Consider the following 45,793-nt stretch of genomic DNA (forward strand, 5'->3'; position numbering starts at 1 on the left):
CACTGCCGCCAAAGGGCCGATCATCGCGGACATAGGTCCAGAGGTAGGCCGTCTTGGCCTTGCCAGATCCCGGCGCCAGCGTTGGCAGCGTGGTCTCATCGGCAAAGACCCGCTCACCCTGCTTGATGCGGGTCAGTGCGTAATCGGCGAGCGGCTCGAGCTCGAAGCCGAGCTTGCCCATCCACTGCGCCATCTGTGACCGGTCGATCTCGACCTGATCGCGGGCATAGATCGCTTCCTGGCGGTAGAGCGGCAGGCCATCGGCGTATTTCGACACCGCGATCTGCGCCAGCAGCGCTTCGGTCGGAATGCCGCTTTCGATGATGCGGGCGGGCGCGGCTGCCTGGATGACGCCGTCCCAGCCCTTGTAGGCATATTTGGGGCGACGCGTGACGATCACCCGGAACTTCGCCGGGGTGACATCGAGCCGTTCGGAGACGTCCTCGCCGATCAGGATCTTTTCCAGCGCTTCGCAGCCAGCAGGCGTCTCGGGCTCGATGACCACCTCGATCCGTTCGAGATGGGCCGCAAAGCCTTTGCGAGGGCGCGGGGCGCGCTTCGCTTTCGAGCCGCCCGCAGACTTCTCCATCTGCGCTTGGATGGCCGCCACGCCGGTTTCGATCTCGTCGAAGACCAGAGCGTACTGCTCCTCGCTCAGCGCACCGGCCCGCAACCTTTCGGAGCGGCTGCCGAAGCGCGACCGCTCCAGCATCTTCACCACCGCCGTCAGTCGTGCGATCCGCTCCTCGGCGCTCTTGTTGACCAACTCGAGATGCGTATTGTGGGCTTCGAGATCGGCATTACGCTCTTCCAGACCGGCGGCTTTTTCGGCCATGGCAACAACCATCGCCTTGAGCGCGTCAACGTCGTCCGGGAGCGCGAGATCGGGTGCCGACATGGCCAAAATCAGAGCATATTCGCGGGCAATTTTCCCGCGTTTTCAGCTCCCTGATTCATCATGCCGCAGGGTTTTACCCAACCGATTGCGGCCGCCTGACGGTCTCCGTTCGAACCCGTTCCAGTCCATTCCGTCAACCAGAGCCATGAGCTGAGCATGATTGAGCTGGACCCGGTGGTGGCCGATCCGCGGCCAGCAGAACTTCGCCTCATCCAGCCGCTTGGCATAAAGACACACGCCGCTGCCGTCCCACCAGACTATCTTGATCCTGTCCGCTCTTTTGGCGCGGAATACATAAAGTGCGCCGTTGAATGGATCCGAGCCGGCATCGCGCACCAGTGCCAAAAGGCCGTCGGGACCTTTTCTAAAATCGACTGGATGACTGGCGACCAACACCTTCACGCCAGCCGGGATCATGCCTGGCGAACCGCCCGGATAATCCGCACCAGCTGCTCCTCATTGATATCGGCACCGGCGCGAATGACCACGCCACCCAGCTCGATCTCCACCGACGCAGACGCTGTCGGCGTGACCTCGACAAAGCCGAGCCGCTCCGCATCCCTGTGTGGCGTGACCGCACCGCTCTTGATCGCCTTGCTCCGCCAGCCGAACAGCTGGGCCGGCGCCATCCCCGCTTGTCTGGCAATGGCCGATACATTCGCGCCCGGCTTCAGTGTCGCCTCGATCAGCCGCGACTTCGCTTCCGCCGACCAGCGCCGCCGCGGACGCTGCGGGCTTGCCTCCAGTCGGTTGGCAACCGCTTCAAGAACATGGAAACTTCTATCATCAGGCATAGGCGCAGACATAGAAATTGACACTGCAAGCTCCTCGGCTCCTTGCTTCAGTGTCAGTATGTCTCGCTCATCACCTCAAGCCGCGCCAGATGGGGTCAGCTTGGCGCTTACATTCGAGCGGCCGGGTTTTACTTTCCGGCGTCCTGCACCAACGCAACGAGGCCCGGCGTCGGAGTCGGCTCCAACTCGGGGAAACCGCGCAAGCCTAGCAGGGCCAGGCACGCCTTGTTGCGGGCATCCACGACCGCCTGCAGCCGCTCCAAGGATGCCGCCCGCCTGTGCTGAATCAGCGCATCCACGATCGCGCTACGTACCGGTTCCCTCCGAAAATGGTCAGGGGCCACTCCCACTTCGATGTGAGTCCGCTGCTGGCTTGGGGCTTGGGGCCGGTTAGACCGCGCCGAAGCCCCGCGGGCCTTCACGGCCTAGATGAATTTTGAACGTGCCTCTCTTCCGGGGCTGCCCAGCTCTCTATGAAATCCAGCGGATCTACGCTTTCCATCATTGCCCTCGCGAGCGTCATACGGCGCCAAACACGGCCCTTGATTGTCAGAAAAATAGAGTATGAAAGCGAGGGCACCATCAGCGTCAGATCAGATTATGAAGCGCGCGCACGCCAGCGGCCGCGGCATTGTTTTCACGCCCAGTGATTTTCTCGACATTGCTGGCCGTGCGGCAGTCGATCAGGCTTTGTCGCGTCTGGTCCAAGGCGGCAAGCTTCGACGCCTGGCCCGCGGCCTTTACGATTTCCCCAAAGTGCACGCAAAGCTTGGTCCGCTATCACCGGCGCCAGACGACGTAGCTCAAGCACTCGCCGGTGAGACTGGATCGCAGGCACAGATCACTGGAGCCCGGGCAGCAAATGCCCTTGGCCTATCCACGCAGGTGGCAGCCAAGAGCATTTATCTCACCGACGGCCCCGCCAGGCGTGTTGTGCTTGACAAGCGAACCGTCGATTTGCGTCACGCTTCCCCGAAGCATCTGATCGCGCCGGGTAGCCCAGTCGGGACCATTGTCCAGGCCCTGCGGCATCTTGGTCCCTCCCGCGCCATCGATATCGCTCATGTGGCTGCCCGCAGTCTATCTGCCGGCGACAAGAAGGTGCTTCCTAATAGTGCCGTACAAGCCCCAGCTTGGATGAGGCCAACGCTTATGTCTATCGCTCTAGGCGCGTCCGGGCCGGCTGATGGATAAGGTTGCTGTTTCAAACCGCTCCGATCGCTCCGCGCTGTTCGGCCAGGCAGGCGCGGCGCGTGGCGTCGACAACACCATCATCGAGAAAGACTTCTGGGTCTGCTGGACGCTGAAGCGGCTCGTCGAGTTACAAAAAGAAAACGCACCCGCCCTCGTGTTCAAAGGCGGGACGTCGCTGTCGAAAGCCTTTACACCTCTCCTTCGATCGGACTGACCTTGGTTACACTGGTGAGCGCGATCCCGAGAAAGAAGGCCTTAGTCGAAAAGCTGCGGGCAAACTCATCGATGCCCTCGTAGCCGATACCGAAAGGTACATCGCGGATTCAGTTTTGCCGCCACTTCAAGACGCCATCGCCCTCGCACCTCGGCATTCCAGATGATGGTGGATGGTCACTGGGAATCGACGGTAACGACCCCCAGACCGTTAACTTTCACTGCCCGACTGCCCTGTCGGCGGGAGAGTACGCAGGCATGACTTACATCACACCTCGGGTGAAGCTAGAATTCGGCGCCCGAGGCGATCCATGGCCGAACAGCGGACCATTCGCCCATATGCGGCCGACGACTTTCCGGATTTCTTCGACGATCCAGACTGCACCGTAACCGTGCTGTCGGCACGACGCACATTCTGGGAAAAGGCCACTGCACTTCATGCGGAGGCACACCGGCCGGATGAAATTCCGACTCCGCAATACTTCTCGCGGCACTACTATGATATCGCGATGCTCCTAGAAACTGCGGATGGGAAGGCCGCAGCGACCAACTTCGACCTCCTCGAGCAGGTGGCGAGGCACAAAGCAGTATTTTTCCGCTCGGGGTGGGCTAACTACGATACCGCCCGGCCCGGCACGTTACGACTGATGCCCTCTGAGGCCAGGCAGAGAGACCTCCGTGCTTCTATCGCGACATGTCTCCGATGATGTTCGACGAGAAGCCATTAGCATTCGACGAAATCCTTGCCCGGATTCAAATGCTGGAGGGCGAAATCAACGCCCTAGCCTCGGCTCCCTAAATTCCTCCGAATAGTAATGTCGCATTCCGCTACCGAGCGAATCTATTCCAAGCGTTCCATCCCGTCTTAGGCCTGTTTTCCAGTGTGAATGTTAAAGGGTTAGTATGCGCTCGATTCATTCCCCATTCTGAGCTGTAGACAAGCGTCATCCGTTCTTGACTTGTTCCGAAATCATCACGCATATCAGTTACCCAAAGCTGGCGGAGCAGACGAATGAGCAATTTGGAGTTAAAAGAATTTCATTCCTTCCTTGAAGAGTTGATTGAGGAATCGTCACGCGAGGGACGGTTCTCGGTCGACAAGACTATTAGCACGATTGTAACCCGGTACCCCGAGCGCATTGCGAATGTTCAGGATCACATCAACGACCTGGGTCTCAGGGCGCTGGTTCGAAACAACTGTCGCGCTAAAAATAGCGCGACCAGCACCGGCCCTGACATGTTTGGCCACTATCGCCTCGGCAAACGTATTTCAGTACCGTACCGAGATGAGAAGGGCAAACTGCGCTGGGATAGGAAGCGGCGCAACGAGTTATCTTTTGCTGACCTCGATGAGATCGTGGCACGCTGGAGTGACCGTCCCACCCGTCAGTCGCAGGAACGCCGGGATTTCGACGATATCGCTAGAAGGACGAAACCATATCGCAACGAGGCGCACAGTGTCGGCGAGGCTCTCGAGATGGCGCAGCGAGACGGCCGATAGACTAGCATCCCGCGTCGGGCAGCAGCCTATTTCCGCTGAAACTTCCTAGCCTACCAGATGCTGGACTTATGCGGGTTCTACAACAGCTTCCGCATTCGCTGCGGCCTTTTTCTTACGCTTCTTTTTCATTCCTTCCGCGTCGGCCGAGTTGTCGGATACGAAGGTGTAGCTGCGCTCTATGCCCCGCACATGAAGAGCCTTCATAGTTCTCATCATGCTGATGCGGGAAAAGAGAGGCAGATTGAGCGACCGGTTTGCCGGGTCCTTTCGGGTAACAATGACAAACTGAATATGGCACTTGCCATCGGCTAGGAGAGCCATTGCGTTTTCTGACCCCTCGGCATCCAGCGCTGCCGTAAGGAGCACCGCCAACCTTGCGACCGCTTCGGTATCCAGCCGAAGAAGCTCAATCGCGTTGATCCCTTGATTGAAAAGGTGGCTGAGCTGAGCCGAGAGCGTCGAAATCTTAACATGATAGAATACCGCACTTCCGTTCTGGACTGCCAGCAGGTCGCATGGTTCCACCTGCGTCTGGCCTTCAGGAGCGATGTTCGTTTTGTCGAGGCACGCAATTCCGGCCTGGGCCTGGGCAACGGCCAGATTGTACGCACCTTCGCTCGACTGCGTATAGGCGGGAAGATTTGCGGCGATGTAGAGCGGATCGAGATAGGTGGTGAGGCGGGTAATGTAATTGTTGTCGACGCGGTACCATTGTCCTTCCGAGAAGTGGAACGTTGAGCCACCCGCAATCGCGAGCGTTGTATCGAACACAAGGCTCTTGAGAATGCTGTACCTGTCTCGCGAGGCCCCGTCCTCATCCGTGAGGACGAGGCTGTGGTGAGACAGGTCATTAAGACCCACGTCGGCCAGTTCGAAACTCCTGCTGGCGAGGTAGTCATAGTAGCGCCCGATATACACGTCGTCATATATGAGGCTGGGGCCAGTGCCAGAGAAGGCGACGAACACGTTGTCGCTGTAGTTTATAATCTCCGGGACCGTGAGGTTTAGGTCCGGGTCCTTGGCATGTAGAGCCGCCAACAACTGTTCGTTCAGAGCAACGAGTGTTGCCGGATCCTTCACTGGCACGATGTTCTGTATACCTGGAAATGATACTTTGAACTGCTCGGCGCCGTATAGCTCCAGCAGCTTCTCGCAGAGCTGAGCAAGACCCTCAGCGAGAGTGTCGGTGCTGATGCGCAGATTGCTGGCACCGGTAGCATGGCGAAATAGTTCCTTGTGTTCGTCTCGCACTTTGCCGGTAAGGCTCCGCAGGATGGTGCTGTCGCGATCGAAGTCGAAAAGTGTCAGCTCTGACTCGATCGGCAGCTGCGTACGCTGGCGCTTTGCCGCGCTCGGCTCGAGCGTGTCCGTGCTTTTCAGCTTTTTCGGATCGAGGCTGTTGAGCGTGACACGCAGGCCGAAGTCATACTCGTAGCTCGTATCCCTGAGATTGTGTGCTACATGTCCGAACGATAGCGCGAAGCACCTGCCGCCAATCGGAAGAAAAACGAGTGCACCCTTGCTCACTTGGTCGAGATTCTTCTGGACGCCGAAATAGCCCCTCCACCAAGGTGGCCGCGGGTCACTGTCGAGCACGAAAAGTGTGGCCCCCTCGGGCAGGAAGCCAGCTTGGACCTCTGCATCCAGCGGATGGTCGTCGACAAGCGCATTTGCTTGGTCGAACCCCGGCTTGAGCAGATAGATTGAAAAAGATCGACTCTTGGACATGCATCCCCCCAAACTGTAATGGTAAGGGGATGGGAGGCAAAATACAAACAGCGTGCGCTACTGATTATTGAATATCCGCGTGGCTTTGGCCTCGTGGCTTTCGCTGGGCTGCTCACCGGGGACCGTCAGTCGCGCTAACTGCCTCGATTGCGGCAACATCGACCTTCCTCATGTCCATCGTCGCCTCAAACATGCGTTTTGCTGTGTGACTTACCCCACTGAGATGCTGGAGTTGCATTCAGCTGAAGGCCACATCAATAAAGCCCTTTCCCTCCCTAATTCGTTCGAAGTCGGTGCGTAGGGGCTGGGCTTTATCGAGCCATTCCCGTTCATATGTGTCAAAGTCAACTGGGTCCTTCGGTTTGAAATCTTTGAGATCAGCCTTGTAGATCCGCGTATCGCCAACGCGCCGCGCGATTTCCGTCATCAGCAGCCCGCGCGGAATCGTGCGATATTTCCCACGTTCGGTCGACACAACCGCTATTGCTTTCGACTGCTGGCCGGCCGCCGGTACCGGCAGGATTGTATCCAGGATCGCAGTCGCTTCGCTGGGCTTTCCTTTGCCCATGTCCCAAGGTGTGCTGTTTTCACTACCATGATGGCCTATCTTGAGGAAATCGACCGCTTTGCCGAGCAGATCTTGGCGCTCGTTCCACATCACATTCCACGAGCCGTTCATCTTGCTCTCTTTGAAGTCGCCATGCCATTCGGCGTCGCCGACAAACAGCAAGCGCTTCTTGTTCCATTCGATCAGCAACACAATGCTGGAGTTGTTTTTCAGCGTGCCATCCAGTTCCGCGAATGCCAGTGCGTTCGACTGCATGCGGGCGCGAAGGGCACGAAAAGAGGCTGGGCTGATATTGCGTGGCAAAGGTGGCTCTTGCGCTTCTTCTGTGACATCGAACTCTTTTTCCGCGTCGAATGCGGCCGCTCCCAGCACGCCCTTTAATGTTCGCTGAGCGGTCGCGCCGAGATAGAAACGATCGAAATCAGCCTCCGGGCCAAGGATGTTGATTTTCGTCTTATGGAGTTTAATGCCATGCGTTTCATTGGTTTCGCCGGCGTGGACATAGGTCGGCTCCCCGCCATCGAGCAGCGTCTTGCGCAAGGTCTGCATGGCGCCTTTGTTGTCGATCTGGAAAACTGACAAGAGCTCGCTTGCGCGAGGGCTGAGACTGGGGCCAAGTGCTGCAAGCCCCCGCATGGCCTGCTCAGCGACCCCTCTAATCTTGCGGGTCTTTCCCGCCTGCGGATGTTTGGGATCCATTGCGCAATTCATCCAAACCGCGCCGACCTTCATGTTACCGAATAGCTTGGGATCGAAGCCCGCTATGTGATCCTTGTGTTCATGCGTGACAACGACAAGATCGAGCCGCTTTTTTCCGTCCTGTGCGTCTGGCAACTCGCTCTCGAGCTGTTTCATCGCCGCGGCAAGATACTTCTCTTCGCTCCAGGTGCCGCAGTCGATCAGCATATGGAAGGCGTCTTCCTTTTTGTCGGTCTTGCCGGGGATGCGGACATAAATGCAGTCGCCCAGACCGACATCGTAGAGGCGGATCAGGAGCTCATTTGCCATCTAAGCGCTCCCAGGCTGGAATCATCGTCATCGTAAACATGAAAGTGCGGCGAGAGTTCAAACCGAACTGAGCCGTCAACTTCGCGCGCGATCAGCGGCGGTGTAAGGCTTCCAACGAGACCTTCGGGGCCGGCGAGTTCCTCACCAACCATCCCCTCGTCGATGCGCCTGACCAGCGCGTCGAGATACTCCTGCTTGCGCTGCTTGCCAGCCTCTAGTTCAGCTAAGGCTGCCTGCTCGGTACCAAAGAGCTTTTTCCCTGCTTTCACCTTCTCCATAGCCACGCTTGCGGTGGCAAAGGGTTCGCTGCCTGGCTTGCGCGCCCAATAAAGCAGGCTGCCATTTACGTCGAAGACCATCGTCCCGCCACAGAGGAGACTGGTCGTCTTGCCATTAAAGGAGCCAAACTGCGTGCCCACCAACGCCAAATCCTCGCGCCACAGATATTGGAGGATGATCTGTTTGGGCTGGAAGAGGCCCGGGCCGACCATTTTCTCGGAGGTGAAGACCTCATCGACGATGATGTCGATATGGTCGGGAATGGAGAGCTTGTCGCGGTTGTCATCGAGATAGCGATAGGCAGCGGCACGCGAACTCCCGATGAGCTCCGGGTCGTGCGTAATTGTTCCTGGCATCCGATCGTACAAGGGCGCGCGCACCAGCAAGTCGGTCCTCTCCTCTGCGGTCATGATCTCGCGGTGGACGAAAATATCGGCGATCATCTCGCGATAGTTGTTGGGGTCGGTTGGATTTGCGATCGCGAGGTTGCGTAAGACAGCCCGCGCATAGTCGTTGAACGTAACCTCGACTGGCGGCAAAAGATCGAGCGCCTGGATAGCAATTATCTGCATCTGAGCGACGGCATACTGTAACGATTGAGCCGGTGTGTGTGTCTCCCCGTCGCTGCGCTCTCGCTTGAGATATTGCTCGGTCAACGCAACGAAGATGTCGAACATGGCTCCGGTCATCACCTCCGAGAGCACGTGAGGTTCGATCTCATCCTTGTATTTGCCCAGCAAATGATCATTGGCCGCGCTACGAAGGTATGGTTGTCCTGACACGGCGTTGCCGAACTCAGTGGCGACCGATGCGATGAGTTCGTCGCCGGATTTCGTCTTCAAGTGGCCCTTGGTCCGGACCGCAAGCTCCTTGCGGAATGAATTGTTCCGCAACGTCATCAAGATTGCGGTCAGGTCACCAAGGAATTCGTGAAAGGCACCCGTCTGCGGCGAGACCGCTTCCAGAAGATAAGGCCGAATGCCATCCAGCAGTGCATGACCAAACTCGTGATTGACGATATCGCTGGACAAGCAGGTGTGAATGCGCTGACCGCTGTCATCGTCAAAATAGTAGAACTGCAGTGATTTGCTCTCTCGGTCGTAGTAGGCGTTTGCACCGTAACCGGCATTCGGCGTGACCAGAAGCCGATTGCCTTCGAACGCCCAGGATATGCGCCGGCCGAGCCCGCTTGGGCTCTCGAAGAAATCAAGTGTGCTTTGCAAAATTGCCCAGGTGCTGACCTGGCGGAAGTGAGCGGTTTCTTTCAGAACTTTATCGACCTTGCAGCCCTTAGGATCGAGAAAAACCTTCTCGCCGACGCTCCATTTCGCCGGTTCTTCCAGCGTATTTGTGGTGCTGTCGTAATCAACAATAGCGAACCTCGCGCTTGTCGGGCCATCGCCAATGCGCGGCTCCCAAGGCACATAAAAATCGTCATCGATTTCCAGGCCGGGATTCTGCTTCGCGACAAGGGGATCCTTGTAATATGTGTCGAAGCGAACCTTGAGGCCGAGCTTCTTTTGCGTCGCCCCATCCAGAAACCGCCGGGAGGCATAGACATCTCGCGTCTCAGCAGGCGAAAGGCTCACCGCTACAGCCTTTTCGCCCTTCTTAACGGGACTGCTCTTTTTCGCCATCTGCATCCCCCTCGAATGACTGCGAATCGGCCCTGCAATTGTGAACTTGAAGATATCACGGCTGCCTGCGCTAGCTGCCGGCTTCTTTAGCCAACCGATCTTTCATGAGGTCACCATAAGGCTCAACATCGAATGCCGTTGGAAAATTCTCAGGCTTATATGCCGAGATGGCCGCCTTCCGATCCAGAACCGACTGATGAACAAACGGCCGCGGCTCCAGTCGCTCGATCGTGCGAGGCTCGGCCTGCGGAAGATAGAAACCGAGCGCCGATTTTCGCTTCCATTCACGCCATTTGGCCGATTTTGGAATCCACTCGAGCGGCTTCCAGCCCCAGGTCATTGAATCGTGCACGGTCCCAAGTGGATTGGGGCTGACGAAGTTCATCTTCCCCTCACCCTCTCCTGTTCCGAAGACGAGGCGCTCCCGCATCCGAGAATTGATCTGCAATCCAAATGCCGTGGCTTCATCAATCATCCAGTCGAGCGGAAATTTAGAGATAGCGCTGTCCTCTTCAGGATAGCCACTACCGACATCCGAATGACATCCGGCGAACCAGACTTGCCTGATATCTTGCTGGTTTGCCGGCGCAGTTTTGTCGAAAGGATTTTCGACGAACGGCTGCGGCTCGACCCACCGGTTCAGGCGGAACATGCGACGATGCTCATCGATCGCAATCGCATGGCGAAAGACCTCGACACTCGGATTGGTCCTTGTATGCGGCAGTGTCAGAAGCTGTGGCAGAAGTCGGTCTCGTCGCGGCACGATGACCGACGCCACCGTGTCCCATACACCAAGAAATTTGATGCGAGCGTCTCGGGCTCCTGAGACCTTAGAAAAGTGCCAGGCAACGCTGAGATCGTGCTCATCGCTGGCTTGCTTGTAAGAGCTCACGGCATACTGGACGATGTTGAGCTGATCCGGTTGCAGCAGGCCGATCATGTGGATCAAGCCCGCAACAGCTCGAGCTGTGTAGGCTCCTCGGCTGAAGCCAAAGAGGAAAATTGCGTCCCCTTCTGCGTAGTGTCGGCAGATGAATGCGTAGGCACTGGCGATTTCAGCATCGAGCCCATACCCGGTCGCAAGCTCAAACACAGATTTGGTGTTTTGTCGCCAGCGGGTCCAGGCGTCGCTGGCCCCGATCGTGCCTATGCCAGCGTCGTAGTAGACGCGCTGTTCCTCGCTCTTCTTCAGGATGCGGAACAGCTTCAAAACGTTCGAAAGATTGCGCTCGATCTGATTTCCCGTACCGTCGCAGCAGACAACGATGTTTTTCCCCACCTTGTTTTACGCTCCCCCACTGATGCATCTAGACTAAACTGGACGATTTTGAACCTGTATCGTCTAGCACGGTTTTTCGGTCGGACCTTCCCCGAAGCAGTCTAAATCTCCGTTTTAGGTTCGCGTTTCCTGCGGATACGGGCCGCAGGTCGGAAGCATACCGCGAATTGAAGTGCGACAATTGTTGCGCTCCTCTAGGATTCTGTAATCCGAATCACTGAGTGTAAGTTATTTCGTGGACAGCAACACCGGCATGGACATCCAAAAGGCGATTTCTAGCCTCCTCAATCCGTCGAAGCTAGGCGCGCACGTCGCCTGCGCCGTCGCGCACGACGCGCCATGCGAAGACGACGGGCCACGGACCGCACTACTCCATGTGCGTTTCAAGGAGGACGAACCGCAGATCGATGCCCTAGCGGAGTTTCTGTGGGGCCAGTGCATGTACTACGCCCTGCCGCGAAAGGGGCGGCTTGAGTACACGGCGGCGATCGAGAAGGATTTCACACTGATCGCCCGGGTGCATCAGGCTGTCCGGGAGGTCTTCATCACCTTCAATGCCACCAGCCCGTCGCGCGCTAGCGAACTAGGCGAGGTGCTCGCCTATTGCGTCGTTCAGCACCATCTTTCAGCGGCACAGGTCGCGGCAAAGATGGCGCTTAAAACCTCCGCCAACATGCCAGTCCACGGCCTAGACGGGATCCACGCCACTTTTGAATGCGATGCCTGACAATCTTTTTCCTGGAATCGAAGCTCGCAGGGAGCGCGAACGCCGGCCTTAAGGACTATGCCAAATCCGCCGCGGGATTTCTCGCCAACCGGAAACAGTACCTTCGCGAATATGAGTTGGTATCGGACCTTGGGCATTTGGACTCTCTGGAGGGCGCGGCCCGGGAAGCGGCGCTCGATTTCTTCGACATCGTCGGCAAACCTCGGCAGCCTCAAAGGCCTTTCGTATTATGTGGGGTCAATCGGATCGCCCTCCAGATCTGACAGGCAGAGGGTCACCGCCTTGTGCCAGCGAGGTCCTCTCCGGGTCCACGTCTTGAGCTGCTCAAGGGCTGCCCTCGCATTGTTGCAGCCATGCCTGACGCCGCTTTCGGTCTTCACGAACACCGGAGGGACGAACCAATGGGTTGCCATGATACCTCCTACTCAGGGGAGAGATACATCTTGGCCTCCTTGGCAGCCGCCTCGAAGGCTTCACGGACCTCTTGGGGGGAGGATTTGCCCTCGAACGCATCCACGCAGGACTGGACCGCCTTGGTCCACTTCGGGCCCTTTGTGTCCCACGCCATGAGTTCCTCGGCGGCTCCCTCGACGTGGCTGACCCCATTGCGAATGCCCGGACGTTTCGTCTTCACGTAGACCGGTGGAGAGAACCAGAGAGGACCCATAAGGGGGAACTTAGAGCGGCAAGAGCCCGCCGACCAACCCCGCTTTAGCCGCAGCTAAGGGAACGATGTAGGCCCTCGCGGGTTTAGAGGTGGCAGCGGGATTCTTCGTGGATGTGCAGCCGCTGTGGGGGGTCCGTCGCCTCTCCCTCACCGGCGGCGGGCTCCTTTCGCGAAGGCGGTGTTGGTCAGAGAACCTTTACCGCACTTCAAGTTAGCTAGTTCTCATTGGGGGGAGTAATGTCCCCTCCTCTTTTGCAGCCGCCAGGAATGCCTTACGGGCCTCCTCAGGTTCCATCTCGTCGAAAATCACCGCCATGCAAACGCGCACCGCGAGGTCCCACAAGGGCCACGCTTGGTCCACTTCATCAGCTCCTCGCCGGCAGTCTCGGCGTTGTTTACGTTGTGGATGATCCCGGGACGCTCGGACTTGACCGGGACCGGAGGGTTGAACCAGTGGAGAGCCATGCGGTCACTCTTTGTCGGCCCGATCAAGTTCCTCCAGCAAATACTTTTGCTCAGTCCAGTTCCCGTTCTACAGGCAGAGTGAGCAGGTTGCGAAGGTAATTGCGGATTACTCCTCTAGCTATTGAAAATGGCGCAGGACGGCGCGCTTCCGTTGCGATGCCACAGTGACTGAAGTTGGCTGACAGCTACTCGCGACAGTCGAAAGCCACGCAGAGGCATGGCAGTTGCTGCCTCGACGATCGCCTCGGTTAGTTCTTCGTCAGAGGCCACCAAGCAAGGCGCAGCCTCCCGAGCTTCGCGTAGTGCAGCTTTGATCGAGACCGTGTCGCCACGGTCCGCCCTGTTGAGGAGGCGGTTATTCGCGAAGATCGAACCCGACGAACAGGCCAAAGGCTGGGGCAACATTGACAATAAGCTCCACCAGCTCGCAGTCAGTTTCCGCCAGATGTGGCCCGTCTCGGCGCACCGCTGCAATAGTCTCTTTGACGGAGATGATTTGGCCGCGACGGGCTTGTAGGATCAGCTCGTGAACAAGGTGTTTGGCAGTCACTTCGTCGGGTCGGCAGTTCGTCCAAACGTTCATACAAGGCCTCCCACCTCAGCGAGAACCCAAGGGAACATTCATGATCCTCTGTCGAGAAAAATCAAGAAGAATGTTTGATAACTTCTGAGTGGGAATCAGATCCGCGGCTCCAGCCTTCTCGCGCAAGCATTCGGCGTCTCCGCATGATCGAGGCACGATGTTTGCACAAATGTAACGGCCGCTGCAAGAGTGATGCACGATGGACAGTGGTGGGCACGCGTTGACGAGATGTCAAGCGTTCAGGATTTTCGCTTCCTTGGCGGCGCTGAGAAATGCCACGCGCGCTATCTCCGGTGCGCTGCCGCCGCCGAGCACCTTCATGCACGCCATGCGAGCCTGGATGCGGCGCCCGGTTTCTCCAATGGGCCAGCGGTAAAGCAGCATTTCGGCGGCTTCGCGGGTGCTCGAAACACTGACTTTGCCCGAGGACAGCAAAACGGTCACGGGCTCTTCGAACGTGCCGACGTCTCGTTCGCAGGTCATATGCTGGTCTCCTTTCGCAACCTCCCCAAGACCTTACGGGTGAACCCTCCGTTCCGTTGCGTCACGTTTGTCCCGGTGGGCGAACATTCTGTGAGGATGGGAGCTCGTCCAGAGCGCGGGCTTGATCGGTCAGACTGGACTCGCCAACGCGTTGCGGTTCTCAACAGCGAGAACCGTCCTTATCGCACGGGCCACTTGCCGGCGCAGGCATCCGCAGACGGAAGTCAATACTCATTTCTGGGGATGGAAATCTCGCGTGCAGATCGGCGAAGCTGGGCAACAGGAGTGAACGTCATGACCGTTATTGCCCATAGCATTGCCAGCGACCCCCACGGAACATGGCGGGTTGTCTTCTTGCCTGAAGAGCTGCATCTCTACGTGGAGTTCAATCGGCCAGGCGCCGGCACGAATCCCGTCGACTGGATGAGTCTCGACGACTTCCTTGCACGGCGCCCAAAAGATGCTCTCCACCAGCGGGCGCGCGACAGACTGGTCTCGCTTATTTGCAAGGCGCTTGGGGCCTGTCCCGGCTGACGCCCAACCGTTCTATCGACTTGGGAAATAGCCTGTACTTCTATCCAAAGGCGATGGGGGAAAGCGCTATGGGCAGGCGGAAGAATGATCGCGGTTTTGGCCGCGGCTCTGGTGATTGCCGGTTGCCAGAACAGCGGGTACTTGCTGAAAACATACAGCGCTTCTGTCGCGCGCAAGCACGTCGTCCAGACCGCTGGCGGTTCATTCTGGGTCTTCGATCGTCCGGACCTTGGCAAGATCATGACGACACCGTCGCCAGGCACTATTGCCGCTCCGGCGATCATCAGTGGCGCAACAGTCGGGCTCGTGAAGCTCGATCCGGTGGTTGCTGCGCACCAAGCCTTCGCCCTGCAGTACCTCGCTCAAACTGGCCGGACCTGCGAGATAAAAACCAGCGTCGAGATTTGGCGCCCGCAGTTTGAACACACCTACGTTTGCTCAAACTGAGGGTCGGGAGTCGCGAGCGCAAGAGCGAATCGTTGCTGCGTTGCGCATCGCCCTCTAGGCCGCCGGCGTCGAGTTCATCCCGGAGAACGGCGGCGGCGCCGGCGTGAGGCTCCGCAAACCTTAGCTTAGGTTAGCACTACTTTGGCAGATTTTTAGCTCCGGGAGCGTTTCGAGGATTCCCAAGAGCCGTTTTGCGTGATTCATGAGAGGTCGGCTTTTGGAGGGGCCGGCCATGAACAGGGATTGGCAACTCGATCTGGAGCGGTGGCTTGAGCCGTTCGTCTCGGCGTTGAGGCACAAGACGCGTGCGCGGATGTGTCCGGCCTATATTGCTGGGCTGATTGGCCTTGGGGATCGCAAGAGCGTCCAACCGATGGCGGCGCGCGACGCAGGCGTCAACTATGACCAGCTGCACCACTTCATCGCGAGCGGCGTGTGGGATGCTGCGCCGCTGGAGAAGGTGCTGCTCGCGGAGGCCGACAAACAAGTTGGCGGGAACGATGCGTGGCTGATCGTGGACGACACCGCGCTCCCCAAGAAGGGGCGCCACTCGGTCGGCGTCGCGCCGCAATATGCCTCGGCGCTTGGCAAGAACGCCAACTGCCAGACGCTGGTGTCGCTGACGCTGGCCTCTGGCGAAGTGCCGGTCATGGTGGGGCTGCGATTGTTTCTGCCCGAGAGCTGGACTTCCGATCCCGCCCGGCTCGACCGTGCCGGTGTGCCCGAGGACCATCGTGCCTACAGGACCAAGCCCGAAATCGCGCTGGCCGAGATCGACCGGGCTCGCGCAGCCGGCTTACGCTTTGGCTGCGTGCTCGCCGATGCCGGATATGGCTTGAGCGCCCCCTTCCGGCAGGCGCTCACCGAGCGCGGCCTTACCTGGGCCGTCGGTATCCCGTTCAAGCAGAAGGTCTATGCCGCCGACGTGGCGATGATCTTCCCCGTTGCCGGACACGGCCGCCCGCGCCGCCGGCATATCCCCGATGTGAAGTCGATGACCGCGCAGGCGATGCTGGAAAAAGCCCAATGGCGGACGGTCAGTTGGCGACGTGGCACCAAAGGCCGCCTCTCGGCCCGCTTCGCCGCTGTCCGTGTCCGGGTTGCAGATGGCCCACCCCAGCGCATCCGCGACATGGGCGCTCAGCATCTGCCTGGCGAGGAGGTCTGGGTGATCGGCGAGCACCGCTCGACCGGCGAGCGCAAATACTACCTCTCCAACTTGCCCGCCGACACCTCGCTCAAGCAGATCGCAGGCGCCATCAAGGCGCGCTGGGTCTGCGAACAGGCGCATCAGCAGCTCAAGGAGGAACTTGGCCTCGACCACTTCGAGGGGCGCTCATGGACGGGCCTGCACCGGCACGCGCTGATGACGATGATCGCCTACGCCTTCCTGCAATCTCGCCGCCTCAAACAAGCGGGAGGGGGAAAAAAGAATCCTCGGCCCGCCGCCCCAACGTCAGGCAAGCCATCCTCACCGCGCTCGCGCAGCCGCCCCCAATCCGTTGTCCCCACTGCTGCAGAACCCTCTCCGCTAAAAATCTGCCAAAGTAGTGTTAGGCCGTAGACTCATTACTGCGCAGCCACACACCTGCTTTTCGCCATCGGACGAAGCGGTTGCAACAGGTGGTGCGCGGGCAATAGCGCTGAGGCAGTTCGCGCCATGGCGCACCGGAGCGCAGCACCCAGAAGATACCGTTCAGCACGCGGCGATCATCAACACACGGCACACCTCTTGGCTTGTTGGGTAGCAGCGGCTCGATCACCATTCAAGGTCTGTCAGACCATATCGGCTCATGGTGAGCCCTGAATCAGAATCCGGCGCGATGTGGAGTGTCAGTAGGACGTTTCGTTCGTCACCTCTCACCTTATCGAGCAGTGAAGGAAATGCATCGCACATTGCGCGGCGAACGTGCTCCGCAGGGATTTCCGGCAGAAGCTCTTGGTTGCGGTCGGGCCGAGCAAGGGGCGAGCTTCTTGCCGGGCCTGCGCCAACACCAGAGTGAGTTCGGGGCGGAGACAAGCTGTAGAACCTCGCCTGGTTCGAATGCTTCCCGTAACGACACGAAAACTCATTCCCGACCGCCTGTGCCGATGATCTCCGGGGATACGCCACGACGCCTGCTTGATTTATGCGGGAGTCTCCCGACTACGTTGCTGGATGGGTAGCACGCCACAACTTGAGACGGTTTTGATCGAGATGATTGTCCAAGCTGCAGATTTTCCGGCGGCCAGCTTCGATTCCGTAGCAGGCGACTGCGCCGATAAATCTGGAGGCCGAATACTCTTCAATGTTCGCGTTGACAGCTATGTGGATGTTCAGCGAGTTGCGCCCTCGCGAGCAAATCTGACGAGGGAATGACTCCTTTGCTTCTGCTGTTGGATCGTACGGGGACGTCGATCAAGATCCATGAGGTGCGGGTTGAGGACTACCCGTTGGTAGTTCTCCATCGCCGATTGGGCCAATCAGCCCCTTCACTCGCAAGCCATTACCAGCGTCAATGTCGAGGTTACCCTGCTCCTGGACTCTGTCGCATCGGAAGCACGGCCGGATTAGCTGAATTGCGGACTCAGCCGATGTTAGCGGGGCCTACGCGTTATGAACGGGCCCGCACTCCTCCTGCTGCTTTGTGCATTCCACACTGCCTTTTATGCGACTTTCTAAGCAGATAACGCGAACATCGAGCCCGAAAGCACCGTCTTTGCTCTCTGCCCCATAAGTCATTCGCGCCGAAGGATCGCGATCAGTATTGCGGCACTGTCGGGCCATGTGTGGAAGGTCGGCGTTCGGCTCAGCAGCAAGAAGCCGCCATTCGTCTGACGACCCTATCGGAGTCATCACCCATTTGCGATTCCCGAAACCAGACTTTCGATGCCAGAACATGAGCGGCCACATCGCGGAGGAAGTCGATTAATGGGCTAGGCGCGGCGGGTACCGTTGACCCTACGATTATTCTGATTTAGAACAGATAGAGAACATCACTGATAGGACTTGATGCGCCAATTGGGTGGAGAGCCAATGATGGTTTGTGCTTGATCATTGTTAGCGTGGTTTTTCCAGCAACAAGGTTCTGCCAATTGACGAATCGTAGCACCGAGCCGATACCGGAGCGAAGATAGGGGCGACGGACATTGGCTGACCTAAATTGGGAAAAGTTACTCAATGCGCAACGGCGCAAGGATAAGGCCAAGGGCAAGGCCGCCGAGCGCTCCGCCAAAACCGCCGAACACCGGACCGAGCTGGAGCGCGATCATGACCGCATTCTGTTCTCGACACCTGTTCGACGTATGCAGGACAAAACGCAGGTTTTTCCACTGGACCCCCATGACAGCGTGCGGACGCGCCTGACCCATAGCCATGAAGTAGCTAACATGGCACGCAGCTTCGGTACCGCGCTGGTCCACGTCTATCCCGACAAGTTGAATTTGCCCGAAGCCGTAAATGCCGGGCGTAACGTCCCTGCCCTGCTAGAAGCGATCGGGCTGGCCCACGACCTGGGCAATCCGCCCTTTGGTCACCAAGGTGAGGATGCGATCCAATCTTGGATGAAGTCCAAGGGACCAGAGATCTTTGAAGGTCTGGATGGTGCCGCATTGCGCGAAGATTTCCTTCGTTTCGAAGGAAACGCTCAAGCATTCAGGCTGCTGACCCGGCTGCAAATCGTCAACGATGACTTCGGACTCAACATGAGCTACGCGTTCCTCGCAGCTCTAATGAAATACCCCAGTCCTTCAGATAAGGTGAACAAGTCGGTGCTGGCTCGCAAGAAGTTCAACTTCTTCCAGTCAGAAGCCAACATCGCTAAGGAAGTCTGGGCTGAAACCGGGCTTGCTGAAGGTATTCGGCACCCGCTTACCTTCGTCATGGAAGCCTGTGACGACATCGCCTACTCCGTCGTCGATGTTGAAGATGCCGCGAAGAAGGGGCTCGTCAATTTCGACCGTCTCGTCGGCTACCTGATGCACAAGGCAGAGGAGGACGAGTCCGTTCTCAAGGTAGTCGAGAAGGCCAAGGAGCAGCACCAAGAATTCCGTGAGAAATCCCTGTCGGCGGCAGAGCTTGACGACATCACAATGCAGATGTTTCGGGTCAACGCGATTGGTGTGATGATCGTCGCGGCGACAGATGCGTTCGTGACAAACCTGGACGCCATTATGGCCGGCACGTTCGACAAGGAACTGATGGCAGTGTCCAAAGCGGCACGCCTATGGCGTTTGCTCAAGGAATTCGCCGGCAAGCACATCTACCCGCACCGCCAGGTGCTTGAGGTTGAACTGACGGGCCATCAGACGATTCACGGACTCATGGACATCTTCTGGGCAGCCATCACCAACCGGAAAGATCCGCTGGATATCGCCTCGAAGCGAACATCGCCCCTTCACAGCTATGTCTATTCCCGAATTTCGGAGAATTACCGCCGCGTCGCTGAGGCTTCGGACAACCGCATGCCTATCCGCTATCGTGAACTGCAACTGATGACGGACATGGTGTCGGGCATGACGGACGGCTTCGCGATCTCGCTGCTGAAAGACCTGCGGGCACGGGGCGCGGCATGACCACATCCCAGCATATGCTGGACCACGGTCTCAGCTCGGACATTGCCGATTTCATCCGAGGGCCGCAAGGGCACGATATCGGCGATCTTATCGACCGTCTGAGTCCGGTCGGGGATTGTGCGATCTTCGGCGGCCTGCCACGCGATTTCGCCCGCGACGGCCGCAATTCCTTCAGGTCGGATGTCGATGTCGTGGTTGACGCCGTCCCTGGAGCATTGGAGGCGCTGCTCGGGCAATTGGGCGGTGAGCGTAACCGGTTTGGCGGGTATCGCTTGAAGTACGGCCGCTTCGACTTTGACGTCTGGGCCTTGCAGACGACGTGGGCGGCCAGCAATGACTACGTCGCGGTCCACTCGCTGACTGACCTAGTCAAAACCACGTTCTTCGATTGTGATGCAGTCCTGTTCCACTGCCGCACGCTGGAGATCACCCGGTCCGAGCGGTTCTGGGCGAGCATCGAGCATGGCATCGTCGATATCAATCTCGAGGCCAACCCCCACTACATCGGCACGCTCGCGCGCACCTTGCGCATCCTGTTCGATTGGCGGCAGCAGCTCACGCCGCGGCTTGCCAACTATCTGGCAGAGGGTATCGCGCGTAGCCGCAACGAGATTCTGGACTACGCCACGCGTAATGCCGCCGGTCTTGGCCTAGCGTCTGGAACGGACCTCGATGCGGCGATTTCGGCGCTCTACGAGCACGGTGTCGGAAAGACCCTCCTCGAGTGCAAGTCGGTATCGACCGCGCGTCTACCGACCCCGGGCGTTGGCGGGCCACCCCGAGGGTCCGCTTTGCAGGCGAGGACGGCCGGCTTGCGAGATTCCAGATACTAACCCTTGAAATTGGTTTTGAAAGAAGTCGAACCACAACCCTGCAGTCACAGCCTCAGCTTTGGGCCGAAGAGCTTGAAGATTCGGCGTTTTCTCCGCGATGGTCGAAGACGATCTCTTACTTCACTTCGCGATGCCCAACCGTCTGTCTGAGACCGCAAAGAGAGCAAACGGAAGCTGGGAAGCGATCAGGCCGGTGCTCGGCGCAGTGCCGCTGGCAAGCTCCGGCACTCGACAATCTGGTCACCAAGAAGGTCGGCAATCCAACCATGGTGTCGCTCCGGGATTGCCATCCGTGCATCCTTCAGGCCGCTTATCACGGCCTTTGCGAGACGTTCGTTTCCGAGCGCTAAAAGGACGCGATCAAGTCGCAAAAGGTCCACCGTGGCGAGCAGCTGGAGAGTTGGAAAGCGATGAGTGGCGATGCTAATTGCTTTGCGTTCATCAATGATTGCCAATCCCTGAGACGATACAGCGAGGGCCAATGTCGCCGCCTCACCATCATCCAGAGTCGTCTCCGCGGCGCCACTGACCAGGCTTTCAAATATCGCCCCGCTCTTTTCGTCAAACTCAGCAAACTGCAGCAATTCATCCTGTACCAGCTGTTGAGCGAGGTCGGCGTCATTGCGCCCGCTAACCCGATCATGGATGAGCTCATCTCTCACGACGGTACTTGCACTCAGCGTGACATTCAGTGACCGAATGATCTCATGCGCAGCGCCAGTGGCATTGAGATTAATAATGACGCTGGTGTCAGCAACTAGTTTCGGTGGAAGATCACCGGAGAATTGAGGTCGCCGCATTGGCCCCACTTTCCTCGGCATCAATATCACTTAGCAAAACGCGCACCTGGATCCGGTCGATATGAAGGAGCCTTGCAATTTGCCCCTCACTAAGGAGCCCCCGCTTTGCCGCCTCATATGCCATCAGGCCCATCTTCAGCGACACTGGTCTGGCCGCGTCGTCTTTCAGGCTATCACTCCTCGAAACGTCACCTAACACTTGCTGCGCTTGCTCATCCGTAATGTTTCCGTTCTGAACGAACCAATCCCAAGTTCCTCTTTTCGTAAGCTGGAGCTCTTCAAGGCGCCGGACAAGCGCTTCGCGCGAAACATGGAAATAGTGGGCAAGAACGATCACGTGCCGGCGAGTGAGGCTCGTAGCACCCGCCGTAACTTCAGCAAATTTCTGCCGAACAGCCTGCGCCGGCGTCAAGAAGCTCCTTGCGAAGGCATTGGCATATTTTTCCTCGCGCGAACTCTCCAGTTCATCGATCTCATAGACCTCTGCGTCTCCGCGCGTAGCTACTAAATGACCAAGCTCATGCGCGGCCGTTTGAGTGCGCCGATCGATTGGATGGTTCGCATTTAAAAGTATGCAGGCACCCACCTTTTCATCATAGGCGAACAAGCCTGAGATTTTCGCCGCTAGGCGTCGAGCGTGAACACGGACACCCATCTGCAGCTCGAGCAGAGTGACTATATCTGCGATCGGCGCAAGCCCAAGACCGAGCCAATGGCGAAGTTCCAAAGCGTGTTGTTCTGCCTGTTGGCGAACGTCGCCAACAAGGATGCGTCTTTCAGGCGGCAGGTTGCGCGCATATTCGACACCGAGCAGAGCCTCAAGCTCAACCTCAGCCCTTACGAGTTGCGCCAAAAGGTCGGCGGCTTTCGCAACCGATGGCTCTTCGTTTTCGGTCAGCTTCCTAAATCTCGGCGTTAGCTCGACGTGGACCGCTTCCTTGCGGAGCAACGCGTTGGTGTTCGTGTCTAGGAACCCTGCCAGCCTCTGCAACTCCCCAATCTTTGCGCGCCGCGTACCCTTTTCCATCGCAACTAAGGTAGTGCGTGCCACACCGATTGCCTCGGCAGCCTCCGCCTGGGTTTTGCCCGCACTTTCACGCGCGATGCGAATTCTCTCGCCTACTTCCACTAGTGAGAGCTGATTATTGGCCTCACTCATCGCTGTCAGGCCAGCCACTGAGCGACAAACGATTTGGGTCCGAGATCTTTCATAAATGCCTTCCATTCAAGTTCATGCCGTTCAAGCAGGCCCAAGAGCTCGCCTTCCGCATCCGCATGCGACATGTCCAATACTTCGGACAATTGCCACGCGTGACGGCTCATGCGTTTCCGATGGGCGGGTGAAGAGCCCAAATCAGCCAAATGATCAAGGTGCAGTGCGCCGGCGATGGCATACTGTTCCATCGCCCCTGTTATTTTGTTGAAATCCCTGGCAGCTCCCCGAGCAAACTTGGGAACTGACAAGTCCTCCCAGATGTAATTCTCTTTCGGCTCGTCAACACCGGCCGCATGAAAGCTGAGCCTGCGAAGCATACAGGCAGCGCAGATGCCGCAGTGGCGCCACTTGTGATCTACGGAGGAATTACGGTTTTGCTGCCAGCACGATCGCGTCTCGATCCACTCTTTCGGCTCGATGGGAAGAGCCGCGAACTCGCGAAGCGTCTCGCCCTTCGTTTTCCACAAGTGCGGAAGCCGATAGGCGACATCGTAGTCAAAAAGCGCAGCGAACAAACGCTCCATCTTGGTGAGAAAGCGTGGGTGGTTTCTGTAGTCCTCGTAGCCATGACTGGTTTGTACCAGCGAAGGCCCGAGCGCGCCCTGACCGCTTTCCGGCATGACTATGTCATGAGTTCCGAGCAGATAGGCTGCGATCGCGCTCAAAAGAGTGAATTTGAAGCCGCGGCTCCGAGCGGAGGACTCGTTGAAGCCGTCCGGTCCAGGTTTGACCCTGAAGGGAATGTTCAGGAATGGAAGCTTTCGAGCGTCGCGACGGGGGCGATCATCTTTTTTCGAGCCCACCCTGATACGGATCAACCGATCCGGGCGCCCTCCTGCCGAAAGCAAAGCGCTCACCGCCCGCGAATCCAAACCATCGCTGAACGGCGTCACTATGCGCGTGGCATCACCAAATTCCAGACGGCTCTGCTGACCGACCTCTTCCTCGGGCGCCCGCTGGCGCTGGTAGAAAGAGAGGCTCCACTCATCGCCAGTTAGAAATTTCAAAACGGAAACGAGCGCCGCGATGACCTCGGGTTCTTGCCAGCGAGCCAAATCATGGACAGGGACAGCTAACTCGAACTTCCGCATCCAGCCCCATGCCGAGCGCTTGCACGTCTTGTCGCAATATTCAACTGCAGCGCTCAGGACCAAGGTGTCGAAGATACGAGTGTCCCAATTCTTCGTACGGTAGTCGTCCAAATCCTTCATGTTGAAAATGATGGATTTGCCAATCTCGACCGGTTGCCAACTTTCCTTGGTTTTCCCGCCGGCCTCAATAACGGCAACCTTGAGTGCGGGGCATTCCCCATGAAGAACCTTCATAGGGAAACCCCATCGTCAAGACCGTTGCGCGCCGCGGGAGTTCTCGTGATGGCGACCGTGCTGTCACCGAAAAGCGAACGAGCGATACGGGTGAACGAGCCGTTCTCGTTCATTCTAGCGCTGACTTCGCCCATGCGATTGCGGATGGTGCGGCTTGCACCTGGCCCGCGCTCGACGAGGTAGTGCTCCTCAGTAGTTCGCGCGTTCGCATGCAGACGCTCGCTCAAGGCCGTGACAATCCCGTCCTGGACCGCATCACGTCCTTGCAAGCCTTGCTGGACGGCCATTTGGGTGCACTCGATCGCGTTTGCGGCCAGTGGATGCACCGCCGGATCATCGCGCAGCTCTTGCAGCTGCCGCTGCAATTCATCCGGCCGCGTGCTGAAAAGATCGCCACCGTCAACAATGTCAATCAGCTGCCTGATCACACCGCGCACTTCCATATTGGCGTCCTGAACCAGCGCGGATTCGGTCGCTTCGCAGACCTCGGAGATAGAAAATGCCGGCTTGTACGCCCATTCAGCGACACGCCGATATTTAGGACGCAATGGCAGGCTTTTATGCGGACCGTCACTCATTGGAATCTCCCCAATGTCAGATATGTTGATATTTTTTTCTGACATTGTCAATGCGGCGACCGTTTAATCAGGATGACCGCTAGAGGTGGATTTCTCACGACACCCGCGCCACACATCACAGGGGTAAGCTGGCAGTCTCTCTGGAGGCTCGCCATCACCGATCCGATCGCCCGCAACGAAAAGCAACTCGGCGCTATCGTGTGCCGCGCCCGCAAGCAGACCAGCCTCACACAGGGCGCGCTGGGCAGCAAAATTCATCTGCGCCAGGGCGCCGCATCCCGGCTCGAAGCCGCGGAGCCCGCGCTCCAGCTGCGCACGCTGATGGCGCACTTTGCGTTCTTGGCCTTGAACTCGGCGCGCGGCCGCGCAGCTAGGGCAGTGAAAGCGACATCGAGGACCTTTTCTGATGTCTCGGCCCCCGCCATAAACAAGATAGCGCTCATCCCTCATTTCGCGAATTCCGAGCGACGTCGTTGCGACAGCCAAAGACAAGTCGCCTCCATACGATCTGGACAATTCGGACGATCCGGACTATGTATGTGTGACAGAAATGGAGGCCGCCATGGTCGCAACAGTTCGAAAATCTGGAACAGGCGTGCACGTTAATGTGAGCAGCGCGGCCGTCGCCGACATTCTTGAAGTGTTGGCACGGCACAACCCAGGAATCTCCCGATCGGCACTAAAGGGCAAGAGCAAAATGGTAGCTGCGGTCACTGCGGCAGCTGTCCGGCTTTCGGAGGAGAACCAGCGTCAGATTCTGGTCCATGAAAATGATCTTGCCCAGGCAATGGAGACGGTGGTCGCGGATCTCGCTGGTCGAGGCGACAGCAGGCTGATCAAGCTCGACGTCGAAAGGCCTGTTGAGGTCAGTCACGGCGCGGGACTCGGCGACGTAGTAGATCTCGAGGAAGGTCGGCGACGGGTCGCGGAATATGCAACAGCGGTTCGCCTCGAAGACTGGGCCGGGCCGGTTGCAGGGCCGAGCGATATTGAGAAGGCCTTTGGAACAAGAAGATCCACACTCCATGATTGGCAAAAACGGGGAGCCGTCATCGGCTTGCTGAAGGGTGAACGAAAGCATGTCTTTCCCTTGGCACAGTTTGTGGACGGCCGGCCGGTCAAGGGGATGTCTGAAGTCACCAGGATCATCCGTAATTCTCGCGCGGCCTGGCAATGGCTGATTCAGCCGAAGCCCAGCATCGGGGGCGCTCCCCTCGACCTCCTCAAGGCTGGACAGGTAAGCGAGGTTGTTGCGGCCGCCGAACGTGACTTCAGCTGATCGTGAAGCTTGATCCCAAGACAGTCGCAGACCTCGCTTTCGGATTTCAGCCGCGTTCATACCTCCGCGTGATGCGCGCCGCGCATATGGCGACGCCGCTGGGGACGGGATTTGGACACACACGCTTCTCAAGTCCGGATAAGACGTTTCAACTCGTCTACATCGCGCGCGACCTTGCAACCGCAATTGCCGAGACCATCGTCCGGGACAGGTTCGAGGGGAGGATGAAGCGTGTCCTTGATCAAAGCGAGATCGAAGAGTGGGCTGTGGCGGAGATAACTGCGACTTCTCCCCTCGTGGTGCTCGACCTGCGGACCACGGGTCTCCTCAGGTTGGGGGTCAGCACCGACGCCGCTCGAGCCAAGAAGCACCGAGCGGGGCGACAACTCAGCGCAGCGGTTCATGGCGCCTTTGCGATCGACGGCCTGCTTTATGCATCCCGTCTCACATCCGCCGAGTGCGTGGCCGTTTACGATAGAGCCATTGAGGGAAAGCTGGACGCGACGCCAGCAATAAATCTAGTGCAGCACCCAGATCTGATAGGAGCCCTGCAGTCTATTGGTGTCTCCCTTCGGGGAGGTGCCTGACCATGGCCGGGAACGTTACGTCGGTGAATTTCTCGGGACGTTTCAAGAAGCTGAACGGAACCGTCGCACTGACCGCGACACGTGCGGACATTATCCGGTCATTGCTGACCGTGGGGGATCCGAGCCGAAAGGCGGCCGTGCGCGTCGTGGGTAGGTGGAGGCGACTGGCTATCTCGACAATGCGCTAAACACGACGCTTTACTTCCGCAAATCTCGAGCAGTCGGAGAAGGTCGGTGTTTCCTTCCTGCTCGGCGAGGCATTCACCCACTGGTACGCGCAGGACAGGATGAAGATTGAATATCTCGTCCATGTGGGTGGGCTGTCGAATTGCTCGTGGACTTCACCGGCCACTCCGCTTGCCCCGAAGACGGGCGCGTCCCCGCCAGCCGCAAAGAGTCGTCCCGATTTCATCGGCATACGCCGCACGGAGAGTCATGTCTTCGAAAGCAAGGGCCGGATTCGGCGGCCGGCGGTAAGTGCTGTGAGCAAGGCGCTCGGGCAAGTGTCCGCCCTTCATTCGGTCAATGGCAAGGCGCCAAAGACCGGGTGTGCAAAGTTTCTTCATGCTCAGGAGCGCCGGCACCGAGGGGTTCGTGTCCGGCCCTCCCGGTGATGGAAAAGGCGGCGCTGTCAACTTCGACGTGCTGATGCGCTCGCCAAGGCATACTCCTTCTTCCTGGACGAACCTACGACGGATCTGCCGGCAGAAGTTGTTGACGGATATGTTGGTCGCGAAATTGAAGACGGTGTCTACTTCGGCCTTGACCAGAAAGTCTTTGCTGCCATCCTGGAACGCCCCGACAGTGAGCAAGAACGACGCCGTCGGACAGCTGAGATATTCGAAATTATAGCTGGCAGGTCGCAATCATATGAGGGTCGGAAAGAGCGGAACGTTTCGCCTGGTCCGGACGGAACCATACTCATCGACCGTCGATCACACCCCCGCAGCAGACAGCGGATAATTGCAAAATAGCGATTGCAAGGCTGGGCCCGAGTCGCCTTAATTGCATGGAGAACGGTCAACGATGCCATCTTACCCTGTCGGAATTGGTTGTTACTCTCCTGGCCGGACAATTTGATGAACGCGCTTTCTGGACAGTTCGATCTGTTCGACCTTGATCCCGGCTATAGGGAAACACCGCGACGCGTTGTTCCGGCTCGGCCTGCGCGGAAACAGCCTAATGTTGCACCGGAGACTGAGGATGGTCTGGTGCAGCTCCTAGAAGACACCGGGCGATTCAAGGTTTTGCGAAGGCTGGTGCCCCGTCCGATCATCGATCGCGCCAGCAGCAGATTTCCGAGGCTTGCTGTCCTGGTCGATGTCGAGACGACCGGTCTCAATCATGCCCGCGACGAGGTGATTGAAATCGGCGCGGTTGCTTTCACCTATGACGATGCAGGGATGATCGGTCACGTCGTCGGGGTATTCAGCGCACTACGTCAGCCGTCGGGTCCGATACCGGTAGAGATCACGCGCCTCACCGGTATCACCGACGAGATGGTAGCTGGACAGACGGTGGATCTCGGCGCACTCGACGCACTTATTGAGCCTTCCGATCTCATCATTGCTCACAATGCCGGTTTCGACAGGCCGTTTTGCGAGCGTCTATCGCCATCGTTCATCCCGAAACCATGGGCCTGCTCGGTGACGGAAATCCGCTGGGCGGATCACGGGTTTGAGGGCAACAAACTTGGTTATCTCGTCGGGCAATCAGGCCTGTTCCATGACGGACATCGCGCGACCGATGATTGCCATGCCCTCCTCGAAATTCTTGCAAGACCGATCGCCGGCAGCGACGCAACGCCATTCGCCGAGCTCTACGCTGCAAGCCAACGACTCCGCGTCCGCGTGTGGGCTGAGAACAGCCCCTTCGAGATGAAGGATCATCTGAAGGCGCGTGGATATCGATGGTCGGATGGCAGCGACGGTCGACCAAAGGCCTGGTGGGCCGAAATCGCTGAGGAGAATCTCGACGACGAACTTCGGTTTCTGCGCGGGGACATCTATCGTTGGCCCGAAGCGGAGCCGCTCATGCAACGGCTTTCAGCAGCGGATCGCTTCAAAGCAGCGTAGTTTGCAGGTGCTGACCTCCCGGTCGTTACAAATCATCTTTGCTTTAATTTGAACGGTGGGCCACTACTGCGGCATATTCTTGGTGCTCGCATATGGGGGAAGAAGGGGGATGGCTGACGAGGATGTGGCGCCGCGGCGCCAATTCCAGATTGTCCGCAACGGCGATTCGACACCGGCCAACATAGATTGGTCCCAAGGAGTCGAGACAGTTCAAAAAGGCATCGCCGATGCCCTGAACGCGCGCAACGTGGCGTTCCTGTTGGGCGCTGGCTGCTCCTCGTTGCGTGTCGACGGAGAGGAGCGAGGCATCTCAACCATGCAGCCCCTCGCTGAGATATTTTGCAACACTACCACCCAAGCGTTGGCAGCCGCACAGCAGGCTGCGGAAGACGAGGATCTATTGGGCGAAGGCAGCGCCGACGTTCCCCCTGTAGAGCCGCCTGACTGGCTTCTAACCAAAGAAGAAGTAGCCATTCTCCAAGAGGCGGGCGTCGAACTCGAAGATGAGTACGCGCGCAACCTTGAGCGCCTGATGGAGGTATTGCACAGTCTTCGTTTCGTCTCCCAACGCAGTGCGAAATCATCCCATTGGGCGCGAGCCAAAGAGCTGACGGAGGTAATCAACAAGGTCCAGGCATTCCTCTGGGAGCGGTGCACTGACGGTGCTTTCGCGAAGGGGGATACAGCTGTCCGCGACCTCTATGAGAAGTTCTACCGAAAATTAGTGTTGCGCGACCGAAGCCTACCCCGGCCATGGGTGTTCACCACGAATTATGATCTGTTCAATGAAACTGCGATGGACCGCCTCGGCATTCCTTATGCCAACGGTTTCTCCGGCATCATAGAGCGGCGTTTCAATCCCTCCACATTTCGCTACGCCTTGGCTGAGCAGCTCGATCTTTCAAACCGCAAATGGTCGGCAGTCGATGCGTTTGTCTACCTGTGCAAGTTACACGGATCGATCAGCTGGACCGAAGACGATCACGGCCTGTTCCCAATCCGTGAGAAGTGGCCGGCCGACGGCAGCGCCAAGATGATGATCTTTCCCACGCCGGCAAAGCAGAACTCGAGTCTAGGGTCACCGTATGCCGACCTCTTTCGCGAATTCCAGTCGCGCATCGTCCGCGAGCAAAGCGTGCTTGTGACTTCGGGCTACGGGTTCGGGGATGAGCACCTGAACAACATCATTTACCAGGCGCTGACCATACCGACCTTTCGGTTGATTATCTTTGCGTCACCGGACGCACCCGGAGAGATTGCCAAACTGCGCGCCCTTGGTGATCCGCGGATCTGGATAATCGGTGGCGATGGTCCCGAGCCGGGTACAAGGGCACATTATTTCGACACGATGGTCGATCGGTTCATGCCTCAGCGGCCAAGCGAGCGTATCGACGACGCCGTTCGCAAAGTGATGAAGGAATTGGCTCCGGACAAGGACGATACCGAATGAGTCACGACGATCGCAAACGCGCCGTCGGCAAGGTCACATCAGTGGCAGCAGACAGGTTTGTGGTCGAGATGCACGCGGGAACCGACAACTTCACGGTCGTGGGCTTTGACGACGTGCATTACGTCGCACGTTTGGGCTCGTTCCTGATGATACCGACTCACGCGGAATATGTTGTCGCTGAAGTTGTGGGGCTGCGCGAACGTGATGTTGCTGCATCCTCGAGAGGCGACCTCGACAGGGCCGGATCGGCGAAATTCCTCGACGTGGTGCCCGTAGGTATGCTGCCTGCTTCAGGGGACGGAAAGTTCCGGTTCGGTGTGTCGGTTTTCCCTTCGCTCTATGCCGACGCATTGTATGCTCTCGATAGCGAACTCGACAGGATATTTGAGACGAAAACCGAGGCTGAGGCCGGTATCGGGCCTGACGGGCAAAACTGTGTGCCGGCGAACGCCACCCGCTTTCGTGTTTTAAGCATCGGTCAGTCCGTCGTGTTCGAGGACTATGCGGTGAAGGTCCGCCTCGACGATTTCTTCGGTGGCCACGTTGCAGTGCTTGGCAACACGGGAAGCGGAAAGTCGTGCACAGTCGCTTCGATTCTACAGGAGCTTTTTGAAAAACCGGACGAACATCATGCCCGAGGTGCCACGTTTGTGGTGTTCGACGTCAACGGCGAGTATCGGCAGGCGCTCGAACCACTGGCAAAGTCGGGCGGTATTGGGGTCGACCGAGTTATACTCGATGGAACAGCAACTGGTTTCCGCTTGCCCCATTGGTTTCTGGACCTCTCAGAATGGGAACTTCTGCTCCAGGCGAGCGAACGCACGCAGGTCCCGATACTGCGTATGGCGCTTGGCCTTTCAACGATGTTCTCAGAAGCTGGTGCGGACGATCTCGGCGGCGTGAAGAACCACATCCTCGCCAAGTGCATCACGCAGATCATGCGCGACGATTCCAGCAGCCCGTCCAAGCATGACCGGATAGTTGGCATCCTCCAGCGATTCAACACTGGTAAAATCAATCTGCAATCCATCCAACCTTTTATTACAATTAGCTACGGTCAGCTGGCTGATGCCCAAGGTTTGGACGATTTTCTCGTCGGCGAGAATGCCTTTGTTATCGACGAGTTGAAGCTGCCGGATTACGAAAACATCCCTTTCGATTTCCGCTCACTAGGAGAGGCAATGGATCTCGCCATCCTTTACGAGGAGGCACACGGCAACCGCCAGATTCGTGACTACTGCTCGCAGATGGTCACCCGCCTCAAATCACTTGAGGAGCGTCGGGAGTATGAATTTCTGCGCCACTCACTGCCAGTCGGGGGGCAAGCCGGTGAAGGTCAGAATGAATTCCTCGCCCGAATCCTCGGGCTGACCGCGAAGGGCAGTGGCCTGACTAAGACCAATCAGATCGTGATCGTTGATATGAACGCCGTATCGGATGACGTCGTCGAGCTTTTTTGCTCGGTTCTGGCACGCATGACGTTTAGGCTGCTGCGGCAAGCCGATCCGCGCAACCGCTTCCCAGTTCACTTGCTGCTTGAAGAGGCTCATCGCTATATTGCCTCCACACCCTCCCGTTATGCGTTGGACGCAGCGAAGGTTTTTGAACGGATAGCCAAGGAGGGTCGGAAGTACGGTATGTTCCTGATGGTAGCATCACAGAGGCCAAGCGAGCTTTCAAAAACCGTGTTGTCTCAGTGCTCCAACTTTGTCGTTCACCGCATTCAGAACCCAGACGACCTGTCGCAAATCCGTCAGATGACTCCATTTATCTCCGACGCCGTTCTCAAACGATTGCCATCCCTCCCCAAGCAGCACGCGTTGGTGTTCGGAACATCCGTGAATTTGCCGACGACGTTCCGCGTCAGGGACGCATCTCCCCGGCCATCCAGCGACGACACCAAAATAGTTGATCTCTGGTTCCATGAGGAAGGTCGCCCAGCGAACATCCGACTCGCCCTGCTGGTACCCGATCCGGATGACATATTCTCAGATCTAGTGTGACACTAGCCGCAAATACTGAGGAGCTCTATGTCTTTGGCCAGCCTTTCATTTTCAAGAAGATCATCCCATCGAATGCGCCGAGTTTTGCCGCGGCTTCGGTAGCGTAGCGCTTTCGAGACTCCACGGATCGGCCGGATGAGCGCTCCAAGATCCGGCCGCCCCAACTGTCCGATCCTTTTCGGTATATCGAAATGTTCAGCCCGTCGGTATTCAGATAGCTGTTGCCAGCGTGCGAGACGCGCCACTTACGCTGGAGCCAATTGCGTCGGCGTTGTGCAGCACTGCGGAGCGCACGTTCGCGCATTCGCGGCGCCTCGTAGTCCTGCTCCATCTTCTCCGCACAGACACACCCCACGCCGAGCATTTCGGCATGGTCAGGATGAGTCATGTAATGGACGTATCTGATCTCTTGGGTTTCGCACATTTCGCAGATCTCAGACGGTTCATCGAGATCCTCCACATTGACGCAGGTCCAGCCCTTATGCGGAATTCCCGATCGCGACCATTTCCCAGTCATCGATCCCCTCCCCCTCCGACGAACCTATTCCTCTATCTCGACGCCGACGTCCTGCTGGCTGCCGGGAAAGTCGGGCACAATGTCGCCCGCCAATAGCTTCTCCTTCGACAGCAGCCCGGCGTCCTCAAGCGCCTCGAAATCCGGCAGGTCGCGCAGCGTGTCGAGACCGAACTCCAGCAGGAATTCTTTGGTCGTGACGTAGGTGTAGGGCGCGCCGGGCGTCGGGCTGCGCGGACCGGACGCAATCAGCTTCGCGCCGCGCAGATGACCGATGAGATCGCGGCTGATCTCCTTGCCGAAGAAGGAAGAAAGCTCGGCGCGGGTGATCGGCTGGAAGTACGCCACACACATCAGCACCAGCACTTCAGATTGTGTCAGATCCACGGCTCGCTCGTTTCCGCCGACCGCGGCACGGATGGCATCGGCATAGGCCGGCCGCGTCAGATGCTTCCAGCCGCCGGCGACGGCGACGAGGTCATAGGGCCGACCGCGCAGTTCTTCGCGGATGTCGTCGATGAGGAGATCAATGCTGCAGCTTTTGCCGACGATGCGGGCGAGCGTTTCGCGGTTGACCGGCTCGCTGGCCGCAAAAATCGTTGCCTCGACACGGCGCATCCATTCGCGCCAGCGCGCCTCCGGCGGCAGGTGATCCAGCTCCCGGTCAAACGGCTGGTCAGCCGATCGACGGTTATCTGACGGGCTCCCCCCTCGCCTGCGCACTGCCTCCACCATGGTCGTCAGAGCCCGTAGATGCGGAACGCGGTGCGGCCGGACATCTCGCGGACGGCGCCGAACTCGACCAGCCGGTCGAACAGGCGGCGCAGCCCACGGTCGCTCATGCCTGCGATCTTTTCGGATGCCACGATCGCATCGTCGGACAGGAGCTTGTCGACAACAGCGTCCGCTGCTTTGGCTCTAAGCTTCGGCGTGACGGCAAGCAGCCGGTCCGCGCGTCGCCCGAGTTCGGCGTGAAGATCAATTGCGCGCAACGCAGCGCGTGCCTGCGCGGCAAGCAGGCCTTTCGCACGCTCGGGATGTGTCTCAATGCTTGTCGCGACAGAGCCAGCTGCCGATCGACGCGGGCGGGCGCTTGTGCCCAAGGCCGCATCGGCGCCCAGCAGCGGCACCGCATGCGCCCAACCCAGCCGTTGCGCCAGCAGGGCATCGGCGAGCCAGGCTCCGAGGACGCGGCCGAAGCCGTGTCGTTCGGCGGCCATGAAGGCACCGTTCAGGATCCCGACCACATCGGTGCCGGAGCCGAGTTGCCGTGGCGCGGTCGACAGATCGCTAACGGCCTCGTCGTCACGGGCGTGACCGAGATCTTCCAGCACCGCAGCGAGGTTTTTCGCCGTCAGCAATTCCTCAGCCGGCCGGGTCGCCAGCCGACGCCAGGCGAGGAGCAAAAGACCGGCGGGCCCGACATTGTCGCCCGGCCGCGTGAGCAGCACGGCATCGCGCAGCGAGCTTTCATCCTCGACGCGGCCGGCCTGCTTCGCCGTTGCCGCAGCCGCCGAAAGCGCCAGCCGCTGCCGCCAGGCGCCGGCCCATCGCTCCTGCCGGCGGACCACCGCGTCAAGCGCGCCGATGGCAGCGCCCGCTGTGAGCGCGACGTCCTCAATGTCTTTGCTCGCAAGGCTTTGCGCATCCGGGATGGCGCGGCGCAGCCAGGCCGGCACCGTTGCCATCGGCGCGTCGTTCGAAGGGGCACCGCCAAGCGTGGCGTAGTGGCGCGGAGAGGGTTTGGGACGCAGAATCATCGCAAACACGATGAATCATGGCGGCGCTTCTGGCAATTGATTTGCGTAACAACCGCCGCACCTGTCGCGTATTTAACACGAATGATAATGTTGCATTATCATTCGTTGTTTACGAGCCGACGGAGCCATGGTAGAATACGCCAGAAAGGTGGAATTTTGGAGTCTTTCATGTCTCTGAACATCAAAAATCCGGCCACCGTGGCTCTCGCCAACGAACTCGCACGCCGCCAGGGTATCAGCAAGACAGCAGCCATTCATCAGGCCCTGAGCGAGCGCTTGCATCGCTTGGGCTTTGGAGAGACCGCTCACGAGCGTTTGCTGGCAGAATTGCGCGCCATCCGAGAAAGAGTGGCACGATTGCCTGAACTGGATAGTCGCAGCGACGAGGAGATCATCGGGTATGACGAGCATGGAATCCCTAACTGATGGTGATCGATACCTCAGCTGTTGTAGCGATCCTTCGGAGCGAGCCTGAGGCAGCAAGGCTGGAACGAGCGCTGGTCTCCGACAAAATCCGTCTGATCCCGGCAACCTGCGTGCTCGAGGCACGCATGGTGCTGGTCAGCAGGCGCGGCGAACACGCGTTGGCTGAGATCGATCTTTGGCTGCGCAAAATCGAGGCCGACATTATTCCTGTCGACTCCGAATTGGTTGATCTTGCGACCCAAGGTTGGCTGACTTACGGCAAGGGCCACCACCTGGCGGCGCTGAATTTTGCCGATTGCCTCTCCTATGCTTTGGCAAAGCGTGCAGACGAACCGCTGCTTTTCATCGGCAAAGACTTCTCCCAAACGGATATCGAACCGGCATGAGCATGGCTGGCGACGCGCAACGATCATCCGCTGCTTCCGCTGCTTCCGATGACGACATGCCCGACATCGTCGATATCGTCATGCAGATGGGCGATGCCGACCTAGCCTCGTCCCCTCCCCTTCCAGCCATTGCCAATCCCAGCCTGCCTTCGCATCTTGAGGCGCTCGCCGGCCGCGCGCGCGATTATATCGAGGCGGCGAGTTCGGCCAACACGCGCCGCGCCTACGCAGCCGACTGGAAGCACTTTTCGAGTTGGTGCCGGCGCCAAGGCATCGAGATGTTCCCGCCCGATCCTCAGGTCGTCGGGCTCTACATCGCCGCCTGCGCGTCAGGTACGGCCACTGGCGACAAAAGGCCCAACACCGTTTCAACCATCGAGCGCCGGCTTTCGTCGCTCTCGTGGAATTTTGCCCAGCGCGGTCAGCCGCTCGACCGCAAGGACCGGCATATCGCCACGGTGATGGCTGGCATTCGCAACACCCACGCATCCCCTCCCCGGCAGAAGGAAGCGATCCTGCCAGAGGATCTGATCACCATGCTCGAGACCCTCGACCGCGGCACACTGCGTGGTCTGCGCGACCGCGCCATGCTGCTTTTGGGTTTCGCCGGCGGCCTTCGCCGATCCGAAATCGTCGGGCTCGACATTGGTCGCGACCAGACCGAGGATTCTTCGGGCTGGATTGAGTTTTTTCCTGACAAGGGCGTGCTGGTGACCCTGCGCGGCAAAACCGGCTGGCGCGAGGTCGAGGTCGGCCGCGGCTCCTCCGACGCCACCTGCCCGGTGGCCGCTCTGCAGACCTGGCTAAGACTGGCGCACATTGCGCACGGACCTCTGTTCCGGCGCGTTGCTGGTCAAGGCAGAGCCGTCGGTGCCGATCGCTTGAACGACCAGGAGGTCGCACGCCTGGTCAAGCGCACGGCGCTCGCCGCCGGCGTGCGCGGCGATCTGTCGGAGGGCGAACGGGCCAAGAAATTCGCCGGCCACTCACTGCGCGCCGGCCTCGCCTCGTCGGCCGAGGTCGACGAACGCTATGTGCAACAGCAGCTCGGTCACGCCTCGGCCGAGATGACTCGAAAGTATCAGCGCCGGCGCGATCGTTTCCGCGTCAATCTCACCAAGGCGTCCGGGCTCTGAAAAGCCCCCTCCCCTGCCCCGTTTTGTCCGCTGGGATGAGGCGGTCAGATCTCAGGCGATAACAATACCTCATCGAGCACAGCGAGCGCTGTATCCAGACTATCGGCGGCCGACGCTTCGTAGTCAGGCATGATCATCAACTGCGTTATGGCACGGCCCACAAATTCCGGGTTTAGCTTTTCCAACCGATCCTTGGTCCGGGAGACCTGTTCCGGGAATGCGCGCAGATTGAAGCGAACAAATGACGAGGTCTCTTATCCCCGACACGAATAGCTCGCGATCTCATCGGGATTTCCCTTACCGTCATAGGCAGCTTGAGTGGGATAAGCGCAGATCGGCTGGTGCTTGCCAGGGAATGCCTTGCTGCCAGCCGCGAGAGAGTCCGGAGCCTTGTCTTGGTTTATCCAGCCCTCGATGGCGGCCAAAGGATCAAAGTCGTCGAAGGCTTGGCCATCGCCGCAGTGGGTCATCCCCGGGATTATGAACATGCGCACGAAACGGCGAGTCGCTTCCAAATCGCCGCCGCCTGTGACCTCGACGACTTGCTTGTACCAGCGCACCAGATCGTTGGCCGAGAAGACCGGATCGGAAAGTCCCTGAAACAAGAGCAGCTTTCCACCGTGGGCAGCGAAGCTGGCGAGATACGTGCCGGTCGCATCATTGAGCTTGGCCGTATCCGCAACGCGTGCCGGATCCTTGTCGAAGTCGAACTTCAGGGGGTCAAAATTCGGCGCCGGGGGCGTCATGAAGTAGTATTGAAGCGAGCGGGCTCCCAGAACGATGTTGTTTGCATCCGACTGGGAAGTGGGGGATTTGCCCAGCTTCCACATTCTCCAGTCCGCGCCCGCAACGCCCGTATCATATGGCCAATCGCTGTAAAGCTTTTCGCCATCGGAGCTTTCCGGACCCGCGAACGCGCGGCTCATGGCCTGCACTTGACCAGCCGTGAGGCAGCTGTCCGTCTTATCGCCTTGGCAGGACAGGACCTTTGGGTCGAACCGGCACTGCTGCCAGGCGTTGATGACGCCATCCTCAATGCCATCGCGGGCATCACAGGCAGCGAGAACCGCGTTGGCGACGAGGTTCAGATCCTGCTGGGAGAAGGCGCGGGATAGAATGGGATGGCCGGCCTCATCCTTGGGAGCGATGCTCATGTACTCGCGAGTATCCCAGGCTTGGGCAATGTTGGCGGCACTGAGACGAAAACCCGGGCTACCTGCAACAATCCCGTCGAACTCGAGCGGATATCGCTGAGCCGCTATCAACGCCTCACGACCGCCATTCGAGCATCCCATGAACACCGACTTTTTCGGAGCCGCCCCATAGAACTTGGCCACCACCTGCTTCGAGACCGAAGTGACTTTGCCAATGGAGGCGTACGCAAAATCAATGCGTGCGGCTTGATCGACCCCGAAAGCCGGATCGGGGCTTGGGTGCCCGCCATCCATGCTTACAACAGCGTAGCCGCGCAAGAGCCCGGGAGCCGCGGTCGAGTTCCGGCAAGGAATGGTCCCGACGGCCGGCGCCAGGAAGCCATCAACTGCGCCGCCGCCCTGGAAAAGGAACATGTCGTTCCAGGTCGTCGGAAGACGCACCTCAAACCGGGTGCCATATGATTGACCATCGACCCCCTGGCGTTTCCCGATAACACCTCGGACAAGGCAGTGCCCGCCCACTTTTACCGCCTGAGGCGAGGCGCCGGTGAATGCAGTGAAGGGATCTGCGGGGATCTCCTGCGGCTTTTGAAGGCTAGCCTCGGTAAAGATCACGCTTGGAATTGTGAGCTTGGCGATGGACCGGCACGCCTGATCCGACGCGTTTGCCGCCAGTGCAGGCGCACATACACATATGATCGCCAAAATCAGTGCCAGGGTGCACCCGCGGTCCCGCAGCTTGAGCCCGTTAGCCAAGAACATACCCATCCTCCCTGGATGCCCCCGATAGCCCGAAAGCTGATCGCATTGGTAGCTAGTTGTGAGCTTTCAGAAGGTTATCCATCCGGTCCGAACCGGGAAAGCTGAGGTTGTCGAAGCTTCAGTGATTCCAGTGGGACCGGATGAACATCCATAAGAGTACCCGTCTGACGCCGCTCGGTCGAGAGCGAATTGTAATGCAGGTCGAGAGCGGACAGACGCCTGAGGCCGTCGCCAAAGCCGCAGGCGTCTGCCCGCGGACGGTTCGCAAATGGCTCGACCGGTATCGCGCCGAGGAAATGCCAGGATTGCGGGATCGCTCATCTCGCCCTCATCGGCTGCGCCGGCCGACGCTGGTGCGCGCGAGCGGTTGGATGGGCTTCTGACCGAAATGTTGGCCGGTAACATAAGCCGCTTCATCTTGCTTCGCAAGTTCGAGCTCGGCAACAATTCCGCGGCGGCAAACCGGCTGCTTGACCGACTGGAGTTCCTGCGCGGTGGGTCTTGATCCGCAAGTGCTCGCCGGCATCCGCAACACCGCATCGCTCGCCTGCGTCGGCAGGGTGAGCGCTATGTTCACCGATGGCTTGCGCGATATCAGCTCGGATCGACGCTGGGCGATCCTTGCCGTTTGCGCCGTGGAATGGGAGGCGGCGGTCGCCGATGCCGTGGTCGAGACCCATGACCGGATCGTAAGGAAGACCTGGCGAGAGACTAAGGAGGAAACGGGCTTGACGCTGCAGAGGCTCTATTCGGCCGACATATGCGAGCAATTCTATGAAGCGGACCGCGACGCCATTAGCCTCCTGCCGGTTTTCGTGGGTTTCGCGGGGTCGACAGAGACGGTGCGACTGAATGCCGACCACAGCGAGTTTCAGTGGGTCCCCTTCGATCAAGCGGTCAACATGGTTCCGTTTGCCGGGCAGCGGAACGTGCTCAGGCACGTCCAGAAAGAGTTCGTCGAGCAAGAGCCAAATCGCTGGCTGTTAATTCATCCGCCACGCTAGGCAGCCGGGACGACGCGAGCGGCCGATTCCCACCCCTCCGGGCCGTCAGGGAAGGTGGAAAATCGACCCAAAGCGTCCTCCAAGCGGCGAATTTCGAAGTAAGTTTTCCGCCTTGCTGGAACCCTGCACCTTCATAGAAGCGCAGAGTGGACTCCCTCCGAGATCCAGTCGCCAACAGAACCTTGTAGCAATCGGCGTTCCATGCTTTGTCGAGCGCGGCATGAAGGACGGCGCGGCCCAGCCCAGTAGCCCAGTCCGGCGATGGTTGGCATCTGTCACGACGTTTTCGATTACCCCGTAAAGACGGGCTCCCCGGGACAAGTTGGGAACGATCGCGAGTGTGCAGGACGACACGAGCAGCCCTGCCATATCGACCACGAAGACAGTGATCCGATTCGTATGATTGGAAAGTGGATAGTGACAGACCCTCAGCCTTCAAACCAACAACACACGAGCATGGGCGGGTAACCGCTGCATGTCGGTTGTCCACCCTACTGAGACAGATGGGAACCGGACAGCTCGCGACCCTTTTCGGACCTTGGTTCGAGAAAGCTCTACCGGAAGCAAGATGTTCGTTCGTAACAAAATGGACCGATCTCTGCTCTGTGGCGTGTGCGTTCAAGCCGCTCGGGGCGATACCCGCAGAAACCAGCGAGCTTACCATCGAACACCTGCTAAGCTCATTAGCAATGAAGCAACGAAGGTGGAGGCTAGGTGTTTAGTCCCGGCATTTGATGGGTGGGATCGAGTCGGAACCGTTCGGGCTCTTTTGCCCAGATTTTGCAGATGAACTCGTAGGGTGTTAGGCCCTTGAAGGTCTTAAGCCGGCGCGCGAAATTGTAAGCTAAGATGAAGTCGGCGAGATGCCGGCGCAGTTGATCGTGATCGTCATAGTGGAAGCGCTTGACGGTGGCGTCCTTGATGGTCCGATTCATCCGCTCGACCTGGCCGTTCGCCCAGGGATGGTTGATCTTTGTGAGCCGGTGCTCGATGCCATGTTCGTCGCAGATGCCGTCGAAGATGTGCTGAAGGGATGCTGGTCAAGGTCGCCAACAAGGATACCGAAAGCGTCGTCTCGGCACTGATCAAACAGGCACGGAAACTCCCCGGCGAACTGTACCAGTCGTTGACCTGGGACCGAGGTAAAGAGCTCGCCGATCACCAGCGCCTGACCTTGGCCTCCGACGTCGAGGTCTACTTCTGTGATCCGCGGTCGCCGTGGCAGCGCGGCTCCAACGAAAACACCAACCGATTACTGCGCCAATATCTGCCGCGCGGAACCGATCTATCCCTGCACAGCCAGACTAAGCTCAGCGCGATCGCACGGCAGCTCAATGAGAGGCCGCGAAAGACCTTGCTTTATCAAACCCCAGCTGAAAAGTTCGCGGAGTGTGTTGCAGGGATCAGTTGAACCCACCCCGCTAAGCGGGCAGAATTTCTGCGACAGCATTTGCTGAAACCCTACTTTACAACAGTGTGGCGCTTCCGGCCGAGCGAAAGCCGGATCGGGAGGTCTTGGGACGATATCATTGTATCAATCTCGACGAAGTTGCCGTTGATCCGCACACCTCGTCCCGAGATCGCCCTTCGCGCTTCCCCTTTGGAGGAGGTCAATCCGGCGCGTACCAGCAAATCCACAAGGGCTACTCCGGCCAAGCCCTCGGCGTCATTTAGATGAAGCGTCGGTAGCCCCTCTGCGGCTTCGCCCTGCCCAAATGCTTGGCTAGCCGTGGCCTCCGCCTGTTTGGCGGCGTTAGTTCCATGTGCCAGGGCCGTAGCTTCGTTGGCCAGACGTTCTTTGACGGCGTTTAGCTCGGTTCCTTCAGCCTGTCCAAATCGCTCGATCTCGTCCATCGGCAGATCGGTGAAAAGCTTCAGGAACCGAACGACATCAGCGTCTTCCGTGTTACGCCAGAATTGCCAGTAATCGTATGGCGAAAGGCGATCTTCGTTGAGCCACACAGCTCCGGCAGCCGTCTTACCCATCTTGACACCTGAAGAAGTCGTCAGAAGCGGCGTAGTCACTCCGAAGACTTCCTTTCCATCCGTCCGCCGTATCAAGTCGATGCCATTGATGATGTTCCCCCACTGGTCGGCTCCACCCATCTGCAGACGGCAACCGGTCCGGCGGGATAGCTCAAGGAAGTCGAACGCTTGGAGGATCATGTAGTTGAATTCTAAGAAGCTCAGGTTCTCCTGCTTTTCCAGCCGCGACTTCACACTGTCGAAAGAGAGCATCCGATTGACGGAGAAATGCCTGCCGACGTCTCTCAGCATGTCGATCCAACGAATGCTGTCCAGCCAGTCGGCATTGTTCACCATCACGGCATCCGTCGGGCCGTCTCCGAAGACAAGGAGACGGTCAAAGACCTTTCTGATCCCTTCAATGTTGGCGGCGATCCGGTCGTCCGTCAGCATCGGCCGCGCCTCCGAACGGAAGCTGGGATCGCCGATGCGGGTGGTCCCACCCCCAATGAGAACGATGGGTTTATGGCCAGTCTGCTGAAGATGACGAAGCGCCATGATCAGAAGAAGATGGCCGACATGAAGACTGTCAGCCGTCGCATCGAAACCAGCGTAAGCGGGTACGACGCCTGCTTCAAAGGCGGCATCGACACCCGGCAGGTCGGTCCCTTGATTTACATAGCCGCGCTCAATGAGCGTCTTCAAAGCGGCCGAACATGGTTCGGAATGACCGGTTGATAAATCGGGAAGTGCCATAGGGAATCCTCCTGGTATTGCCGCCAGGGGGTCCTCTCAATGAACAAGCCGCCTGACGGCGGCTTGTTTCAAGGCATGATCGAAACGCGCCGCTCCTTATGGAAGCGTCGCATAATAGATTGCAGCGATGGGCGCGGACTTGATCATGTGCCGATGCATAAAGGACTTTATCCGCACCTGCAAGCAATCTGAAATGGCTACTTCGGGGAGCTGCCGAGCCTTTGTCGCGACGATTTTGCAACTGACTTTTGCACCGTCGCAGAACTCAACTTTTGCGACAACATCTCACCAAGGCGTCCGGGCTCTAGAAAAAAGTCCCCCTCCCCTGTTGCGGTCACTATGCATTTTTATATAGTCACCGTAGTCACAATGGTCACGGAGGCCAGAATGCAGTCTGCTCCAAAAGAGGATGCCAACTGGACCGTCGCTCGGGCCAAGGCGCGGCTGTCGGAAGTCATCGAGCGTGCGCAGGCGGCGCCGCAAACGATCACGCGCAACGGTAGGCCAAGCGTCGTTGTCGTCTCCGCCGAGGAATGGCAACGCAAGACGGTGCGCAAGGGTACGCTTGCGGAGTTTCTGCTGGAGTCGCCGCTACGCGGCGCGGAACTCGACCTTGAGCGTCAACGCGATGAACCGCGTGATCTGCCGCTGTGAGGCTACTGCTGGACACGAATGTCCTGTCCGAGGTGACAAGGCCGGCGCCGGACGCACGCGTTCTGGAATGGCTGGACAAGCTCGACGAGGATCGCTCGTTCATCAGCGTGGTGTCGATCGCGGAAATCCGGCGCGGCGTTGCTCTCATGGGCGAGGGTCGGAAGCGTGAGGCGCTGGCCGAATGGCTTGCCCGAGACCTGCCTCAGCGTTTCGAGCAGAGAGTCCTCCCCGTCGACGAGCCGGTTGCTCTGGCCTGGGGCGATCTGATGGGTCTTGCGAAGCGCCGCGGCCGCGGGCTGACGTCAATGGACGGATTGATCGCAGCCACAGCGATTGCCCAGGAGCTCACTCTGGCAACGCGTAATATGAAGGATTTCGAAGGCTTCGGAATAGAGCTCTTCGATCCGTGGACTGCGTGAATCGCCCAGCACCTCATCCCGAATGCTCGAAGCGAATTTCGAAAAAGAAGTGTGGGTTTGCTCTCATACCCTTTGCTGAAATGTTGTGACAGAGCGCATGGAATGCCACGCGCTTCAAATCGGAGTAGCCATCCAGGAAGCCTGAAGCCCTTTGAAGCGCATGTCCGTCAGCTATTCATAGCGTGGATGACTTTGATCGAAACAAACGATTTCATAACTCTTCGGAAATCTTGCATGGACAAAAGCACGTCCGCACCGATCACCCATCCAAGGAGAAAATCTTCCATGCGCCCTGACGTGCAGTGGAGGTCGTGCCGAGAAGTGAGTTGCAACTGGCCGACCATGTCGGCGGTTCGACGCTAGTCGTCCCCAATGTTCCTGAGCTGCGAAGTCTTGCAGGCGAGCCCGCTGCCCAGCGCGATTCTGCTTGTGGGCGGGCTTATTGCCGCAGGCAGATCCGGTCGGCTCGTCTGGGCAGCGGATTGGAGACCCGGCCGGCAGCGCTACCATACAACATCAGCGCACTTTACATCTACGCGGTATTGCCGTGCTTCCAGTCGGTGCCATGTTTGGCCGACGCATGACGCGATGCGGCCTCCTGCACAGCCGAAGGCGTTATCGGATGTGCGACCGGGAAGCAGGTGGACAGTGCAGCACGTGTCACTCGCTGTGCGACGGTCTTTCGGGGAATGAAATCGGGCCAGTTCACGGCGCGGTGATCCAGCCAAGCTCTCGGCGTCACGGAACGGCAGGCGCCACGATCGAAGCATCTCATGTTGATTCAGGCGGACCCCTTATGAGGCGTTCTTTGATGCCGGTGATGCCTGACAGGCGGTTGCAGCTGCAAGCGACAATGCGGCCTATTTAGTTGGAAACGGAGGCAGGCCAATTTGGCTTGCCCGTCACTATGTGGAGAAAGAAATGCTGTGTCTAGGAATTAGCGGCGGACTTGACCAAGTCCATGAAAACCGATTCGAGCTTCGGAACGCCTTTATGCACGATGGCGCCGCGGTGCTCGTCCGAGACGGACGGGTGATAGCAGCCGTCGAAGAGGAACGCCTCAATCGGATGAAACACTCCAACAAGCTCCCAATTCGTTCGATTCAATACTGTCTGTCAGCGGCGGGGGTTCAGCTCAACGACATTGATCGTGTCGCGCTCTACGCCAGCGAGCCCTATGCCAACGCCATGCTTGAAGGTATGTCCGCATCCCACCCGGACATTCTCTCCATTCCGTTGGATGCTAAAACGTTGGTGCAGGATCTGTTAACGCGTGAGTTCGGCACTAAGTTGGACAGTTCGCGTATTTCATTCGTAAGTCATCATCAGGCGCACGCCGTGAGCGCCTTTGCAATGTCGGGCTTCGAACAAAGTCTCATTCTAGCGATTGATGGCTCTGGTGATTTCCTATCGGGCCTCTTGGCGGTAGGGTCTGGCACAGAAATTACGCAACTCGAGGCTTTCCCCGAGAACAATTCTCTTGGGCTGTTTTATCTCGAGACGATCCGCTATCTCGGCTACGGCTTGTTCGACGAGTATAAGGTAATGGGACTCGCGCCCTACGGCGACCCCGCTCCCTATCGCGAGCTCTTCGAGCAGTTCTACGAGCTCTCCGCCAACGGCGGTGGCTACCGTGTTCACCTCGACCGCATCGGTCCGGCGTTGCTCCGCAATATCGAGGTCAGGCGAAAGGGAATGCCCTTCACCCAGCAGCATCGAGATGTGAGTGCGTCACTGCAGGAAGCGCTTGAGCGGATCGTGTTCCACATTCTCCGGCATCACCGTGAGGCCACCGGCATGAAGCGGTTGTGCCTGGCGGGGGGGGTGGCCCACAACTGTACGATGAACGGTAAGCTGCTGTATTCAGGGCTTTTCGAAGACATCTTCGTGCAACCCGCGTCTCACGACGCTGGCTGCGCATTGGGAGCTGCGCTGATAGTCTCTAACGAGATGGGCCGCCCCGCGCCGTGTGAGCGACTGCAGGAGGTCTATTGGGGTCCTGATCTCGGGAGCGAGCGCGCCGTGCAACAGGAACTGAATGCATGGGCCGGACATCTCGAGGTTGAACGCTCTGATGACGTGGCAAGCAGTGCAGCCGACTGGATCGCCAACGGCGCCGTGATCGGCTGGGTGCAGGGTCGTTCGGAGTTTGGGCCACGTGCGCTGGGCAACCGCAGCATTCTTGCCGACCCTCGGCCCGCCGCAAACAAGGACCGGATCAATGCGATGGTCAAGAAGCGCGAAGGCTATCGGCCCTTCGCGCCATCTGTGCTGGAGGAGGATGCGAGCGAATTTTTCGACCTCCCGGACGGTAGGCACGAATTTCCATTCATGAATTTCGTCGTTCGCGTGCGTGACTCAAAGCGCGCCTTGCTCGGTGCCATCACGCACGTCGACGGTACCGCTCGCCTGCAAACAGTATCGCACAACGCCAATCCCGCGTACTGGGAGGTCATCAATGCGTTCAAGAAGCGCACAGGCACTCCAATTCTGCTCAATACGTCCTTTAACAACAATGCCGAACCGATCGTGGATTCGGTTGCAGACGCGATTGCCACCTTTCTGACGACAGAGCTGGATGGACTTGTGGTCGGGCCCTTCCTGGTAAAAAAGCGGGCTGCAACGCTGCAGGATTGGACTGCGCTTGCGGTTTCGTTGCCGCCCTATGTGTCCCTCCATCAAACCCGCGCTTACAAAGCGCCAGATCGTCGGGAAACTCACTGCGAGATCAGCACGACCCACTTCAACAGTGACAGTGTGCGAATTTCACACGACTTGTTTAATCTGCTGATGCGGATTGAGGGCGAAGCCATGTTGGGAGATCTCCTCAATACAATTGCGCCGGATCAGGCTAAGCGTGACGCTGTGATGGAGGGCCTGCGACGACTGTGGGAGCAGCGCCTCGTTCGGTTGCATCCCTCACAAGCTGCTCGCACGGATCAAGACTGCGATCAAACGCTGGACCAGCATAACAGGCTCTCAGCGTGATAGCGATGCCGCTATCCAAGCTCGGCGAATAAACGTGTTCATCGACGCCCCCAGCCCCCGCACTGCGGGCAGGCGGGGGACATAAAAACAGGGTTTATTAGTGCACTTAAATTTTGACCACCCGGGCGCGCAGAAAAAAACGCCTGAGGCGGGTACCAGTGTAT

The 45,793-nt window shown here is 58.5% G+C and carries 43 protein-coding genes and 7 pseudogenes; 25 read left to right on the top strand and 25 right to left on the bottom strand.

The window, feature by feature from the left end; translation table 11 throughout:
- From NKI17_RS32980 to NKI17_RS32990, 3 genes are all read right to left on the bottom strand, one after another.
- Nucleotides 1–898 (bottom strand): IS66 family transposase (locus tag NKI17_RS32980; protein WP_352907482.1); only part of this gene is annotated, 898 nt, incomplete at its 3' end.
- Nucleotides 899–940: 42 nt separating this feature from the next.
- Nucleotides 941–1,315 carry an IS66 family insertion sequence element accessory protein TnpB gene (gene tnpB, locus NKI17_RS32985; protein WP_352798673.1) on the bottom strand — a complete coding sequence of 125 codons (375 nt, stop codon included), beginning with the start codon at nucleotides 1,313–1,315 and terminating at the stop codon, nucleotides 941–943.
- Nucleotides 1,312–1,692, bottom strand: a complete 381-nt coding sequence (locus NKI17_RS32990; RefSeq protein ID WP_245274633.1) for a transposase — start codon at nucleotides 1,690–1,692, stop codon at nucleotides 1,312–1,314. The genes tnpB and NKI17_RS32990 overlap by 4 nt, the downstream gene beginning before the upstream one ends.
- A gap of 600 nt (nucleotides 1,693–2,292) precedes the next feature.
- Here NKI17_RS32990 and NKI17_RS32995 point away from each other — a divergent pair.
- The 4 genes from NKI17_RS32995 (at nucleotide 2,293) to NKI17_RS33005 (ending at nucleotide 4,600) form a co-directional block, all read left to right on the top strand.
- Nucleotides 2,293–2,886: a DUF6088 family protein gene (locus NKI17_RS32995; protein ID WP_352624837.1), complete on the top strand. Its 594-nt coding sequence runs from the start codon at nucleotides 2,293–2,295 to the stop codon at nucleotides 2,884–2,886.
- Nucleotides 2,879–3,100, top strand: coding sequence for a hypothetical protein (locus NKI17_RS37190; protein ID WP_502894689.1), 222 nt, complete (start codon nucleotides 2,879–2,881; stop codon nucleotides 3,098–3,100). Before NKI17_RS32995 ends, NKI17_RS37190 begins: the two co-directional genes overlap by 8 nt.
- A 310-nt stretch (nucleotides 3,101–3,410) precedes the next feature.
- Nucleotides 3,411–3,806, top strand: coding sequence for a nucleotidyl transferase AbiEii/AbiGii toxin family protein (locus tag NKI17_RS37195; RefSeq protein WP_352893106.1), 396 nt, complete (start codon nucleotides 3,411–3,413; stop codon nucleotides 3,804–3,806).
- 305 nt (nucleotides 3,807–4,111) lie between these two features.
- Nucleotides 4,112–4,600 carry a hypothetical protein gene (locus tag NKI17_RS33005; RefSeq protein WP_352624839.1) on the top strand — a complete coding sequence of 163 codons (489 nt, stop codon included), beginning with the start codon at nucleotides 4,112–4,114 and terminating at the stop codon, nucleotides 4,598–4,600.
- Nucleotides 4,601–4,666: 66 nt separating this feature from the next.
- Here the strand turns inward: NKI17_RS33005 and NKI17_RS33010 are convergent, their stop codons facing one another.
- The 4 genes from NKI17_RS33010 to NKI17_RS33025 form a co-directional block, all read right to left on the bottom strand.
- Entirely contained in the window at nucleotides 4,667–6,328 is a 1,662-nt protein-coding gene (locus NKI17_RS33010; RefSeq protein ID WP_352530997.1) for a DUF6119 family protein, read from the bottom strand.
- Nucleotides 6,329–6,566: 238 nt separating this feature from the next.
- Complete coding sequence (locus NKI17_RS33015) at nucleotides 6,567–7,904, bottom strand: ComEC/Rec2 family competence protein (RefSeq protein WP_352624841.1); 1,338 nt, start codon at nucleotides 7,902–7,904, stop codon at nucleotides 6,567–6,569.
- The gene (locus NKI17_RS33020) at nucleotides 7,886–9,820 is read right to left on the bottom strand and encodes a gluzincin family metallopeptidase (RefSeq protein ID WP_352624843.1); all 1,935 of its coding nucleotides are present in this window, start codon (nucleotides 9,818–9,820) and stop codon (nucleotides 7,886–7,888) included. Before NKI17_RS33020 ends, NKI17_RS33015 begins: the two co-directional genes overlap by 19 nt.
- A gap of 70 nt (nucleotides 9,821–9,890) precedes the next feature.
- The gene (locus tag NKI17_RS33025; protein WP_352531003.1) at nucleotides 9,891–11,099 is read right to left on the bottom strand and encodes a T6SS phospholipase effector Tle1-like catalytic domain-containing protein; all 1,209 of its coding nucleotides are present in this window, start codon (nucleotides 11,097–11,099) and stop codon (nucleotides 9,891–9,893) included.
- A 235-nt stretch (nucleotides 11,100–11,334) separates the two neighbouring features.
- Here NKI17_RS33025 and NKI17_RS33030 point away from each other — a divergent pair, with 235 nt between their 5' ends.
- On the top strand, nucleotides 11,335–11,826 hold the full coding sequence (locus NKI17_RS33030) for a Hachiman antiphage defense system protein HamA (RefSeq protein ID WP_352624844.1): 492 nt from the start codon (nucleotides 11,335–11,337) through the stop codon (nucleotides 11,824–11,826).
- A gap of 227 nt (nucleotides 11,827–12,053) precedes the next feature.
- Here NKI17_RS33030 and NKI17_RS33035 read toward each other — a convergent pair whose 3' ends face one another.
- From NKI17_RS33035 to NKI17_RS33055, 5 genes are all read right to left on the bottom strand, one after another.
- Nucleotides 12,054–12,239, bottom strand: coding sequence for a hypothetical protein (locus NKI17_RS33035; RefSeq protein WP_352624846.1), 186 nt, complete (start codon nucleotides 12,237–12,239; stop codon nucleotides 12,054–12,056).
- Nucleotides 12,240–12,247: 8 nt separating this feature from the next.
- Nucleotides 12,248–12,460, bottom strand: coding sequence for a DUF982 domain-containing protein (locus NKI17_RS33040; RefSeq protein WP_352907483.1), 213 nt, complete (start codon nucleotides 12,458–12,460; stop codon nucleotides 12,248–12,250).
- 244 nt (nucleotides 12,461–12,704) lie between these two features.
- Nucleotides 12,705–12,854: a DUF982 domain-containing protein gene (locus NKI17_RS33045; protein ID WP_502894691.1), complete on the bottom strand. Its 150-nt coding sequence runs from the start codon at nucleotides 12,852–12,854 to the stop codon at nucleotides 12,705–12,707.
- Between the two features lie 459 nt (nucleotides 12,855–13,313).
- A complete protein-coding gene (locus tag NKI17_RS33050; RefSeq protein WP_352624850.1) occupies nucleotides 13,314–13,541 on the bottom strand; it encodes a hypothetical protein in 228 nt (75 codons plus the stop codon).
- Nucleotides 13,542–13,772: 231 nt separating this feature from the next.
- Nucleotides 13,773–13,985 (bottom strand): DUF982 domain-containing protein, encoded by a 213-nt coding sequence (locus tag NKI17_RS33055; RefSeq protein ID WP_352517489.1) that lies wholly within the window; start codon nucleotides 13,983–13,985, stop codon nucleotides 13,773–13,775.
- A 333-nt stretch (nucleotides 13,986–14,318) separates the two neighbouring features.
- Here NKI17_RS33055 and NKI17_RS33060 point away from each other — a divergent pair, with 333 nt between their 5' ends.
- From NKI17_RS33060 to NKI17_RS33070, 3 genes and pseudogenes are all read left to right on the top strand, one after another.
- On the top strand, nucleotides 14,319–14,558 hold the full coding sequence (locus NKI17_RS33060) for a hypothetical protein (protein ID WP_352579441.1): 240 nt from the start codon (nucleotides 14,319–14,321) through the stop codon (nucleotides 14,556–14,558).
- Between the two features lie 84 nt (nucleotides 14,559–14,642).
- On the top strand, nucleotides 14,643–15,005 hold the full coding sequence (locus NKI17_RS33065; RefSeq protein WP_352907484.1) for a hypothetical protein: 363 nt from the start codon (nucleotides 14,643–14,645) through the stop codon (nucleotides 15,003–15,005).
- A gap of 195 nt (nucleotides 15,006–15,200) precedes the next feature.
- A pseudogene (locus NKI17_RS33070) lies at nucleotides 15,201–16,569 on the top strand (IS701 family transposase).
- On the opposite strand, the pseudogene NKI17_RS33075 reads toward NKI17_RS33070, so the two are convergent.
- Nucleotides 16,568–16,800 (bottom strand): annotated as a pseudogene (locus NKI17_RS33075) (transposase); the annotation flags it as partial. The pseudogenes NKI17_RS33070 and NKI17_RS33075 sit on opposite strands and share 2 nt — an antisense overlap.
- A 33-nt stretch (nucleotides 16,801–16,833) precedes the next feature.
- A pseudogene (locus NKI17_RS33080) lies at nucleotides 16,834–17,062 on the bottom strand (aminoglycoside adenylyltransferase domain-containing protein); the annotation flags it as partial.
- A gap of 1,072 nt (nucleotides 17,063–18,134) precedes the next feature.
- On the opposite strand from NKI17_RS33080, the gene dgt reads away from it, so the two are divergent.
- Complete coding sequence (gene dgt, locus NKI17_RS33085) at nucleotides 18,135–19,559, top strand: dGTP triphosphohydrolase (RefSeq protein ID WP_352624851.1); 1,425 nt, start codon at nucleotides 18,135–18,137, stop codon at nucleotides 19,557–19,559.
- Nucleotides 19,556–20,392, top strand: a complete 837-nt coding sequence (locus NKI17_RS33090) for a hypothetical protein (RefSeq protein ID WP_352624853.1) — start codon at nucleotides 19,556–19,558, stop codon at nucleotides 20,390–20,392. Before dgt ends, NKI17_RS33090 begins: the two co-directional genes overlap by 4 nt.
- Nucleotides 20,393–20,577: 185 nt before the next feature.
- Here the strand turns inward: NKI17_RS33090 and NKI17_RS33095 are convergent, their stop codons facing one another.
- Genes NKI17_RS33095 through NKI17_RS33110 form a run of 4 tightly spaced genes read right to left on the bottom strand, consistent with a single transcriptional unit; the run spans nucleotide 20,578 to nucleotide 24,311 of the window.
- Nucleotides 20,578–21,192 (bottom strand): PIN domain-containing protein, encoded by a 615-nt coding sequence (locus tag NKI17_RS33095; protein WP_352624854.1) that lies wholly within the window; start codon nucleotides 21,190–21,192, stop codon nucleotides 20,578–20,580.
- Nucleotides 21,167–22,351, bottom strand: a complete 1,185-nt coding sequence (locus NKI17_RS33100; protein ID WP_352624856.1) for a helix-turn-helix domain-containing protein — start codon at nucleotides 22,349–22,351, stop codon at nucleotides 21,167–21,169. The genes NKI17_RS33095 and NKI17_RS33100 overlap by 26 nt, the downstream gene beginning before the upstream one ends.
- Nucleotides 22,352–22,356: 5 nt before the next feature.
- Nucleotides 22,357–23,733, bottom strand: a complete 1,377-nt coding sequence (locus NKI17_RS33105; RefSeq protein ID WP_352624858.1) for a 7-cyano-7-deazaguanine synthase — start codon at nucleotides 23,731–23,733, stop codon at nucleotides 22,357–22,359.
- Nucleotides 23,730–24,311 (bottom strand): hypothetical protein, encoded by a 582-nt coding sequence (locus tag NKI17_RS33110; protein WP_352624859.1) that lies wholly within the window; start codon nucleotides 24,309–24,311, stop codon nucleotides 23,730–23,732. Before NKI17_RS33110 ends, NKI17_RS33105 begins: the two co-directional genes overlap by 4 nt.
- Nucleotides 24,312–24,873: 562 nt before the next feature.
- Here NKI17_RS33110 and NKI17_RS33115 point away from each other — a divergent pair.
- Nucleotides 24,874–25,590, top strand: a complete 717-nt coding sequence (locus NKI17_RS33115; RefSeq protein WP_352624861.1) for an antitoxin Xre/MbcA/ParS-like domain-containing protein — start codon at nucleotides 24,874–24,876, stop codon at nucleotides 25,588–25,590.
- A 2-nt stretch (nucleotides 25,591–25,592) separates the two neighbouring features.
- Complete coding sequence (locus tag NKI17_RS33120; protein WP_352624862.1) at nucleotides 25,593–26,177, top strand: RES family NAD+ phosphorylase; 585 nt, start codon at nucleotides 25,593–25,595, stop codon at nucleotides 26,175–26,177.
- Between the two features lie 341 nt (nucleotides 26,178–26,518).
- On the opposite strand, the gene NKI17_RS33125 is transcribed toward NKI17_RS33120, so the two are convergent.
- Nucleotides 26,519–26,989, bottom strand: coding sequence for a hypothetical protein (locus NKI17_RS33125; RefSeq protein WP_352907485.1), 471 nt, complete (start codon nucleotides 26,987–26,989; stop codon nucleotides 26,519–26,521).
- Nucleotides 26,990–27,256: 267 nt separating this feature from the next.
- Between NKI17_RS33125 and NKI17_RS33130 the strand changes: the two genes are divergently transcribed.
- From NKI17_RS33130 to NKI17_RS33140, 3 genes are all read left to right on the top strand, one after another.
- The gene (locus NKI17_RS33130; RefSeq protein ID WP_352624865.1) at nucleotides 27,257–28,252 is read left to right on the top strand and encodes a 3'-5' exonuclease; all 996 of its coding nucleotides are present in this window, start codon (nucleotides 27,257–27,259) and stop codon (nucleotides 28,250–28,252) included.
- 109 nt (nucleotides 28,253–28,361) lie between these two features.
- Nucleotides 28,362–29,702, top strand: a complete 1,341-nt coding sequence (locus NKI17_RS33135) for an SIR2 family protein (RefSeq protein WP_352624867.1) — start codon at nucleotides 28,362–28,364, stop codon at nucleotides 29,700–29,702.
- Complete coding sequence (locus NKI17_RS33140) at nucleotides 29,699–31,705, top strand: ATP-binding protein (RefSeq protein ID WP_352624868.1); 2,007 nt, start codon at nucleotides 29,699–29,701, stop codon at nucleotides 31,703–31,705. Before NKI17_RS33135 ends, NKI17_RS33140 begins: the two co-directional genes overlap by 4 nt.
- A 25-nt stretch (nucleotides 31,706–31,730) precedes the next feature.
- Here the strand turns inward: NKI17_RS33140 and NKI17_RS33145 are convergent, their stop codons facing one another.
- Genes NKI17_RS33145 through NKI17_RS33155 form a run of 3 tightly spaced genes read right to left on the bottom strand, consistent with a single transcriptional unit; the run spans nucleotide 31,731 to nucleotide 33,979 of the window.
- The gene (locus NKI17_RS33145; protein ID WP_352624870.1) at nucleotides 31,731–32,222 is read right to left on the bottom strand and encodes a hypothetical protein; all 492 of its coding nucleotides are present in this window, start codon (nucleotides 32,220–32,222) and stop codon (nucleotides 31,731–31,733) included.
- 24 nt (nucleotides 32,223–32,246) lie between these two features.
- Nucleotides 32,247–32,954, bottom strand: a complete 708-nt coding sequence (scpB, locus tag NKI17_RS33150; RefSeq protein ID WP_352624871.1) for an SMC-Scp complex subunit ScpB — start codon at nucleotides 32,952–32,954, stop codon at nucleotides 32,247–32,249.
- Nucleotides 32,955–32,959: 5 nt separating this feature from the next.
- Nucleotides 32,960–33,979, bottom strand: a complete 1,020-nt coding sequence (locus tag NKI17_RS33155) for a DUF1403 family protein (RefSeq protein ID WP_352624877.1) — start codon at nucleotides 33,977–33,979, stop codon at nucleotides 32,960–32,962.
- Nucleotides 33,980–34,147: 168 nt separating this feature from the next.
- Here NKI17_RS33155 and NKI17_RS33160 point away from each other — a divergent pair, with 168 nt between their 5' ends.
- From NKI17_RS33160 to NKI17_RS33170, 3 genes are read left to right on the top strand one after another with little or no spacing between them, the layout of a single operon-like run.
- On the top strand, nucleotides 34,148–34,405 hold the full coding sequence (locus NKI17_RS33160) for a type II toxin-antitoxin system VapB family antitoxin (RefSeq protein WP_352624873.1): 258 nt from the start codon (nucleotides 34,148–34,150) through the stop codon (nucleotides 34,403–34,405).
- Nucleotides 34,405–34,791 carry a type II toxin-antitoxin system VapC family toxin gene (locus NKI17_RS33165; protein WP_352624874.1) on the top strand — a complete coding sequence of 129 codons (387 nt, stop codon included), beginning with the start codon at nucleotides 34,405–34,407 and terminating at the stop codon, nucleotides 34,789–34,791. The genes NKI17_RS33160 and NKI17_RS33165 overlap by 1 nt, the downstream gene beginning before the upstream one ends.
- Nucleotides 34,788–35,927, top strand: a complete 1,140-nt coding sequence (locus NKI17_RS33170; protein WP_352624876.1) for a site-specific integrase — start codon at nucleotides 34,788–34,790, stop codon at nucleotides 35,925–35,927. Before NKI17_RS33165 ends, NKI17_RS33170 begins: the two co-directional genes overlap by 4 nt.
- A gap of 254 nt (nucleotides 35,928–36,181) precedes the next feature.
- On the opposite strand, the gene NKI17_RS33175 is transcribed toward NKI17_RS33170, so the two are convergent.
- A complete protein-coding gene (locus tag NKI17_RS33175; RefSeq protein ID WP_156937414.1) occupies nucleotides 36,182–37,843 on the bottom strand; it encodes a tannase/feruloyl esterase family alpha/beta hydrolase in 1,662 nt (553 codons plus the stop codon).
- 140 nt (nucleotides 37,844–37,983) lie between these two features.
- Between NKI17_RS33175 and NKI17_RS33180 the strand changes: the two are divergent.
- Nucleotides 37,984–38,199, top strand: a pseudogene (locus NKI17_RS33180) (leucine zipper domain-containing protein); the annotation flags it as partial.
- Nucleotides 38,193–38,580, top strand: a pseudogene (locus NKI17_RS33185) (Tn3 family transposase); the annotation flags it as partial. The pseudogenes NKI17_RS33180 and NKI17_RS33185, both read left to right, overlap by 7 nt.
- 977 nt (nucleotides 38,581–39,557) lie before the next feature.
- Here the strand turns inward: NKI17_RS33185 and NKI17_RS33195 are convergent.
- Nucleotides 39,558–39,875 (bottom strand): annotated as a pseudogene (locus NKI17_RS33195) (integrase core domain-containing protein); the annotation flags it as partial.
- Between the two features lie 5 nt (nucleotides 39,876–39,880).
- Between NKI17_RS33195 and NKI17_RS33200 the strand changes: the two are divergent.
- Nucleotides 39,881–40,258: pseudogene (locus tag NKI17_RS33200) on the top strand (IS30 family transposase); the annotation flags it as partial.
- Between the two features lie 50 nt (nucleotides 40,259–40,308).
- Here the strand turns inward: NKI17_RS33200 and tyrS are convergent.
- A complete protein-coding gene (gene tyrS / locus NKI17_RS33205; protein WP_031212411.1) occupies nucleotides 40,309–41,568 on the bottom strand; it encodes a tyrosine--tRNA ligase in 1,260 nt (419 codons plus the stop codon).
- A gap of 39 nt (nucleotides 41,569–41,607) precedes the next feature.
- Between tyrS and NKI17_RS33210 the strand changes: the two genes are divergently transcribed.
- The 4 genes from NKI17_RS33210 (at nucleotide 41,608) to NKI17_RS33225 (ending at nucleotide 45,629) form a co-directional block, all read left to right on the top strand.
- The gene (locus tag NKI17_RS33210) at nucleotides 41,608–41,760 is read left to right on the top strand and encodes a hypothetical protein (protein ID WP_352907486.1); all 153 of its coding nucleotides are present in this window, start codon (nucleotides 41,608–41,610) and stop codon (nucleotides 41,758–41,760) included.
- 195 nt (nucleotides 41,761–41,955) lie between these two features.
- Nucleotides 41,956–42,222: a type II toxin-antitoxin system prevent-host-death family antitoxin gene (locus NKI17_RS33215; protein WP_023679089.1), complete on the top strand. Its 267-nt coding sequence runs from the start codon at nucleotides 41,956–41,958 to the stop codon at nucleotides 42,220–42,222.
- On the top strand, nucleotides 42,219–42,641 hold the full coding sequence (locus NKI17_RS33220) for a type II toxin-antitoxin system VapC family toxin (protein WP_352480554.1): 423 nt from the start codon (nucleotides 42,219–42,221) through the stop codon (nucleotides 42,639–42,641). Before NKI17_RS33215 ends, NKI17_RS33220 begins: the two co-directional genes overlap by 4 nt.
- 921 nt (nucleotides 42,642–43,562) lie before the next feature.
- Complete coding sequence (locus tag NKI17_RS33225) at nucleotides 43,563–45,629, top strand: carbamoyltransferase family protein (RefSeq protein ID WP_023679092.1); 2,067 nt, start codon at nucleotides 43,563–43,565, stop codon at nucleotides 45,627–45,629.
- Nucleotides 45,630–45,793: the final 164 nt, after the last annotated feature.

The organism is Mesorhizobium sp. M0816 (assembly GCF_040320005.1).
In the GTDB taxonomy this organism is placed as follows: Bacteria; Pseudomonadota; Alphaproteobacteria; order Rhizobiales; family Rhizobiaceae; genus Mesorhizobium.

Coding starts and splice junctions, on each gene's coding strand:
- tnpB (WP_352798673.1), bottom strand. CDS start 1,315: ATGATCCCGGCTGGCGTGAAGGTGTTGGTCGCCAGTCATCCAGTCGAT.
- NKI17_RS32990 (WP_245274633.1), bottom strand. CDS start 1,692: ATGCCTGATGATAGAAGTTTCCATGTTCTTGAAGCGGTTGCCAACCGA.
- NKI17_RS32995 (WP_352624837.1), top strand. CDS start 2,293: ATGAAGCGCGCGCACGCCAGCGGCCGCGGCATTGTTTTCACGCCCAGT.
- NKI17_RS37190 (WP_502894689.1), top strand. CDS start 2,879: ATGGATAAGGTTGCTGTTTCAAACCGCTCCGATCGCTCCGCGCTGTTC.
- NKI17_RS37195 (WP_352893106.1), top strand. CDS start 3,411: ATGGCCGAACAGCGGACCATTCGCCCATATGCGGCCGACGACTTTCCG.
- NKI17_RS33005 (WP_352624839.1), top strand. CDS start 4,112: ATGAGCAATTTGGAGTTAAAAGAATTTCATTCCTTCCTTGAAGAGTTG.
- NKI17_RS33010 (WP_352530997.1), bottom strand. CDS start 6,328: ATGTCCAAGAGTCGATCTTTTTCAATCTATCTGCTCAAGCCGGGGTTC.
- NKI17_RS33015 (WP_352624841.1), bottom strand. CDS start 7,904: ATGGCAAATGAGCTCCTGATCCGCCTCTACGATGTCGGTCTGGGCGAC.
- NKI17_RS33020 (WP_352624843.1), bottom strand. CDS start 9,820: ATGGCGAAAAAGAGCAGTCCCGTTAAGAAGGGCGAAAAGGCTGTAGCG.
- NKI17_RS33035 (WP_352624846.1), bottom strand. CDS start 12,239: ATGGCAACCCATTGGTTCGTCCCTCCGGTGTTCGTGAAGACCGAAAGC.
- NKI17_RS33050 (WP_352624850.1), bottom strand. CDS start 13,541: ATGAACGTTTGGACGAACTGCCGACCCGACGAAGTGACTGCCAAACAC.
- NKI17_RS33060 (WP_352579441.1), top strand. CDS start 14,319: ATGACCGTTATTGCCCATAGCATTGCCAGCGACCCCCACGGAACATGG.
- NKI17_RS33065 (WP_352907484.1), top strand. CDS start 14,643: ATGATCGCGGTTTTGGCCGCGGCTCTGGTGATTGCCGGTTGCCAGAAC.
- NKI17_RS33090 (WP_352624853.1), top strand. CDS start 19,556: ATGACCACATCCCAGCATATGCTGGACCACGGTCTCAGCTCGGACATT.
- NKI17_RS33095 (WP_352624854.1), bottom strand. CDS start 21,192: ATGCGGCGACCTCAATTCTCCGGTGATCTTCCACCGAAACTAGTTGCT.
- NKI17_RS33100 (WP_352624856.1), bottom strand. CDS start 22,351: ATGAGTGAGGCCAATAATCAGCTCTCACTAGTGGAAGTAGGCGAGAGA.
- NKI17_RS33105 (WP_352624858.1), bottom strand. CDS start 23,733: ATGAAGGTTCTTCATGGGGAATGCCCCGCACTCAAGGTTGCCGTTATT.
- NKI17_RS33110 (WP_352624859.1), bottom strand. CDS start 24,311: ATGAGTGACGGTCCGCATAAAAGCCTGCCATTGCGTCCTAAATATCGG.
- NKI17_RS33115 (WP_352624861.1), top strand. CDS start 24,874: ATGGTCGCAACAGTTCGAAAATCTGGAACAGGCGTGCACGTTAATGTG.
- NKI17_RS33130 (WP_352624865.1), top strand. CDS start 27,257: ATGAACGCGCTTTCTGGACAGTTCGATCTGTTCGACCTTGATCCCGGC.
- NKI17_RS33135 (WP_352624867.1), top strand. CDS start 28,362: ATGGCTGACGAGGATGTGGCGCCGCGGCGCCAATTCCAGATTGTCCGC.
- NKI17_RS33140 (WP_352624868.1), top strand. CDS start 29,699: ATGAGTCACGACGATCGCAAACGCGCCGTCGGCAAGGTCACATCAGTG.
- NKI17_RS33145 (WP_352624870.1), bottom strand. CDS start 32,222: ATGACTGGGAAATGGTCGCGATCGGGAATTCCGCATAAGGGCTGGACC.
- scpB (WP_352624871.1), bottom strand. CDS start 32,954: ATGGTGGAGGCAGTGCGCAGGCGAGGGGGGAGCCCGTCAGATAACCGT.
- NKI17_RS33155 (WP_352624877.1), bottom strand. CDS start 33,979: ATGATTCTGCGTCCCAAACCCTCTCCGCGCCACTACGCCACGCTTGGC.
- NKI17_RS33160 (WP_352624873.1), top strand. CDS start 34,148: ATGTCTCTGAACATCAAAAATCCGGCCACCGTGGCTCTCGCCAACGAA.
- NKI17_RS33165 (WP_352624874.1), top strand. CDS start 34,405: ATGGTGATCGATACCTCAGCTGTTGTAGCGATCCTTCGGAGCGAGCCT.
- NKI17_RS33170 (WP_352624876.1), top strand. CDS start 34,788: ATGAGCATGGCTGGCGACGCGCAACGATCATCCGCTGCTTCCGCTGCT.
- NKI17_RS33175 (WP_156937414.1), bottom strand. CDS start 37,843: ATGTTCTTGGCTAACGGGCTCAAGCTGCGGGACCGCGGGTGCACCCTG.
- tyrS (WP_031212411.1), bottom strand. CDS start 41,568: ATGGCACTTCCCGATTTATCAACCGGTCATTCCGAACCATGTTCGGCC.
- NKI17_RS33210 (WP_352907486.1), top strand. CDS start 41,608: ATGAACAAGCCGCCTGACGGCGGCTTGTTTCAAGGCATGATCGAAACG.
- NKI17_RS33215 (WP_023679089.1), top strand. CDS start 41,956: ATGCAGTCTGCTCCAAAAGAGGATGCCAACTGGACCGTCGCTCGGGCC.
- NKI17_RS33225 (WP_023679092.1), top strand. CDS start 43,563: ATGCTGTGTCTAGGAATTAGCGGCGGACTTGACCAAGTCCATGAAAAC.